Raw genomic sequence first — 54220 nt, 5'->3', positions numbered from 1 at the left:
CGCGAGCGTTCGAGCGGATCGCTCTCTTGGGTTTCCGCCTGGAGGCCGAGGTTGTCGTCGAGCTCGACCTGCGGGTGCAGCGCGGTGTGCCGGTGCCGGTTGCGGCTGAGATTGGTCATGATGGTGAAGGCCCAGGCACGCAGGTTGACTCCGCGCCACTGGGCGCGGCGCGCCAGAACCTTCTCGACACAATCCTGCAGCAGATCTTCACCATCAGGATCCGAGCGCACAAGGCTGCGCGAATAGCGCCGGAGCGCCGGCATCAGCGCCAGCACATCCTCCTCGAACCGGTCGGATGCGGGGCTTTTCGCCCCCGCATCCATATTCACGCCATCACGGCTTGACGACATCCCATTCGCCCTTCAAGCCATCCCCGGTAATGTCACCCATCTTCTTGTCCTTGATAAAGAAATACAGCGGCATACCGTCCTTGGCCCACTGCTTGGCTCCATCCTTGCGTTCGACGACCGTGTAGGCTCCTTCCGCCTTGGCATCGCCTTCGACCGTGAAGGGCGGCCAGTTCTTCGCGCAGGCGTCATAGCAACTGGAAACGCCGCCATGGTCGTCCTTGTAGGTGTAAAGCGTCATGCCGTTGGCGGCGGCGAGCACATTGCCCTTTGCCGTTTCGACCGTCTTGACCGGAGGTGCCGCAAAGGCGGCGCCGGCGACAAGGGAAATGGCAATAGCGAGCGGTAACGTTCTCATGGGAGCTTTCCTTCCTCAACTTGAATCTAGCGGAGTGCGCAGGCGCGCGGATCCTGACATGAGACACGAGGAGGGCGGGGATTATTCCCGGAATTGTTGCATCGTCGCACTTTTTTCAAGTGCCGGCGAGCCGCACCGCTTTCAGGCGCGGTTGGCGACGAAGCGGGCGAGCGCGGGGCCGATCATGGTGATGATCATGAGACGGGCGGACTGCAGCGCCATGACGAAGGAGAGGTCGACATTGCTCGAAGCGGCGATGACCGCGATCGAATCGAGCCCGCCCGGGCTGGTGGCGAGATAGGCCGTCAGCGGGTCGATGTCGGCGACCTTGATGAGCAGCAGGGCAAGCAGGCCGGAAAACGAGATCAAGACGACGATTGAGATCACCGTCGGCACCAGTGCGCGGCGCGCGTGGGCAAGGATCGAGCGGGTGAAGCCAAGGCCGATGTTCCAGCCGAGCAGGGCGTAACAGAGCGCCAGCAGCCATTGCGGCAGCTCGGTGGTCATGACGCCGCTGACATTGAGCACGGCGCCGACGAGGAACGGCAGCAGGAAGGCGCCGGCCGGCACGCGCAGCATCCGGCCGGCAAAGGCCGCGCCGAGCCCGACGGCAAGCGTTGCCAGGAACGGCAGGATCGAGACAGGCTCGAACCAGACGATTGCGGTTTCGGCCTCCGCGCCGGTCACCCAGAGATGGGCGACCATCGTCGCGGTGCTGGCGACGAAGATGACGCGCAGATACTGCATGAAGGCGACGAGGCGCGCATCGGCGCCATAGGCATCCGCCATCAAGAGCATGGTGGAGGCGGCACCCGCCGACGAGCCCCAGATCGCCGTCGTGCCCGGCAGGATGCGCATGCGGGTGATCACCCAGCCGCAGAGCGTGCTGACGGCGATGACGGAGAGAATGACGCCGAGGAACAGCGGCCAGTTGCCGGAAAAGGTGCCGAGCATGCCGGGCGTCATCGCGCCGGCGATCATCATTGCAAGAATGAATTGCACGCAGAAGTACACCTGCTTGGGCAGGCGGATGGTGCCGCCGTTCATGCCGAAGAGCACGGCCGCGAGCATCGGCCCCATCAACAGCCCGGCGGGAATGCCGACCAATTCGAGGACTGTCGCAAAGATCACGGAGACGAGCGTGAGAAGCAGCCATTGCAGCGTCGGCGCAAGGCGGCCGATGCCGACAGGGTCCGAAGACGAGGGCGTGGCGGGCTGGTCGGGCTTCAAGGGCATTCTCCGGCATTGCCTCAGGCGGTTGACGTGTTCGTGCCCGCCTGATCCGTTTGTCGGGGCTGGCCCATGCAGGGATCGGTTCGCCGCCGCGCAACCGCTCGTTAGCAGCATTGCGCGCAGGCATTCAAGCGGCAGGCTGGCCACAGGGCCAGAAGTGCCACAGCGGATAGGGCGGGCGGCCGAAACGACTGGATGGGGGTGCCGTCATGTGACACGCCTGCGCCATTGCGGCGCGGCGCTGGGCAGCCCGGCGCGCGGCAGATCGATGATAGCTCCTTGATCTGGTGCGGGATTTCGCGATGGAGGTCGTTGCAAACGCGGGTGCCGGGCGTCCGGCAGGATACGACGACCCGAAATCCGGGCTTGCTTGTGCACCCCGAATCCTGACACTTCGGATCATGCAATTTGCTCCGCAACAGGACGAGGCCCTCAAGGCCGTTTCACAATGGCTGAAAGAGGGCCGCTCGCAGCTCTTTCGGCTGTTCGGTTATGCCGGCACCGGCAAGACGACGCTTGCGCGCCATTTCGCCGAGCATGTGGATGGCGACGTGCTGTTTGCCGCCTTTACCGGCAAGGCCGCCCAGGTGCTGCGCTCCAAGGGTGCCAGCAACGCCAAGACCATTCACTCGTTGATCTACCGGCCGCGCGGCGAGGAGGAGGTTTCCGACGAGGAGACCGGCAAGACCTCGATCGCGCCGATGTTTTCCATCAACCGGCAAAGCCCGGTCGCAAAGGCGGCGCTGATCATCGTCGACGAATGTTCGATGGTCGACGAGGCGCTCGGCAAGGACCTGATGAGCTTCGGCACGCCGATCCTGGTTCTCGGCGACCCCGGCCAGTTGCCGCCGGTCACCGGCGGCGGCTATTTCACCAATCAGGATCCGGACTATCTGCTGACCGACATTCACCGCCAGGCCCGCGACAACCCGATCATCCGGCTGGCGATGCAGGTGCGCGAAGGCAACGAGATCATGCATGGCGACTACGGCACCACCCAGGTGATCGGCCGCGGGCAGGTCAACCAGGAGCTGGTGCTGGAGGCCGACCAGGTGCTGGTCGGCACCAACAAGACCCGGCGGCGCTACAACCAGCGGCTTCGCGAGCTCAAGGGCTTTACCAGCGAATATCCGCAATCCGGCGACAAGCTGGTCTGCCTGCGCAACGACCCGGCCAAGGGCCTGCTCAACGGCTCGCTCTGGCAGGTCATGAGCTCGTCGAAGGAAACGGTGAAGCCCGGCATCAACCTGATGATCCGCCCTGAGGACGACGACATGGATCGCGGTGCCGCCAAGATCAAGCTGCTGAAGGCAGCCTTCGAAGAGGTCGAGGGCGAAATTCCTTGGTCGACCCGCAAGCGCTACGACGAATTCGACTTCGGCTACGCGCTGACGGTGCACAAGGCGCAGGGCTCGCAGTGGAACAATGTCGTGCTGTTCGACGAGAGCTGGGCGTTTCGCGATACCCGCGAGCGCTGGCTTTATACCGCGATCACCCGTGCGGCCGAGCGCCTGACGATCGTTCGCTGAGGACGGGCAGGCCTAAGTCTTCGATCGAGGGAGATTTCAGTGCCGATCAACAGGATCATCATTTACGCCCAAGACGTCGAGGCGACCGTCCGCTTCTACGAGAAGCACTTCGGCTTTCAAGCATGCGACGAGGCGGGCGACCGGATCATCGAGCTGATCTGCGGGGAAGGCGGGGCCAACCTGATGATCCACCCGGCGGCCAAGGGACAGCGGCGCGGCCAGTCGCTGGTCAAGCTGGTATTCGACGTGAGAGACGTCGAAGCCTTCTGCGAGCGCTGCGCTGCCGAAGGGCTGGTGTTTGGGGCCATCCATCAGGCCGATGGCTATGTCTTCGCCAACGCGAAGGACCCGTGCGACGATCCGATCTCGGTCTCAAGCCGCGCTTTTCGCAACGGGTGACTGTCGAATAGCGCGGCGTTTTTCTTGGCTCCGTCGCGCCGCGGCCGGATCTGAAGCGCGCGCCGCTCTTTCTGCTCTTTGCTAGCGCTTGGTCGCCATCCACAGGACATGGCGGGCACCACCACGCTTGCCGTTGGCGCGCACATTCACCTCGTCGGTGGCAAAGCCGACTTCGCGCAAGCGGCGCGTAAAGGCGCTGTCCGGCGCCGATGACCAGACGGCAAGCACGCCGTTTGGGCGCAGGGCAGCCTTGGCCGCGCGAAGGCCGGTGTGGTTGTAGAGGCTGTCGTTGGAGGCGCGCGTCAAGCCATCCGGACCATTGTCGACATCGAGCAGGATGGCATCGTAAGCGGCGGTCTTCGATCGGATCAGCGCGCCGACATCGCCGACATGGATGTCGACGCGTGGATCGTCGAGCGTGCCTTGGTGGAGATCCGCCATCGGTCCGCGCGCCCACTCGACGACAGCTGGCACGAGCTCTGCGACCACCACCCTGGCATCATCAGGCAGCGCGCCCAATGCGGCCCGCAAGGTAAACCCCATGCCGAGGCCGCCGATCAGCATGCGGGCATTCTTCCGGCAGGCAATCCGCTCACAGCTCAGCGTCGCCAGCGCCTCTTCCGATCCGCTCAGCCGGCTGTTCATCAATTCCGTCGAGCCGAGCATGATGGAAAATTCGCTGCCGCGGCTCTTCAGGCGCAACTCGTCGCCATCACCGGGAATGGTTGCGCGGTCTAGCAGGATCCAGGGAAGCATCGGGGTCGTCTCTCATTGCATCGTTCAAGCGCCTCGTAACATGAGCGTGGCGCTGAAGACATCACATTGTCGATGATCCAGGGAGAATTGCCCCCTCACGATGCCCTTTTCGGCGACGGGAATTTCGACACCGCGATGCTTCATCCCCGTGACCAGCGCGGGATCTCGGCTAGATACGTCCGATAGCGCGAAGCGTCGCGCCTGGTTATTCCGCGGCGATCATGCCTGATAGCACCGCCTTGGCGATGGCCTGGAAGCGGTTGTGGGCGTTGAACTTGCGGATGATGCCGGCCTCGAGCGTCAGCGCTGCGGCCAGATCCATCTCCATCAGCCGGGCGATGCGTGCAGCCGGGTAACCTTCGGCCATGAATGTGAGGCATTCGCTCTCGATCGGCGAGAGATGCACGTTTTCGGCGTCATCGGACGAGGCCTCGCCCTGTTCAGCTTCGTTTTCCAGCAGTTCGGCGATGCGCTGCATCTGGCGCCGCAGGTTGGATTGTTGCGCCGCCAGTTCCCGGCGTCGTGACAACAGCGCTTCCTTGAACAGCCGGTCGGCCTCTGTCTGGTCGTCGGCGCCGGCAAGACCAGCGAGCAGTTCCTGGATGGCCGCGATCGGCATGTCGATTTCACGGCAGGCGTTGATGACGGCCATGCGGCGGATGTGGTCCGGTCCATAGACCCGCATCGGCCCCATGCGGGCGGCGGTCAGCAGGCCCTTCTCCTCATAGAAATGCAGGGTGCGGTGGGTGACGCCGAAGGCATCGGCCATATCGGCGATTGCAAGCGGGCTTGAGGGATCGTGATGGGGAAGCGGCAGTCTGGGCAGGTAGCCGGTGCGCTCCGGCGCCGCCAGCGCGCCCTCGTACTTCCAGTGGTCTCGCGGCATATCGATGATCCCCGTTTGACAGTGCCGCGCGCCTGTTCAAGGGGGCGAAGGCAGCCGTCACGCTTCGATTTGCTGCATAATTGATCCCGATATCGCTGCCGATTTACGGAATTATGCCGCAGGCATCAGGAACTCGTCGCGATCGCACGGTATGACCGGAGCGGAAGCGATCCGCGCTCCAATGCAACCGTCGATGGTCGACGATAGCGACTGCTGCTCGGCTGGGGCACACCGCGAAGGGCGCGGCTACTGCTGACAATTGTGCTTGCCTGACGAGCAACCAGGCACCAATTCCCAACGCATGGCCACACCGTATACGCGAATCACATATATGAATAGTCCTGAATATTGCAGGGGAAGTGCTGGTTTGGGCCATGCTGGCGGGCCGCTTAGGACGCAGGCAGCATGGTTTTCCGTCAGTGGCCGATGACCCGGAGTGGGCTGTTTGCGCTGAGGATGAACAGCGGCTCGTCGCCGCGCAGCGGTGCCAGTTTTTGCTGGCAGGACCAGGCGCTTTCGAAGCTGCCGCGGGTCAGCAGCTTGCGATACTGGGCGGTTGCCGTCATGCAATCCATCAGCGGGCTCTGGATCTGTTCTTCGCTCGCATGGGTGTAGATCTCGCCATCGAGGGAAAACAGTTCGGATGCCAGCGACATGCTTTCAAACAGCAGATCGGGCTCACTCTTCAATCGTTCGCTTGTGATGAAATCCTGCCGCAGCGGCACGCCTTCGCCATCATGCTTGAGCGTAACGCGCACACCGGCCGCAGGCGCGTCGTACCAGGTCAGCTCGAGCGAAAACGACAGCGCCGCATTGCGCGATACCGGCCGTCCGGCGTCGCCGTCGGTGGCGCGCGCCAGTGTCCGGTGGCGCTGAGCGGCGGCGCGAAGGGCGACGGCGAAGGCTTTGACGTCGGCGTTCTGGTCTCCCGATATGGCGACGTTGACGGAGGGCAGCACGCGCTCGATCGAATGGCGGCCGTTGAAGAGCTTCGCCTGCGCATCGATGTCCATCGTCATTTCCGGTGAAGGCAGCGGCGCAAACAACAAAAGCGGCAGCACCGACAGCACAGCCAGCGGCGAAGACAACGGTGCCGGCGGCCAGGCCGTCTTCTGGCCGGGGAGGCGCTTGCGCGTCAGCTTCGGCTGGCGCGTCTGTGGCTCGGCGGGGCAGGCCGCATCGATCTGCCGGCGGCTGTATTCCGGTACATAGGTGCCCTTGGGAATGACCAGATGCCATTCGTCCTCGGCGCCATCGGTCTCGTAATAGGCCTTGAGCAATTTGCGCAGCTTGCCGGCATGCACCCGCACCAGCGGATCGCTGTCGGCATTGAACGCCTGAGGGCGGTCGAAGACGTCGATGGCGATCGAATAGCCCTTCAATTGCGGGCCTTCGCCGATCATCTCCTTTTCGACCACATAGGCGAGAAAAGCGCGCAGGCGTTCGGAACGCGCGAAAGACTTGCTCTCGAGGATACGGCGAAGGTTTTGCCGTATCGTCTCGTCGCAGGGTCTTTCGACCGCCATCATCAATTGTTGCTCCAGGTTCATTCGTCGCGAAACTTTATGAAAGAGATCGAAGGGCAGATCTGCCGCAATTCGATATGATTCGGAAATTTAGGCTCAAAAAAAGCTGTTGTCAGGATGCTTGACCCCAAATTTGAGATTTATCTGAAATAAACTCAAAATTGCGACCGTCCCCTGTGGCAGAACGTAGCGGTGCGTCTTTTGCGACCTTGCATCGCCGACATCCGCATCGGTTTTTGCCTTGGTTGATGGGTCTTGCTGGACGCACTGCATGTTAGGCCCCACTAATGTCAAGGTTTCGTCAAGGCATGGCCGGCAAACAAGCGACGCCGGAGCCGACTTTCGCTGGCGAACGTACTCTTTGGAATTGCTGCATAATCTTGGTCCAAACTGTTTTCTGTTTTTACAATTATGCAGTAGAACATTGCATTGACATTGCCCGCCTCTGGAAAGTTCCGACATGCCCGCAAAACTGTCCGTGAATCTGAATGCCGTTGCCATGCTGCGCAACCGGCGCGATCTTCCCTGGCCGTCCGTCACTGCGCTCGGCCGCATTGCTCTTGAAGCCGGCGCAAGCGGGCTGACGGTGCATCCGCGCCCCGACCAGCGCCATGTGCGCTTCTCCGATCTGCAGCCGATCCGCGATCTCATCGACGACGAATTCTCAGCGACCGAGTTCAACATGGAAGGCTACCCGAACGAGGAGTTTCTACGCCTCGTCGAAACGCACGAGCCGGAACAGGTGACGCTGGTACCTGACGATCCGGCGCAGGCGACCTCAGACCATGGCTGGGACTTCCGCAAGAACCACAACCTGCTCGGCAGCGTCGTTGGTCGGCTGAAGAAAAAGGGCTTTCGCGTTTCGCTGTTTGCCGATGGCGACGAGGACACCGAGGCGCTACGCATTGCCAAGGAGACGGGTGCCGACCGCATCGAGCTTTATACCGGCCCCTATGGCGGTTGCTATGACGACCCCGAGAAGGCGGAAAAGATTGCCGCCGAACTCGGCCGCACGGCGGAAATCGCCGCCAGCCTCGGGCTCGAGGTCAATGCCGGGCACGACCTGACAGTCGCCAATCTGCCGCTGCTCGCCAGGCACATCCCCAACCTCGCCGAAGTGTCGATCGGCCATGGCCTGACGGCAGATGCGCTGGAGTATGGCATGGCCGAAACCGTGCGCCGCTTCCGCCGCGCCTGCGGCCAGACGGTTTGAAGCCACCATTTGCAGGCGACGCAGTCCCTGACGGGCGCGCCATTCAGAGCGGCAGGCGGGCGCGGAGCCCATGGGGACGTCGCGAGTTTCGCGACGTATTCCGCAAGCGCTGGCATGGCGGAATGTTCACTCTTGCAGCGCCGCGCGGCGCTGTAACATTTTAAAATTTCTGCATAATTTTCTCCGTCGATCGATTCCGATTTAAGGCGCGCCATGCAGTTGCTGTGTCGCGAAAACCGGACCGACGAGGCGAAATTCATGAGATTGCCGATATGAAAGACATTTTCGTCGTCACCCACACTCAATCCATCCACCACGAAGAGGACAAGGTGGGAGGCTGGTACGACACCGACCTGACAACTCGCGGCCACGAGGACGCGGCGGCAACTGCCGAGCAGCTGCTGGACCTCATCGGCGGGAACGAGGTGGAGATCCATAGCTCGGATCTTCGCCGCGCATCGCAGACGGCGGCTGCCATTGCAAAGCGCTTCCAGCGGCCGGTGACGGAGACCGCCGATCTCAGGGAAATCAGCTACGGTGTGGCGGGCGGCAAACCCCAGGCGTGGCTCGACGCACGGTATAGCCCGGCGCCGGACGACAACCGGCTCGATTACCATTGCGGCATCGATGGCGCGGAAACCCGGCGCGACGTGGCAGCCCGTGTCTACCCTTGCGTGAACGCGATCGTCGAGCGGCCTTGCGAGACACAGATCATCGTGACCCATGGCTTTACACTCACGCTGGTCCTTGCCGCGTGGATGAAGATACCGATCGATGCCTCGGGCTTCCTGAGTTTCCCGGCAAAATCCGGGAGCATCACGCATCTGCGCCAGGACGATTTCTTCCGAAATCGGGCAGTCATCAGCCTGGCGGATGCCTCCCACCTGAACTCCTGAGCGCCGTGAAACCGAGACGCTGAACTTTCAGGAGCAAAGTTTCTCGAACGAGTCTTGCGACTGGCGCGCGCAAACCTGCGGCTTGACTGCTATAGGTCGAGCCTATCTTTTCCTTTGTGTGCGGCTAATGACATCTCCCACCAGTTTCCGCGAGCGTATCGCTCTCTATGCCCTTCTGACCTCGCTAACCTCCATCAGCATCGATGCGCTGTTGCCGGGCTTGCGTCAGATCGGGGCCGATGTCGGCGTTGCGCCGCCGCTCTCTACCCAGCACATCATATCGCTTTTCATCCTCGGCATGGCGTTCGGAGAGTTGCTGCTGGGCCCGCTCTCCGACGCGATGGGACGAAAGAAAGCGCTTGTTCTGGGCCTTGGCGTCTATGCGCTCGGTACGGTCATCGCCATGGTGGCAGGCTCACTCGAAATGGTGATTCTCGGCCGATTTCTTCAGGGGGTCGGCGTCTCCGGACCGAAGATCGCCACGCGGGCGATGATCCGCGACCAGTTCGAGGGCGATGCCATGGCCCGCGTCATGTCATTCATGTTCACGCTCTTCATTCTCGTGCCGATGCTGGCTCCGACGTTGGCGCAGGGTATCATCGCGGTCGGCGACTGGCGCAGCGTCTTCGTGGTCTATCTCGCTGTGGCAGGCCTTCTCGGGTTGTGGCTGGTCATGCGGCAACCGGAAACATTGCCGGCCGGGAAACGCATTCCCTTTCGTCCGAGGCTTCTGCTGTCGAACGGGCGGCGTATCCTGTCAAATCGGCGCGTGACGCTGCTGATCGTGGCGACCGGGCTCGTCTTCGGTGCGCAGCTCCTTTACCTCAGCACGGCGGCCGATCTCTTCTTCGATGCCTATGGGATCGGACAAACCTTCCCATTGTATTTTGCGATGCTGGCCACAGGGATCGGGCTTGCTTCGTTCCTCAACGCAAAACTTGTGCAGCGCTTTGGGGCGGAGACAATGGCACGCTATGGTTTTGTCGGGCTGGCGACGGCGGGACTGATGATGCTGGCGGCATCCATTTTTTGGGGCGGACGGCCGCCACTGACCGTGCTGATGGTGCTCGGCTTTGCGGCGTTCTTTGCAGTCGGGGTGCTGTTCGGCAACCTGAACGCCATGGCTATGCGCTCGCTTGGCCAGGTTGCGGGCCTCGGCGCATCGTTGATCGCCTCCGGATCGAGCCTGATCGCGACCCTGTTTGCCATCGGTCTGGGCGCCTTTTACAACGGCACGACGCTGAACCTGTCGGCGGGTTTCTTCCTCGCGGGCATCAGCGCTCTCGTTCTGGCCGAGATCGCGGTGCGGGGAGATGTCGGGCCGGTGGAGGCCGTCCGATAACGATAGAGGGCTGCGAAGATTGGGCAGGCCGTGGGGAAAGCTTGGAAGCAATGGGGTGTTGGCGGACCGAAAGCCGGCATTTGCCGGCCCGGCTGATGACAAACGACCGAGATCCCCTGTTTGATGCGAGAGACATCCCGTCCTTCTCATCCTCGCCCTTGTGGCGGGGATCCAGTGACCCGACGTCTGTCGGGTCAAAAGACCTTTCAGCCCAAAGACTTGGGCTGGCTAGATTCCTGTGACAGGCACAGGAATGAGGGCGCTTACCATTCAGCCGGCAAGTCTTGCCCTGCTGGCTTCGAGGAAGGCGGTGAGCGGCAGGGGGGTGGCGCCGGTCAGGGTCGTCACGTCGCTCGTCACCATGTCGATATGGCCCTCGCGGGTGTTGGCGTCGAAGGAGACGACGATCGGGATGAGGAAGTCGGGCAGGCCCGCGCCCTTCAGCCCGCCGGCCAGCGCGTCGTCGGAAATGTGGACGACGTCGAGCGGCTTGCCGGCAGCCTTGGAGACGAGAGCGGCGATCTCGTCGGTCGAGCGCAGCTCCGGGCCGGTCAGCGTGAACGTGCGGCTTTCATCGCCGGCTGAAAGCAGGGCTGCTGCGGCGGCCTTTGCGGCATCGGCGCGGGCGAGGTGGGCGAGGCGGCCCTTGCCCGAGGACGAGTACCACTGTCCGGTTTCCAGCGCATGCGGCAGCGCCATGAACAGGTTTTCCATATACCAGCCGTTGCGCAGGATCGTGTAGGGGATGCCGGTTGCCTTGATGGCGTTTTCGGTGCCGAGATGATCGGGCGCAAACGGGATGACCGAGGTCTCCGGGTTCGGCATCGAGGTGTAGAGGATGTGCTTGGCGCCGGCCTTCTTCGCGGCCGCGACGGCTGCCAGATGCTGATGCAGGCGCTTGCCCGGCTGGTCGAGCGCATCGGTGGAGATGATCAGGATGCGGTCGGCGCCGGCAAAGGCCCGGTCGAGCGAGGCCGGATCGTCGAAGTCGGCGACACGTGCCTGCACGCCCTTGCCGACATAGTCGGAAAGCTTTGCCGTATCGCGGCTGGTGGCGATGATGTTGGCCGGCTGGACCTTGCCGGATGCAAGCAGCGCATCGAGCACGAGCTTGCCGAGCTGGCCGGTGGCGCCGGTCACGAGCAATGTATCGGACATGAACTTTTCCTTTTTCTCTGTGATGCCAGCCGACGCTTCGGGAGGGAAAGCACGTCTGCCGGTTGTTGGTCTCTTTTTGAGAGTTGCTCTAATCTAGTAATCTGGTAAGAGCTGTAAAGGAGGCAGTTTTTTCTGCCGTGGTTACAAAAAGGGTACCGGCCCATGAACAAGCTCAGTGGTGATGTGAAGGGCAAGCGCGTGGCGATGGTCTGCGGCGTGCCGATGGATGTCGAGAATTGCCCGGTGCGCGACGTCATGGACAACATCGGCGGCAAGTGGAACTCGCTGATGATCCTGTCGCTGGCCGACGGGGCGTTGCGCTTCTCGGAACTTCGGCGGCTGATCCCCGATATCTCCCAGCGCATGCTGACGCAGACGCTGCGCGACCTGCAGCGCGACGGCTATATCAGTCGCACGGTCTTTCCGACGCAGCCGCCGAGCGTGGAATATGCGCTGACCGATCTCGGGCGCTCGTTGCACGAATTGCTGAAGCATTTTGTCGATTGGTCGGCTGCCAACCATGTGGCAATCCGCGCCTCGCGCCAGGCCTATGACGGCGCGCCTTGAGCGGCTATTGCTGACTGCATGAAGAGACTCGATATCGGTATTGCCGGCGCCGGGCCGGCCGGGCTTGCCTCGGCGCTTTTGCTTGCGCGGCAGGGCCACCGCGTTGAAATCCTGGAACGTTTCGCGGACGTCGCGCCGGTCGGCTCCGGGCTGATGCTGCAGCCGACGGGGCTGACGGCGCTCGCCGCGCTCGGGTTGCTTCAGCCGATCATGGCGCTCGGCAGCCGCATCGACCGGCTGCACGGCGCCGATGCCAGGAGCGGCCGCACGGTGCTCGACGTGCGCTATGACGCGCTTGCGGGCGGTCGCTTCGGGCTGGCCGTTCAGCGCGCAGCGCTGTTCGGCGTGTTGCATGATGCAGTTACAGCGGCCGGCATTGCCATTCGCACCGGCATGACGCTGACCGCGGCCAAGACCTCGGGCGAAAAGGCGGTGCTGACGGATGCCGCCGGCCAGGAGGCGGGGCGCTATGATCTCGTCATCGACGCGACCGGTGCCCGCTCGACCATTGCGGCGGGTGCCGCGACGGCGCCCGGCGTGCGCGAGCTTGCCTATGGCGCCTTCTGGGCGACGCTCGACAGTGACGGCCTGACCCATGATCCAAACGCACTGACACAGCGCTACGACCGCGCCAAGGTGATGATCGGCATCCTGCCGGCGGGCCGGGCGCGACCGAAGGCGCGAGACCATGTTGCCTTCTTCTGGAGCGTCAAGGTCGGCGATGCCGACGCCGTGAAGGCGGCGGGTCTGGACAGATGGAAGGCGGCAATTCGCGACTACTGGCCGGATTGCGCGCCGCTGCTCGACCAGATCGACGATTGGGACCAACTGACGCTGGCGCGCTATGCCCACCGCACCTTGCGCCCGCCGACGTCGGGCCGCGTCGCTTTTGTCGGCGACAGCGCGCATTCGACCAGCCCGCAACTGGGGCAGGGCGCCAACATGGCGCTGATCGATGCGGCGACGCTTGCCCACACTTTGTCGCTTACCGACGATATCGACGCGGCGCTGGCCGCGTATGGCCGGGCGAGGCGCAACCATATGGCGCTGTTCCAGCTGCTGTCGCTGGCGTTCACGCCCTTCTACCAATCGGACTCCGCAGCGCTTGCCTGGCTGCGCGACCGGCTGGTGGCAACGATCGCGCGCATTCCGCCTTCGCCGGCGCTGCTCGCCTCGATAGTTTCGGGCACGCTGATCGACCCCTTTGCAGCCGCGGGCCTCAAGGAGTGCGACTGGCAGGCGATATGCGCGCAGCCGGTCGCCGAAAGCGCTGTCGCCGTGCCCGCCTGAGCGTACCGCGAGACCGCGCATCCGCGTGCAAACCCTGTATAAGGCCCGCTCAGCATAATTCCTCAAGTTGGATTCGATTTAAGGAATTATGCAGCAAATATAAGGTGTTACGGCGTCCTTTGCGCGTCATGGACGCGCGGCGCTGTAGAGGGACGGAAATGCCGACCCTCAAATGGTTCTTTGCGTTGGCGAGGTGTTGTGATGACAGAATTTGTGGCTGCGGTTCTGGTGCATGTCGCCGATGTGGATGCAGGGCTTTCCTGGTATCAGCGCGCCTTCCCAAGCGCAGAACGTCGCCGTCTGGACGCCTTCGATTTCGAGTATCTGAAGATCGGTTCGACCCATCTGGAAATCGTGCCGGCGGACGAGAAGGTGGCGAGCGGCGCGGCCGGTTCGGTCGTCTATTGGCAGGTCGAGGATTTCGACCGGGCGCTTGCCGATTTCAACGGTCTGGGCGCGCCGCTCTATCGCGGCCCGCTTGCGATCGAAGACGGGTTGTGGATGTGCCAGGTTCGCGACCCCTGGGGCAACTGCATCGGCCTTCGCGGGCCACGCAGCGGGCAGGAAACGGCTTGAACATCCGACGCACCTGAACGGCGGCAAACGTCAAGCACGCGGCGCGGCAATTGCGCCTACTGCATGTTTCCTTAAATCCTATTCGATTTAAGGATCAAAACATGCAGCCATTCAAAGTGCTACAGCGACCTTTGCGCGTCTAATAAGACGCGCGGCGCTGTAAGGGACCGAGCATGCCGCATGGATCAACGGAAAATGGCCCACAGCGCAGGCTGGAGGCCATTTTCGTTTGCGGTCGGTGCGGATCGGGGAACGCCCGATCCTGGCTTATGCGGCGCGGCGCAAATCCTCGACGCCGAGGGCGAATTCGACGGCGGCGTCGGCGTGGATCGCGGTGGAGTCGAAGCCCGGCAGCGGCAGGCTCTTCGGGTCGAGGATCAGGCAGATCTCGGTGCAGCCAAGGATGACGGCATCGGCCCCTTCGGCCTCCGCCGTGTCGATCAGGTCGATCAGCGCCTTGCGGGAAGGGCTCAGCACCTTGCCGGCGCAAAGCTCGTCGAAGATGATGTTGTGCGTCAGCGTGCGGCCAGCAGCGTCGGGCACCATCACTTCGATGCCGTGGCTCTTCATGCGCTCGGCGTAAAAGCCGTGCTCCATCGTGTAGCGGGTGGCAAGCAGCAGCGGCTTGCGAACGCCGGCGGCCTTGAGGCGGGCTCCGGTCTCGTCGATGATGTTGATCAGCGGAATGTCGACGGCCGCCTGCACGGCGTCGGCGATCAGGTGCATGGTGTTGGTGCAGATCAGCACGCAGTCGGCACCGGCCGTCTTCAGCCCATGGGCAACATCGGCAAGCCGCCTGGCGGCGTCGTCCCAGCGGCCGGCCTTCTGCAGGTCGACGATCGACTGGAAGTCGACGGAGTGCAGCAGCACCTCGGCCGAATGCAGCGCGCCCAGCCGCTCGCGAACGGCCTCGTTGACCATGCGGTAATAGACCACCGAGCTTTCGAAGCTCATGCCGCCGATAAGACCGATCTTGCGCATTTCCATCGTTTCTTTCCCTGATCCTGTCGCCATCCGCACCGAAGTGCGGCCAGCTGTTTTCGATGGGGAAACTATGCCGGACCTTCGTCCGCAATGGTTCGCTTTGATGGCGCGAGAATGGTCGTTTAGCGCGAATGAATTGCGCAATGACTGTTGATTGTGCAAATATGCAGCGTATCGTTTCGATGAAATGGGAGTGGTGAGCGTGCTGGACGAGAGAGACAGGAAGCTTTTGACGCTGTTGCAGCAGGATGGGAGCATGGCCGTCGGCGAACTTGCCGACCGGGTGAACCTTTCGCTGTCCGCCTGTTCGCGCCGCATCCAGCGGCTGGAAGAGGCAGGTTACATCGCCAAGCGTATCGTCGTTCTCAACCGCGAGCGCATGGGCGTGCCGACCACCGTGTTCGCGATGATCAAGACTGCGCATCACTCCGACGAGTGGATCGAGACATTTCGCCGGGCGATCAGCGACATCCCCGAGATCGTCGAGGCGCATCGCCTGACCGGCAACTACGACTATATCGTCAAGGTCGTGTTGCCGCGGGTCGAACACTACGACGTGGTCTACAAACAGATCGTGCGCAAGGTGGAGCTCTTCGACGTTTCCGCGTCTATCTCGATGGAGATCCTGAAGAGCGGCACCGCGGTGCCGGTCGATTATGCGGAGTGATTGAGACGATGAGCGAGAACGGCATCAAACTGGCCGAGGCGCTTGTGGTCGTCGACGTGCAGCGCGCCTTCATATCGGGTGCGGATGCGGTGCCGGATCTTCTGTCGCTGCAGCGGGCCGTCGGCCGGCTGCTTGAGCGCGCGCGCGAAAAGGCAGTCCCCATCATCTTCGTGCAGAACGACGGGGAAAAGGGTGCGCCGGACGAGCCGGGCACGGACGGCTGGCAGTTGTTCTTCGATGCGAGCCCCGGTGAAACGGTCGTGCGCAAGTCCGTCGACGATGGTTTTCACGACACCGATCTGGAGGCGCGGCTGAGGAGCCATCGGGTCGAAACCATCGCCATCTGCGGCATGCTGTCGGAAATGTGTTTGGCGGCAACGGCGCGCCGGGCGATGGACCTCGGCTTCCAGGTGATCCTCGCCCACGACGCGCACGCCACCTATGACGTGCCACCGGGGCCGGGCGGCTCGGAAAAGGTCCCGGCGCACATGGCGGCGCGGGCCGCCGAATGGTCGCTCGGCGACGAGATCGTGCTGGTCGGAACCATCGACGAAATCGGCTTCGAGCCGGCGATGGCGCAGGCGGGGTGATGCCACTCCGGGCTATCTCATGCCTTGTTGGCAAACCACACTGTCGGCGTGCCTTGCACACCGCCGTTGCGCATTGCCGTTTTCAATTCGTCCAGGTTGCCGAACGCCTGAGCCGCTTCAAGCGTGGCAAACTCATGGGTTACGGTAACATCGTTGGGATTGTCAGGGGCTTGATAAACCGCCTCCGCCAAAACGCCGTTTGCCTTCTGCACCGGCGAAAACGCATCGTATACCCTGCGCCAGGCCGCGTAGTCGAAGACTTCGTGTCTTACGAACAATGTCGTCATATCATCCTCCTGCGTCAGGTTGGGTTGGGACGAGTGTCCTGCCCGGAGGGGCCTTTGTGATGCCGAGACATCGGCGCAAGCGCCTTAAGACCGTCTTGGCATGATGTCGGATGCGGCACCCCGGTTACTGGGATTGGACGAGTAACACCAGAGTTTCGGGCAGCACGCCATCATGCGTCATCGCATCCGCTGCCGCTTTTGTCTGCATGAAGGCCTCCAATTTTGCCATGTCGGCAACATCCATGACCAAGCCGACGCGGTTGGATGCCTGAGGGTCTACAAATGTGCGGATGTTTGTGACGCCGATCGGTTCGAAGATCTGCTTGCGGAGCGGCGAGGCGAGCCAGTGTTTGGTGTCTTTGACATCGTGATAAGCCATAACGGTAGGCATGATGTCCTCCCTTGTGGGTCAAATATTCAACTACACTGCTGCGTTTGGTAACGTTCATTTCAATGATGCTACGAATGTGGCTGTTTTCGACCCGCCCATCCGAAAGATATCTCTGCAATCACTTTGGATTAATTCGGAAAAATCGCATTCATTGGGTCGTTCTGTCGCGGCTGAGCTTTCGGTTGTTTCACTTGGCGACCCTCGCGCTCTGGTGTCGAATGCTTCACGAGCGGTCGCGACAGAATGAAATGGTAAACCGGGGTGAGGGCTCGGCTGTGGGCGCCGGCATCCGGTAGCCCATCGCAAGCTTGATATGGAGGGCTTGGACGGCCCCGTCCGGGGCTTGCGATGTTTCTGTCAACTGCCTAGCGAATCTACTGGATGTCGGTTTGCTGGAGGTGGATATGAAAGTGGATGGCCTTTGCCGCCCGCCAATAATCACGCCGCAGCTTGTTTGGCAGGTGCCAGCATTTCCGCGGCCCTGGCATAGCCGCCGTCCATTCCGTCGAGAAAATGTAGGTGTGAATCAGGTCTGCCGGATGGGATCAGGCAGGTCATCAGCGCATGAGACTGGCGGTGTAGACCGAAACTGACTTCGCCGCGTTGTCTGGCGGCGACAAGGATGGCTTCGACCCGGTCGATCTGCTCATGCGTGCAATCGAGCGTCAGGCGCAAGCCGTCATCGCACTTGCGGAAATCCGAATTGGCCGCGACCGTCGACCAGCGCGCCGGGTCGACATCCATCCGCTCATCCTTTGGTACCGCGACCGCCTCCGGCACCGGATGAGCCTGGCGCTGCCCGGCCTCGAGAACGGCAAGGACGCTTCTCGCCAGGGCGGCAAAGTCCTGAGCGCCGGTCTGTTCGGTCGGCTCTACCAGCAAGGAGAGAATTTCACCGCGCTGGCTGGGAAACGGCTTCCATTCGCACCGGAGACCGGTCAGGTTCGGTTGCGTCGTATCCCTGTCCGGCCTTATCAGGTAGCGCCCGCGCTTGATCTGCTGTTCCGCCCATTTCAATCCGCCACCGGCAAACATGGTATAGGTGGCGTCTTGCGATGCCGCGTAGCGGGCGATCCTGACATCGCTTCCGTTGGCGCGGACTTCGCGCACGGACAACAACCCGGTTCGAAGCGTCAGGCCAAGGCTGTCGCTCGCAAAGGCCGCGACCTGACGCAAGGTCGATGCCGCGGTTGCGGCCGCCTCCGGCGGCAGGGCGAATGCCGCGCCGTCGCCACGAAACACGAAGGGAAAATCGAACGTCCCCCGGGCGTTGCCGAAGGCGACGATCGCGGAGGCGCCGGCAAAGTTGACGTCCTCATAGCGCCCGGACCTGATCGCCGAGGTCGAGTCGACGACATCGGTAATGGCGATGTGCCAATCGTCGGGCAATGGCTCATAGATGGCCGGGTCGACCACATCAGAGAACTCACTATAGGCTTGCGGCGGCTGGGTGTGGCTGTTGCTCATCCGTGTTCTCCAAGTGGGCATAAGGGGAGGTCAGGTCTGCCGGGTGAGCGGCCAGACCTGACCGGATGGCCTTCAGACCAGATTGGTCTCGACATCGATGTTGCCGCGTGTCGCCTTGGAATAGGGGCAGATCTCGTGGGCTGCATGGATCAGTTCATGGGCGACGTCGCGGTCGAGGCCCGGCAGGCTGACATTGAGACGTGCGCGCAGGAAGTAGGAGCCGTCATTAACGTTCAGATCGATCTCGGTGTTGACCTCGGGTCCGGCCGTAAGCTTGATCTTTCTCTGGGAGGCGGCGACCTCGATCGCACCGATGTAGCACGCGGACCAGGCAGCACCGAAGAGGTTTTCAGCGGCCGGATGCGGCTGCGCCAGCTTGAGGTCAAGCATGCCATCGTCGCTGCGCGTGCCGCCGTTGCGGCCGCCGGTGTTGTGGGTCTTGCCGGTGAAGAGGAGCTTCTCGGTCATGGTGAAATCCTTTCTGGTTAAGTTTTATCGCATCCACTATAATCGGATGCGATGTAAATATGCCAACCCAAACCGGATGTCAATACCATTGCGATTTAATCGGATGCGATTTATATAAGGGTCGACAACGAGGACAATGGAACAGGATATACCCATGCCCAAATCCCCAACAGCAAAAGGTGCCGACGTTTCCGCGTCGCAGGCCGAATACGGCGGCAGGAAGCTTTCGAATTTTCTGTGCTTTGCGATCTACTCGGCAAACCTCGCCTTCGGTCGCGCCTACAAGCCACTGCTGGACAAGCTCGGTCTGACCTATACTCAATACGTGACCATGGTGGCGCTTTCCGAGGAAGACGAACAGACCGTGGGCACGCTCGGCGAGAAGCTCTTCCTGGAGTCGAACACGCTGACGCCGATCCTCAAGAAGCTCGAGTCCGAGGGCTATCTGCAGCGCCGGCGCGATCCGGCCGATGAAAGGCAGGTCCGCGTGACGCTGACAGCGGCTGGACGCAAACTGGTCGAAATGGAGCCCGGCGCAGCATTGACGGATGTGATCGGTCTCGGAGACGATTTTCCGGTGGTGCAGCAAACCGTGGTGAAGTTGCGCGACAACCTGTTGCGTGCGACGCATCCTGAGAAAACATGACGTTCGGTAGCCAGGAGCCGGGCAGATTCGCCGCTTGTCGGCTTGCAGGAGATAGTCAGAGCGTTAGGCGGAATCACGGAAGCGCTCTATCTCTTTGTTTTTCCGCATTTCCTGACGAAAAACCGCTTCGCACGTTTGCTGGAAATGCTCTAGGACCTGTCAGAAGCTCCACGCGACGTGGAGCTTGCCCTCCCAGACATCGAGATCTTTCTGGCCGAAGCTCAAATAGCCGCCCGTCGCTTCGATCTGGAGGTTGTCGTTCACCAGCATTCGGAAGCCCGAGCGAAGCGAAAACGCCCAGGGCGAGGGCGTCACTTCCGACAGGTCGCCGGTCAGGATCTTGCCGTCGTTGGGCCGCTCGAATTGGTATTCGGCACCGAGTTCGGCGAAGGCGAGAAACGGCTGCCCGTCCGGCAGACGGAAATAACGGCTGATCTCGGTCGAGAGATCGAGGACGCCATAATTGAAGCTGTCGCCGGGAAGGGAAACGCTGACCGGTATGTTGAGGATGCTGCCCGAGAGGTCGTAGGCGCCGCTGTCGATATGGGACCAATTGACGGAGACCTTGGGGCGGATGAAATAGGCATCGACCTTATATTGGCCGTGGAGCGAGATTTCGCCGGCAAGACGCTCCGAATCCTGTCGGCCACTCAGCACGCTCAGGTCGATATCGTTGTTGTAGCGCCCGTATGTCAGCGATCCGTCGATCGCCCAGTGTTTCGACAGACGGTAGGCCGCATAGGGGCCGAAGCTGAAGCCGTCGGTGTCGATGCCCAATGTGCCGTCGAACGCATCGGTCGAACTGTTCTCAAGGGAAACGGTCATGCCGACGACGAGGTCGTTGGTGATGCGGCGATCGAGACCCATCGTCAACGAGCGGGCGAGCGTGTCGCTGTCGCGGTCATAACGTTCGTCGGATATGTCTGCGAACTGGATATCCGACCAGAAGTTCCAGAGCGAGGGCGCTGGCAGATCGCGGCCCGGCGTCAACGGCACCTGTGATCGGTCGGCGCTTTGGGCGGCGGCTTCTTCGGCAGCGAGGTCCCGGCAGATCGGCAGGTCGCGCTGTTGCTTGTTGGAATTTATCGACCGCGGGTCGATACAGGTGTCCGGCGTGGGGGCTGCGACCACGCGGCCGCCTCTGATGGCGGTCGGGGTGCGCGGCGTGAACCCCGGAAACACCGGCTGCGGGCCGACGTCCGGGCGGCCATCGGGCAAGTTGAAACCCGGGAACACCGGCTGGGGGCCGACATCCGGGCGGCCGTCGGGCAAGTGGAAACCCGGAAACACCGGCTGTGGGCCGACGTCCGGTCGGCCATCGGGCAAGTTGAAACCCGGAAACACCGGCTGTGGGCCGACGTCCGGTCGGCCATCGGGCAAGTTGAAACCCGGAAACACCGGCTGCGGGCCGACGTCCGGTCGGCCATCGGGCAAGTTGAAACCCGGAAACACCGGCTGTGGGCCAACATCCGGGCGGCCGTCGGGCCAGTCGATGTTCGGAAAGATGATATTACGCACCTGGTTCTGGGTGTCGAGCAGGCACGGTTTTCCGCTCGATGTGTCATAGAGCTTGTGCGTGCCACCGTTGCCGTTTGAAACGACCGGCGAAAGCGAGAGATGGAGGCCGCGCTTGCTCTTGCTCCAGGTGTCGACTGTCTGATTGCCCTGAGCCGCCTCGAGGCCGAAAGACCCGGCGCTGGTTCCGGAAAGCCAGACAGAGCGGGTGGCCCCTTTCGTGTTGCCGAGATAGGCCAGGCCGCCGCGGGAACTGCAGTTCGCGGCTAATGCGTCGCCGGCTGCCCCAAAACTGCAGAGGCCGGCAATCAGCGCCGCACCCAGATATGCCATCGACGCCGCTTGTCGGACATGGAAATCAGCTCTGCGCATGCTTCCCCCAAACGCTCTGCGACATTCCTGCCGCAGCGAAGTATCGTCAATCGCTCCAAGCCGCTTCCTGGCGCTATTCCCCTTGCCCCCGAGGCGGCAGGCGACTGCCCCGCCGCACCGACTCCATTTGTATATTTCCTCAAAGCTTGCCGCACTCCCACCGTGCAATTCTAGTGGTTCGATGGCGGTTTTTCCCGCATGCCTGGCAATCGGGCCGAACTCGACAAAGCCGTTGCCGATGCTCGACCAACGTCGTCGGGGACAATGCGGAGCCGCCCGTGCGGGCGGTTCAAAGGTGAAAGAGACACGGTTGCACCCGTCGTTGCGCGAGGGCGCCCGCCACGGGCCAAGGCCGTCATGCCGTCTTCTCGGCCGTGCCGACGTCGGCATCGGATTAACTGTTACGTACTTCCCACGCGAGCGGCATTGGCTAGCCTGAGCCGATCTGTTCAGCGTCCTTGCCGGCAGCGCGGGTCGGCTCGCTCATGCCAGAGGCCACGGCCATGCCTGGCTCAATAGTGTTTACGCCTCAACGAAGGGATTTGGCCATGAGCCTTATCGACCTATTTGCGTGGATCGTGCTTGTCGTCCTGGTCTTAAGCACCGTCGCGGTGATCGTCTTCCTGGCCATGCTGCCCGGGATGATCGCCAAAAAGCGGAACCATCCGTGGGCCGAAGCGGTGACGGTGGGCGGTTGGGTGACGCTGCTGTTGGGTTTCGCCCTTTGGCCGATCGTCCTGATCTGGGCCTATGTTGACGTTCCCCGTGTCTCCAAGGTGGAGCTTGGACAATGATCGTTGTTCTTCTCAACGTCTATCTGGTCATCCTGTTCTGCCTGGTGAAGTTTCGGATTGTCCCGTTCAATCTGTTCTGGAAGGTCTCACCGATACTGGTCCTGCTCATCCTGCTGGTCGGCCTGTTCATCCCGATGAACTGGGGCGCACCGCAAGGACCCGCACTCGTCGTGCGCAATTCCGTCGCCATAGTGCCCAGCGTCGCGGGCGAAGTGGTCGAGGTGCCGGTCAAGGCGAATTCGCCGCTAAGGGTTGGTGACGTGCTGTTCCGTATCGATCCCGCTCCCTATCAGTCGCAGGTCAATGCTCTGCAGGCCCAGCTCAAGTTGAGCCAGTTGCGGCTGGCGGAGAAAACGAGATTGCAGACGACTCCCGCCGGACGCGCGTTCGATGTCGAACAATATCAGGCCGAGGTCGATCAATTGGAGGCGCAGTTGGTGGGAGCCAACTGGAACCTCGAAAAAACCATCGTCCGTGCTCCTGCCGATGGCTACGTGACGAACCTAGCGCTGCGCACGGGCGCGCGTGTCGCCAATCTGCCGCTATCACCGGTCATGGCCTTCATCGATACCTCGGAGACGATCATCGGCGTCGAGGTGCCGCAGATCGATGCGCGCTATGTCGAGCCCGGTCAGCCTGTTGAGGTGACGTTCAAGTACGAGCCCGGAAAAGTCTACGGCGGCAAGGTTGAGAGCATTCTCCAGGCGGTGGCGACCGGACAGACGCAGACGTCGGGCACTGCCGTTTCATCGAAGACCATCGAGACGCTGCCGTTCGTTGTCAGGGTAAAACTTGATGACGCCGAGTTTGCCAATCGTCTGCCCGCAGGAAGCACGGGGGATGCGGCGATCTTTACCGAACATGTCAGCGCGGCCCATGTGATCCGGAAAGTCCTGCTTCGGCAGATCGCGATCACGAACTACATCAACCCCTTCTGACTGAGGGCTAGATCGGGGCGAAACGATCAGTGCTTGTGTAAACGGCTGCGGGCGTAGGGCGGCCAGCTGCAAGCAATCATGTCCCATGCCCGGAGTCCATTTTCGGAAATCGCGTGCTGAACCCATGCTTGGCCGACGTTGCCCAATAGGTGAGGCTGCCACTGCTCTCGAATGCGTTCTGCAAATGACCAGCAGCAGCTGAAGGGCGGCATTGCGCCAGCCACACGGCGCCGAAGGCCGCCTCGCAGGGAGAGGGGGAAACGATCCTGCCAGCACCGACTTCCGGCACCCGTCTACGGTAGCCCAACACATTATTGCAACGCCGGTGCCAGCGCCATGACCGATTTTGCAAGGGTGGCATACGAAGCCGGCGGTTGTGTTGGCGCGGCGCCGCTCCACATTTGAGAAAAGTCAAATCGGGATCATGGCCATGCAGGACAGGCATCATGTCGTCGTCGTCGGTGGAGGGTTTGGCGGGCTGCAGCTCGTCAACGGGCTTGCCGGCGCGCCGGTGCGTATCACGCTGATCGACCGGCGAAACCACCATCTATTCCAGCCGCTGCTCTACCAGGTCGCGACCACGCTGATCGCTACGTCGGAGATCGCCTGGCCGATCCGCAATCTCTATCGCGACCGGCCGGAGGTAACGACGCTTCTGGGCGAGGTTACCGGCGTCGATGCTGCCGCCAAGACGGTGACGCTCAAGGGCGGGCAGGCGATCGGCTACGACACGCTGGCGATCGCCACCGGCGCGACGCATGCCTATTTCGGCCATGACGAATGGGAGCCGGTGGCGCCGGGTCTGAAGACGCTGGAGGACGCGACCACCATCCGTCGCCGCGTGCTCATCGCTTTCGAAAAGGCGGAACTCGAGGAAGACCCGGCCGTGCGCGAGGCGCTGTTGACCTTCACCGTGATCGGCGCCGGGCCGACGGGCGTCGAGCTTGCCGGCATCATCGCCGAAATGGCCCACCGCACGCTGCCGAGCGAGTTTCGCCGCATCGATACCCGAAAGGCCCGGGTGATCCTGGTGGAGGCGGGGCCGCGCATTCTGGCTGCCTTCAGCGAGGACCTGTCCGATTATGCCCGGCGTGAACTGGAAAGGTTGGGCGTGGAGGTCCGGACCGGAACGCCGGTGACGGACTGCACCGCCGAAGGGGTGACGATCGGCGAGACTTTCGTTGCCAGCCGGACGCTCGTCTGGGCCGCCGGCGTCCAGGCGTCGCCCGCCGCCCGTTGGCTCGGCATTGCCGAGGATCGGGCCGGCCGCGCGATCGTCGGCGCCGATCTTGAGGCGCCAGGTCATGACGATATCTTCGTCATCGGCGATACGGCCTCCGTCACCTATGACGGAGGCAAGCCGGTGCCGGGGATCGCGCCGGCCGCAAAGCAGCAGGGTGCCTATGTCGCGAAGGTCATCCGCGCACGCCTTGGTGGCGGCAAGCCGCCCGGCGATTTTCGCTACCGCCATCAGGGCAGCCTGGCGACGATCGGTCGGCGGGCGGCGATCATCGATTTCGGCCGCTTCAAGCTCAAGGGTGCGCTTGCCTGGTGGATCTGGGGCATCGCCCATATCTATTTCCTGATCGGCACGCGCAGCCGCTTCGCCGTCGCCTGGAGCTGGTTCTGGACCTATTTGAGTGGCCAGCACAGCGCCCGGTTGATTACCCAGAAAGAGACTTTGCGCGACGGGCAATAGCGGTGCGGCATGACAGCCGGCGGGCCTGAGCATCGCGGGTGGTGAGTGTGCCTCTACAGGTGAGTGTGCCTCTACAAGGGCTCGCTGGCTCCTGACGCAATGATGGAGGGGCGGTGGCCGGCAAGGCCCGCCGGACGCGACCGGCTGATATCAACCGTGATCGGGGATACGGTAAAAAAGACTTTGCTTACAAGCGCAAATTGTGTGCTAACTCTCTGAAATCGAGACTATAACCTGACATGCGTTGGGGGAGACGGAGATGGCAGACTTGATACATCCAAAAGCGATCGAACATCTGCCGATGTTCGTCACGCCGCCCGGGCAGTCTGACCTTCTGTTCAATTTCGTCGTGGTGTTCCTGCTGCTCGCAATCTTCGGGATCGGCACGCTCTACCTGCGCCTGCATGCCCTGCCCGAGCAGATGGCCCACGGGGGGAGCAAGGCGAAGTTCGAGGTCGTGGCAGTGCTGGCGCTGATCGCGCTGTTTACGCACAATCATCTCTTCTGGATCGCGGGGTTGATCTTGGCTCTGGTGGATCTGCCCGACATCTGGTCGCCGCTCAGATCGATCGCGCGTTCGCTGGAGAAAATGTCGGGCCGCGAACCGGAGCCGGAGCTGGACGCCCATGGGCACGTCCGTGTCGATCACCCTGTTGTTCCCGAGCCGGCGGCGTCGGCTGTCGAAACCAGGGTCGAGCCGACCTCGAATGATGGGAGGGCATGAGCCATGTTCGAGTTCCTGCTTTGCTCGATGCTGACCATCCTTCCCGACTATCTCTTTCGCCGGTATGTCCAGGGCAAGAGGTTCGGCCACGAAATCACGCTCTATTCCGTCTGGTTCGAACTTCGGTACGGCATCACCGCCTGTCTGATGCTGACGCTGACATTGATCACCCTGGTGTTCTATTTCCATCCGTCGACCAAGAACGTCACCTCGGTGTTCCGCACCGTTACCATTCTGCCGGAGACGGGCGGGCGTGTGGCCGAGGTCTATGTCCAGCGCCATCAAATGGTGGAGGCTGGTGCGCCGCTGTTCAAGCTCGACAGTACCGAACAGGAAGCGGCGATCGAGCTTGCACGTCGGCAGATTGCCGAGGTCGAGGCCGAAACCACGGTGGCGCAGACTGAGCTTGCCGCCGCCGACGGGCTGATCCAGCAGGCGCAAGGCGCCTTTCTTCAGGCACAGGACCAGCTCGAGACCCAGACGGAGCTGATGCGCCGCAACCCCAATGTCGTGGCTCCGCGTGAGATCGAGCGGCTGCAGGTGGCGGCTGACGGCCGCAGGGGAGCGGTCGACGCGGCCACTGCCAACAAGCGCACGCTGGAAACGAAGATCGCGTCGCTGCTGCCATCGCAGAAGGCAAGCGCCGAGGCAGCCCTCAAACAGGCTCAGGTGGAGCTCGACAAGACCACCGTGCGCGCCGGCTTTTCCGGCACGCTGCAGCAATTCACGCTCAGGGTCGGCGAAGTCGTCAACCCGATGCTGCGCCCGGCGGGCATTATGGTACCGTCTGAGGCCGGTCGCGTGGCGCTGATCGCCGGGTTCGGCCAGATCGAGGCGCAGGTGTTGAAAGTCGGCATGATTGCCGAGGCCACCTGCGTCGGCAAACCCTTCACCATCATCCCGATGGTGGTGACGGAGGTGCAGGCCGTGATCGCCGGCGGACAGCTGAGGGCGAGCGATCAACTGATCGACCTCTCGCAACTGGCGGCGCCCGGCACGATCACCGTTTACCTTGAGCCGCTCTATCCCGGCGGCCTCGAAGGGCTTCCACCGGGCAGCAGTTGCATCGCCAACGCTTACACCAACAGCCATGACGAGTTGGAAGCACCCGGCACCAGCACGCTGCGCGGGATCTATCTGCACGTTGTCGACACGGTCGGCCTGGTGCATGCGATGATCCTGCGTATGCAGGCGCTGATGCTGCCGGTGCAGACACTGGTGCTCGGCGGGCACTGACGGTCCGCCGCATCTGTTGACGGCAAAACGGCGCGGCGCGTGTTCGCGCCACCTTTTCCGTCGGTCGGCACGCGGGAGGGGCTAGAGCGTTTCCGGTTTAAACGGAGTCACGGACACGCTCTATCTCTTTGTTTTTGCGCATTCCCTGACGGAAAACCGCTTCGCACTTTTCCTGGAAATGCTCTAGGTGGATATGCGGCGCGCCCTGGCAACGATCCGGCGGGCATGACCAAACGCACCGGAGCGCAATTCTTGTGCCGCTTCGCAACGCCATTTCCATTCTTGCAAAATAGCGAACAGTCGGTTTGTCGCCAGTCCTGTGTCGGCGCCGGCAGGGACAAGCGGCCGCATCATGCGTCCGTGTTTTTGGCCGCCTTTGCCCGGCTGCCCGAAGACGCCTTCTTCTTCGCCTTGGCCTGGTTGTAGTCGATGGCGGCGCGGACGAGGTTCTGCAGCGCGCGCTCGTCGATCTCGTCACCTTCAAAGACGTCGATCGCGCGCCAGACCTTGCCGCCAAAGCCGTTGTTGAACAGATTTTCAGGGTCCGGCAGGCTCGCGCCGTGAGAGAAGGTAAGCTTCACCTTATCCTTGTGGGCGTTGCCGACCGCGATGATGCCATCGCGAGACCACACCGGGCTTCCCATCCACTTCCATTCCTCTGCTATCTCCTTGTCTGCTCCAAGGATGCTTTTGCGCAGGCTGGCGAGTGTCTTGCCGCGCCAGTCGCTAATCCCGGCAATCAACTGGTCGATGTGTTCCGATGCATTCATTGGGCCTCTATCCTCCGACTTCCGGCTCCGTTTCTTCCGCCGGCAAAAACTGCGCTTACTTTGCTCGTGCCAGAAACGCCGTCCTGGCTCCTCGACTGCTTGGGCGGCGCAATTGCCACCGCACAATGCCTCAAATCGGAATCGATTCAAGGTATTATGCAGCGGGATTAATGTGTTGCGGCGTGAAGCGCAGCGCCGTCGTTTCCGCAACGGGAGGACACCGCGTGACGCCATTTTCCGGCTTGCGCGGCAATATGGTGCGGGCGGGCGCTAGGTCGAGGGGGCAGCATGAATTGCAACGATAGACCATCCCATACAACGAGCGGCCGTTGCGCCGCACAGGTGCTGTCACCCGCGTCTGCGTGCGCTTGCGAACGCGCTCACTGCCGCGATGTCGGTTAGTTGCCTGACGGCACCGGCATCGTCCACGGTTCCCAGACTTCGTCGGGCCCGCCGCCGTGACGCCGGTAGAAGCGTTTGGCCGGGGCGTTGCCGGCAAGCACGGTCCAGTTGATGCGCGGCGCGCCGATTTCGGCGGCGTAGCGCTTCAGCGCTTCGATGAGGGCAGCGCCCGCGCCTGAAGAGCGCGCGGTTTCCTCGACGAACAGTTCCTTCAAAACCACCGTTGGCTTCAGGTCATAGGTCCAGGGAATGACATACTGGACGGCGATGCCGACGACGCGACCGTCGAGCTCCGCCACGAAGACCCCGAAGCGCGGGCTGTCGCAAAGGCCGTGGTCGATCAGGTCCCGCTCAGTGACGGCAAACTTGTCGATATAGCCTTCGAAGACGGCAAGACCGCGCATCAGCGCCAGCACCGTGGCGACATCGCGATGCTCGAATGGGCGCGTGGAAATGGCAATCGTCATAGGGCTCCTCAAGGGGGCTGGCAGGGGTGATCCTGCCGGCTACCTTGGCGTGTTTGCGCCGATCCGCCAAGGTGGCCGTTTGGTGGAGTGCATGGATACGCGCACAATCGAATCCGGCCCGGGGAGCCAGCGATGGCCCGCCTGATCCGCGGGCCATCTGCATCGCAGGAGTAGCGCTCAGGCGGCAAGCAGCAGCCGGGGTTCGCCGGGGGCGGCGCCTGAAGCGAAGGCCAGGCCTTCGTCTTCCCAGCCGGTAATGCCGCCGATCATGATCTTCACCGGTCGTCCGAGCCGGGCGATCTTCAGCGCCGCCTGGTCGGCGCCGTTGCAATGCGGCCCAGCGCAATAGGGGACGAACAGGGTGTCGGCCGGCCATTCGGCCAAACGCTCTGCGCTGATCTCGCGGTGGGGCAGGTGGATCGCGCCCGGCACATGGCGGCGGGCATAGGCGGCCTCGGTTCCGACCACGTGCAGCAGCACGAAATCCTGTTCGCCCTTCTTCAGCGCGGCGGCAACGTCGGAGCAATCGGTCTCGACGCTCAGGCGGCGGGCGAAATGGGCAATGGCGATCTCGGGTGCTGCGGCCTGGGTTTCGGTGACGTAGCTCATCTTTCTCTCCTGTGGCTCTGGCCTTGGGCGGTTGACGAGGAGGGTTGTAGCAATGTCGGAAAGGGGCTGGCAGATGGCAGGTTTGCCATATATGCTCAAGATCATGCCAAAACCGTCTGTCACATCGCCATCACCAGCCAATCCACTCGTCGTCGCTCTCGCCTATGATGGTCTCTGCACCTTCGAGTTCGGCGTGGCGGTGGAGATGTTCGGCCTGCCCAGGCCTGAGATGGGCGAGGGGTGGTATTGCTTCGCCGTTGCGGCGATCGAACCGGGGGAACTGAGGGCCACCGGCGGCATCAGGCTGACGGCCGATGGCGGGCTCGATCTCCTGGCTGAGGCCGGAACCATCATCGTGCCCGGCTGGCGCGGTGCCGATACCCCGGTGCCTGAAGCCCTGTGCCAGGCCCTGCGGGCGGCACATGCGCGCGGCGCGCGGGTTCTCTCCATCTGCTCCGGCGTCTTCGTGCTGGCGGCGGCCGGTCTGCTCTCTGGCCTCAGGGCAACGACCCATTGGCGCTACACCGACAAGCTCAGGGCGCTCTACCCTGATGTCGAGGTGGTGCCCGACGTGCTCTATGTCGATAGCGGCGCGGTGCTGACGTCTGCCGGCAGTGCCGCCGGCATCGATCTCTGCCTGCATCTCATTCGCCGCGATTTCGGCAGCGAGGCGGCAAACAGGGTGGCGCGGCGCCTCGTCGTGCCGCCACACCGCGATGGCGGGCAGGCGCAATTTATCGAAAGGGCGGTGCCGGAAGTGCACGAGAGCGCGCGCCTCGGGCCCTTGATCGACCGGATGCGCGCGCGGCTCGGTGAGGATTTCTCGATCGCGGCGCTGGCGAAAGCAGCGGGCATGAGCGAACGCACCTTCCTGCGCCGCTTCGAGGCGGCCACCGGCACAACGCCGGCGCGCTGGCTGCTTGGCGAGCGGCTGGCGCGGGCCCGGCAGTTGCTGGAGGAAAGCACTGTTGGCATGGAACAGGTGGCCGAAGGCTCGGGCTTCGGCTCGACCCAGACGCTGCGGCATCACTTTCGCCAGCAGCTTTCGACGACGCCCGCCGCCTATCGCGCCATGTTCGGGCGGGTGGCAGCGCAAGCGGGTGCGCCGGCCGAGGTCGCGGCCGAGTAGCCGGACCGCGCCCTGCTGCCACTACGCCTCCGACGGGGCAAGTTCGCTGCCGTTCCTGCGGAAGTACGACTTGAAGAACACGGCGTCCGGCGCCGAGACGATGACCCGGGCGACGATCGCCGTTGCCGCTATGGCAAAGACTAGGCGACCGAAGAACACGCTGGTGAAATCGGCGCCGAGGGCAACCACGACCAGCGTATCCTCCACCAGGCTGTGGCCAAAGCCCATGAAGACGCACGCGAGGAAGACCTGGCGCGGCTCGACATTCGCCTCGCGTGCCTCACGGATCAGCAGCGCGCCGCCATATGAGATCCCCAAGAGTACGCCGACGGCGGCAAACGGCACCGTCTGCGGCTTTATGCCCGCAAGGCGGAAGAGCGGCGCCATGCCCCGGTTCAGCCAGCCGAGGAGGCCCACCAGCTTGAGGATCTCGATCGTCCAGCTCAAGGCCAAGAGCACGACGAGCATGGTGGCGAGCGTCTTCAGCGTGCTGAGCGCGAAAGCGATCCAGCCGGAGCCTTCGTTGACCGGTATCCATGTGGGGTTGAGCGGCGTGGCGAGCCAGCCGGTTGCCGCGAAGACCTGGTGTAGCAGTGCCGCGAAGATGAGGCCGCCGCCGATCCTGAGCGCCCCTGTGACCAGGAAGCCAGGGCCTGCTTTTTGGATGATGCGCTGTTCGATCGGGATGGCGTGGGCCACCAGCATCAGCGCCGAAAAGATGGTCATGTCGGCGGTCGTCAGTTCCGAAACCGGCACCAGCGCAAAGACGACCACGACCGCGCCCCAGATGCCGACCAAGAGGCCGGTGAGCCAGGCGAAGGCGAGCTCGGGCGGCAGCCCGACGAGCGTCATCAGCGGTTCGAAGGCCGGTGCGACCGCCCGGATCACGCCGAGTTCCTGCAGGACATGGGTGACGATCGTGACGGGAACGATGATGCGCACCAGGTCCCAGTAGATTTCGAGAGTGGCGAGCGTCTTGCGGTAGAGGATGATGTGAACGGTCATGGCGATGCCTCCTTGAATGGGTTGTCCAAGGACTAGCGCGGGGCCATTCGCAGTTGTGGTCAAAATATGCGAATATGTGCAATAAAATTGCACGCGCATAAATTGGGGGATGGAATGGATCGGATCGACAGAAAGCTGCTCAAGCTGATGCAGGAGGATGCGTCGCGAACCAACGCTGATCTTGCCACCGAGGTCGGGCTGTCGCCGTCGAGCTGCCTGCGGCGCATCAGGCGCTTAAGATCCGCTGGTATCATCGACCGCGTCGTTGCCGTTCTCAATCCCGCAAAAGCGGGCCGAGGGGTGAAGGCGATCATCACCGTCGAGCTGGAGCGCCACGGCGAACAATATGTGCGCCGTTTTCTCGATATGGTCGCCGCCGAGGCGGCGGTGACCCAGGCCTATAGCGTCAGCGGCGCGACCGATGCGCTTCTGATGCTGCGCCTGAAGGACATGGACGAACTCGACGCGCTCACCGAGCGACTGTTCGGGGAAGGGAGCAATGTCGCGCGATACTACACCAGCTTCGTGATCCGCACCGGCAAGGAGACGACGGCAATCCCGCTTTGAAGCTTCGATGTAACTGGACGAGCTTCGCAGGCACTGCACCCCGATCTGCGGCATCAAACGAAGGCGCCGGGGCGATCTACTCCGGCGCGCAACAACGGCGTTGCCGCTATGGTCATTTGACCGCGGCGTTGCCGCCATCGGCGTAGAGCGCGGTGCCGGCAACGAAGCTTGCCATCGGGCTTGCCAGGAATAGCGCCGCCCGGGCGATTTCCTCCGGTTGGGCGATCCGCTTCATCGCATGCAGGCCTGCGGCCCATTCCTTCTGCTCCTGGCTGCCGGCAGCCGGCGTGTCGACGCCGCCCGGGAGCAGGGCATTGGCGCGGATGCCGCTCGCGCCATAGTCGGCGGTGATGCCCTTGACCAGCCCCATCAACCCCGCCTTGGAGGCGCCATAGGCGCCCATGCCGGGGATGCCGACGCTGGTGCCGACGAAGGTCGAGGTGAAGACCAGCGATCCGCCGCCGCGCTTGAGCATTGCCGGGATCTGGTGGCGGGCGCCGAGGAAGGCGGAGGTGAAGTTGGCGGCCAGCACCTCCTGCCATTCTGCGGCCGTGATCTCGGCAAGCGGCCTGACCGCGCCGACGGCGCCGGCATTGTTGACGGCAATGTCGAGGCCGCCGAACCGGCTGATGGCGGCCTCAATCAGCCGGGCATGGGTATCTTCGTCAGCGACATCGCCGCTGACGGCGATCGCTTCGCCGCCCTCGGCACGGATAGCCTCCACCACGGCATTGAGTGGTGCTTGGGTGCGGGCGTTCAAAACCACCTTCGCGCCTTCGGTGGCGAAGAGTTCTGCGACCGCGCGGCCGATACCCGACGACGCGCCGGTGACGATTGCGATCTTATCTTGCAGCATGGACATGGACTTGCTCCTCTTGGTTGAGGCGCACTGAGTATCGCCGACAAGAAGCAGCGCCCACCCGATTTGCGATGGGGACAACTGAATGATGGTGGTCATCGAAAATTTGAAGGGTCGGTCCGGATGTCAGGGTTGAGCGGATCGAAGCGTAGCATCTGCCACGATCTCGTGTTTGCCCTGCACCCTGGAAAGTTCGCCGCGGCAAAGATGACTGCTCAAGCACCTGCATGTTTCCTTTACTCCTATCCGATCAAAGGGCAAAAACATGCAGTCAATCAAAGTGCTACAGCGACCTTGGCGCATCCTAAAAGACGCGCGGCGCTGTAGGGCCGACTATCCTTCACATTCATCGGAAGAAGAAAAACCAGACGGCAAAAGCCAGCATCCAAACCAGGACATAGTAGAAAGCTTGACCCTCGATCATGGCGGCGATCCCCATTCACCGATCGAGGGCATATTAGCATTGATGCAACCGAAGGGTAAGCGGGTGCGCGCTTCAGTGCCCGCCTAGAGCATCCTGCTTTCAAGTGGAATCGCTGAAAGCGGATAAGATGCTCTAGGATCAAAGTGCTAGAGCGTCCTTTGTGCGTTCATCTGAACGCACGGCGCTCTAGAAGTGCGCTGAAGGTTTTCAGATCGATGTTGCCGCCGCTCAACAGAATACCCACCCGCTTTCCGCCACAGGCGATTGCCCCCTGCAAAACGCCCGCCGCGGCCAGGCAGCCGGTCGGTTCCACGACGATCTTCATGCGCTCGGCAAAGAACCGCATCGTCTCGACCAGTTGCCCATCAGTAACCGTGACGATGTCATCGACTGTGTCTTTCAGGATGGCGAAGTTGTGGTTGCCGACATGGGTGACAAGCGCGCCATCAGCGATCGACTTCGGCACCGGGATCTGAACCACTTCGCCCTTGCGCAATGATTGCTGGCCGTCGTTTCCCGCCTCGGGCTCGACGCCAACAATGGAGCAGGCGGGCAAAAGCGCCCTGGCGCTGAGCGCGCTGCCGGGAAGCAAACCGCCGCCGCCCAGCGGAACGACGAGCAAATCGATCTCCCCGACATCCTCGATCAGTTCCAGTGCTGCGGTACCCTGTCCGGCGATGACATCCGGGTGGTCATAGGGAGGGATCAGCGCTGCGCCCCGGTCGGCGGCAAGGCGCAGGCTTATCTCCGCACGATCTTCCGTATATCGATCGTAAAAGACGATCTCGGCTCCATAGCCCCTGGTCGCCGCCACCTTTATCTCCGGAGCGTCGCGCGGCATGACCACTGTCGCCGAAACACCCTGGAGTCTCGCGGCATAGGCGAGTGCCTGGGCGTGATTGCCTGAGGAAAAGGCGACGACACCATTCTGCCGGGAGCGTGCGTCCAGCGCAGCGATGGCGTTGTACGCGCCACGGAATTTGAAAGCGCCCGCACGCTGCAGGTTCTCCGCCTTGAAAAATACGGTCGCTCCGGCTTGGGCGTCGGCAGTTCGCGATGTCAACACAGGCGTGCGGTGCGCCGCGCCGGCGATGCGTGCTCGGGCGGTCTGGACATCGTCGAAGGTCGGGATGCGCAGCGAAGCGGGTGCCGGTGCAGGATTGACCACGAGAAACCTCCATTGCGCACGCGGTGGCCCTGGGCCGAGAGGGAATTTTCCAAGGCACGGCAATGTAGCATCGCGCCGGCGTTTGCACGAGCCAGGTTGAAGAACCATTGGCGCCATCTGCCTTATGACACCGCTGACACGGGCCAGGCCGCATTGTACCGGCTTTAAGGCATCTGCTGCACAGTTCCGCGATTTTCAACAACGGCGGCCGGTGGCATAGTTTGCGCGGCTTGGCAGCGTCGCGTCAGATGGGACGCACACACGCCGCAGGACCTTGGATTTGGGATTTTCAGGCAAGGCGGGAGGGGCGGAATGCTGAAGACCTACACTGGCAGCTGCCATTGCGGCGCAGTTTACATCGAGGCAGATGTCGATCTCAGCGCCGGGACCGGCAAGTGCAACTGCACGCTCTGTACCAAGATGCGGCTGTGGTCGGTGGAGGTGGCGCCGTCGGCTTTCCGTCTGATCGCCGGCGAAGAGGCGCTAGCGGATTATCGCGGTCGCAACCCGGTCGCCCATCATTTCTTCTGCAGCCATTGCGGCGTGCGCCCGTTCGAGCGGATCGACGCACCGAACATGACGGGACACACCTATTACAACATCAACGTCGCCTGCCTCGACGGCGTCGATATCGACGAACTGATGGCCGCACCCGTCACCTACTTCGACGGACTGCACGATGACTGGGGCTCGACACCATCAGAGGTGCGGCATCTGTAGGGCTCGTTTCTGAAAATCCTGACCCCTTGTGTTACGCAGTTCTTGATGCAGCCGTCAGCTTTTGCGGGGATATTGCCTCGCGGATAATGTTGCGGCCACATGTCCCTGGTGGGGCTGCATTTCTGGAGTTGATTGATGGTGGAAAAGACGTTTCCAGAAGCCTTCCCGAGTGCACTCCGCTCCCAGTCCGCGATTGCTGTTTCAGCACTCAAACTGAATTCCGACTACGTTTCCGAACCGTTTTCGGTCAACGTTCTCGGCGAGATCCTGCACATACCTGGTCGGGTTCTTCCCTCGACAAAGCCGGAGTTTGTAGGGCTGAACCTGCAACGGCGCCAAATTGCACTGTGCATGCTGACGCGCAGTTCCGATGGCTTCGGACGTCAGGCCGCTCTGCAAGAAATCCTTCACATCAATAAGCCCTGGTCCATTCCTTTCGTCATCGCGTTGATCGGCGAATACGTCGTCGAGATCATCCATGACATCTACGCGGCTCTGCCCGACTTGGAGCGGGACGTTGTCTCAACATTTATCAAGGCAAATCCGGCGTTTTATAAGCTCACCTGTGACCGGGTGATGAGCTATTGGGACTGCTACTACCGTCGGCAGTTCCGGTGCAGCGACTACGTAGGCTTCAAGCTCTTGCGGCAACTGGACGCGCTTGCATGATTTGAAAGGCTGGAACAATGCGCCGGTCTCGTGGCCGCAACCTTGCAGCCTATATCAGGGGCTCCGGCTCCAGCGCCGCCAGCGTCTTCAAGGCAGCCAGCGTTTCGCGCAGGGCTCGATCAAGCCGTTTGTCGCGGCGCAGCACGAGGGCGAAGCGGCGCGAGAGTGGCGGCGACAGCGGTCGCACGACCAGCCGTTCGCGATCATGCGCGCGCAAGGCGATCTCCGGAACGAGCGCCGCGCCGAGGCCGACGGCGACCATCTCCTTGATCGCGGCGACGCTGCCAAGCGCCATCACCGGTTTGACGGCGGTGCCGCCGTCTGCCGCCAGCCATTCATCGGTGAGCCGGCGGGTGTTGGCGCCCGGCTCGTAAAGGATCAACGGTCGTTGCGCCAATGTCTCCGCCGTCACGGTGTCGGGGAGCGAGGTCTCCGCCGGAGCGATGGCGACGAAGCGCTCGTCGAAAAGCGGGGTGACTTCGAACATGCGGCCGGAGACGGGGAGGCTGACCAGCCCGATGTCGAGCAGATTGTCGTCGACAGCCCTGACAATGTCGGCGCTGTTGCCCGTCGCCACGGTGATGTCGAGATCGGGAAAGCGGCAATTGAGATCGGCGAGAAGCGGCGGCAGCATGAAGGCGCAAGGGGTGGCGCCGGTGCCGAGCCGCACGCGGCCGAGAACGCCCTTGGAGTGGCGTGCCACCGCGTCGACAGCCTCGTTTGTCGCGGCCTCGATGCGGCCAACATGCGCAAGCAGTTCGGCGCCGGCGGCACTTGGCCTTGCAGTGCGGCCGACGCGCTCGACGAGGCGCACGCCGAGCTGCTTTTCCAGCGCGCGCACCTGCAGGCTGATGGCCGGCTGCGTCAGCCCCAGGCGCTCCGCGGCGGCGGAGAAGCTGCCGAGTTCGGCGACCAGCGCGAAGGTTTTGAGGTAGTCCAGGTTGAGGGTTGCCATACCAAAGAAATCCTTATGCATTGCATAGAACATCCAAGCTTCATTTATAGATCGATGCCTTGCACAATGCGAGCATGATCAGCAGCAAAACATGGGTGTTCGACATGCTCAGGGAACTTGGCCTCTTTCTCGCCGCTTCGCCGCGCTCGCGGCTCTGGCAGTTGCAAAATCTGCGCGAACTGGACGCGGAGCGTCTGGACGACATCGGCGTCACACCTGCCGAAGCGTGGCAGGGAAGGCGCACCGAAAGCGCGCCGGCGTCGTCGCGAGGAACCGCAGCGACTGCGCGATATTCCGAAGCCGCGCGTGCGGGGGCGATGTAGACGACGAAAGGCATCTGCGACGGCCTCGTCGGCGCGAAAACGCGCCGCGATCTCAGGATCTTCTTGCCGCGCTCGCGGCTCTTGTTTTTTCGCTGTTCAGTTTTGCGCGGCATGCCGTAGCGCCAGCGCGAGTGCCGCGAACTGAGGGCTACGCTATCGAAAAGCCGCCAAGCTCGATTTCGCCTGGCGCGCGTACGGCGCCACCGGAGATCCACAGCGGATTTCCCACGCACTCAATCTTTCCACCCGCAACAACGACACCGTCGCCATCGTTGCATGCTACGATCGGCCTCGCCGTGCCGGTGCTGTAACGCAGCAGGTCGGGCAGGTAGGTGTCCTCGTCACTAAGATGCGGGAAGAACTCGAATGGCATGAGGTCGAGGGCATTGCCGTCCGTTATCTCCTCCGGTCTGCGGCCGATGAAGAGCGCGTCGGTGGCGATCGTCGGGCCCATGAGAATGGCGCCGGCGCTGACGCCGATGAGGATGCCGCCGGAGGGCGCCCAATTGCGGAGCGGCCCGAGCATCCCGCTTCGTTTCAGCCGTTGCAGAAATTCACCGGTGTGGCCGCCCGCGAGGTGAATGGCGTCTGAGGCGAAGAGCCCGGCGATATCTTCGGCGGGATGCGGCTCGTCGAGATCGTAGAACAGCGCGAGATCGAGATCGTGTCTGCCATAATAGGATTGGCCGGCCAGAAAGAAGCTGCGGTCCGGTTCCGGGCCGGAGGCGACATAGGCGATGCGGTTTCCGCCGCCGCGGGCCTTCAGCAAGTCCACGAGCCGGAGGTCGATTGCCGAACATTCGGGGAAAAGCTGGTCGCTGTAGAATATGAGGTTGAGCAAGTAATCCTCTTGGTTTGTCAAGCGATCCGGTCAGAATGCAAAGATTGGCAAAGTCTCGGTGGCTACATGATGCCGCTTCAACTCTCGTCATACGGCTGTGTGAAGCGTTCCCCGTTGAAAGTGTGTGTACAGCATCTGCAAGTGGGCTTCATATTGTCGACGGTGAGCGTCGGGTCCACCAATGCCAGGTGCTTGTTCTCATCAACATATAGGCCGCTGTAGTATGAGCTCTCGCCGAGGCGCACATACGGCTGTCGTTCATCTTCGCTTCGGGCGACCAGCCAAAAGATGGGATCAGAGCGATCAATCCGAGCGACGGCTTCGCTGTAGGTTTCGTTCCAATCGTTGCCAACGCGTGAAAGGAGAAACCGGAACAGCGGTGTGTAGTCCAATCCATGCCGGTGGTGAGAGTGCATCGAGCCGTTATGAGACAGATCCAGTTTGACGGCCTTTGTGCCTCGTGACTCTCGCCACTCGCCGCCGTCACCGTGCCGCACACCGTGCGTTCGGGTGTTCACCTTGCGATAAAGCGGTTTCTTGCGTTGCATGCCGAGTGCTAAATGCGCCTGATAAGGGATTTCGCGTTGTTGTTGCATGACACAAGAGTGTCGGCAATGGGCGGATTTCGTTGAAAAATCTCCGCTTGCCTCAATCGGCACTGAGTGCCACCGCCGGCTGCAGGCGGGAAGCATTGCGGGCGGGGAGGAAGCCGAAGACGAGGCCAGTCAAAAAGGCGCAGGCGAAGGCGAGTGCGACGGGGCCGAGCGTGAACGAAACGGGCATGCCGAACTGGCCGGCGAGCGCTCCGGTGCCGAGACCGAGGACGACGCCGAGCGTGCCGCCGATCGCCGAGACGACCAGCGCCTCGATGATGAACTGCAGGAGGATGTCACGCTGGCGCGCGCCGGTTGCCATGCGCACGCCGATTTCGCGGGTGCGCTCGCTGACCGAGACCAGCATGATATTCATCACGCCGATGCCGCCGACGAGCAGCGAGATGGCGGCGACCGAGCCGAGAAACAGCTTCATCGTATTGGAGGTTTCGGTGAAGGCTTCGCGCACCGACGACATGTTGGTGATCTGGGTGTCCTCGCGCTTGTGCCGCTGGTTGAGAAGCGCCTGGATGGTCTGCTGCGTGATGTCGATGGCGGCCGCGTCCTTCACCTGCACGGTGATGGTGCGCACGTTGCGCTGGCCGAAGAGGCGCATGCTGCCCGTCGTCAGCGGCACGAGCACGACGTCGTCCTGGTCGTTGCCGAAGGAGGTGGCGCCCATTTCCGCCATCACGCCGATGACCTGGAAGGGGATCTTGTTGACGAGCACATACTGCCCGAGCGGATTGTCTCCTTCAGGAAACAGCGTCTTGACCACGGTCTGACCGAGGACCGCCACCGGCGCATAGGTGTCCATGTCGTCCTGGGTGAGGAATTCGCCCTGCTGTATCTTCCAGGATTTGGCGGTGGTGAACTGCGGCACCGTGCCGTTGGCACTGGTCTGGTAGTCGACATTGCCGCGCCGGACCGTGACGGTGCTGGTCAACTCGGGCACGGCGAAGGCGACATTCGGTACCTCGAGGATGGCGTCGGCATCGGCAGGAACAAGGGTGACATTGCTGCCGCCGGCGCTGCCGCGGAAATTGGCCATGCTCGGCCTGACCACCAGGAGGTCGGAGCCCATGGAGGAAATGCGGCTGAGCACGGAATCCTGCGCGCCGGTGCCGATCGCCAGCATGGCGACGACCGAGCCGACGCCGATGACGATGCCGAGCAAAGTGAGGATGGTGCGGAAGAGATTGGCGCGCAACGCCCGGAACGCCATCTTCACCGCTTCGGTGACGTCGGCGATCGCAGCCGAGCCCTCGCTCACCGTCCGGCTGAGCGCATGGGCTGCGTCCGGATTGCTGCGGCTCTTCTTGGTGCGGTCGGCGACGATGCGGCCGTCATGGATCTCGATCAGCCGGTCGGCCTGTTCGGCGACCTCGCGTGAGTGGGTGATGACGATGACCGTATGGCCATTGTCGTTCATGTCGCGCAAGAGCGCCATGACGTCGGAGCCGCTCTGGCTGTCGAGCGCGCCGGTCGGTTCGTCCGCCAGCACCACGCGGCCGCCGTTCATCAGCGCGCGGGCGATCGATACCCGCTGCTGCTGGCCGCCGGAAAGCTGGTTTGGGCGGTGGTCGAGCCGCTCGCCGAGCTTCAGCTGATGCAGCAGGGCGCCTGCGCGATCGTGACGGTCTCGTGCCGACATGCCGGCATAGACGGCCGGCACCTCGACGTTTTCCTGTGCGCTTGCGGTGGGGATGAGATTGTAGCTCTGGAAGACGAAGCCGAAGGTGCGCCGCCTGAGCGCCGCCAGTTCGTCGGTGTCGAAGCCCGACACCCGCTCGCCGTCGATGAGATAGTCGCCCTCGGTCGGCTGGTCGAGGCAGCCGAGAATGTTCATCAGCGTCGACTTGCCCGAGCCGGACTGGCCGATGATCGCGACGAACTCGCCGGCCTCGATGTCGAGCGAGACGCCATGCAGCACCTCGACGGCGAGATCGCCGTTGAAATAGGTCTTGCTGACGTGCCGGAGCGAGAGGAGCGGGGTCATGGCCGGTCTCAGAACATCGGCGGCATGCGCATGCCGCGCTGGCTGCCACGGGTGCTCGCCGCCGGGGTATCGGTGCCGGTGGCGACGACGACGGTGTCGCCTTCATTGAGGCCGCTCGTGATCTCGGCGTTGACGCGGTTGCGGATGCCGACGTCGACGGCGCGGGTTTCGGGCGCGCCCGAGGGTGTGACCACGGTGAGCTCGGCGCTGCCGCCGGCAGCGCCTGCCTTGCCACCGGCGGCGTTCGCATTGCCGCCACGCTTGCCGGCCGCTTGGCCGCCATCCTTCTCGCCGGTCATGCGCAGCGCAGCACTCGGCACGATCAGCACGTCCTTGGCTGATGACTGAACGAAGAACACCTGGGCGCTCATCGACATCATCAACTCGCCATCAGGATTGGGAACGTCGAACAGGGCGTAATAAAGCACGACGTTGTTTGCCGTGTCCGGCATCGGCTGGATCTGGCGCAGCTTGCCTTCGAAGCGTTTTCCCGGCTGGCCGAGCAGGGTGAAATAGGCGTCCATGCCGACCTTGAGCTTGCCGACATCGGCCTCAGACACCTGCGCCTTGACGGTCATGGTCGAGAGATCGGCAATGGTGACGATGGTCGGCGTCGTCTGGTTGGCGTTCAGCGTCTGGCCTTCCTTGGCCGGGTTGGCGACGATGGTGCCGCCCATCGGCGCGAAGATCTTGGTGTAGCCGAGATCGACCTTGTCGCCGGCAAGGGTCGCCTGCTGCTTGCGGATCTGCGCTTCGATGGCGTTGACGTCGGCCTCGGCGGCGGCAAGATCGGCGATTGCCTGGTCGAGCGTCGACTGGGCGATGCTGTTGGCGGCGACCAGATTGCGCTGGCGATCGATATTGGCCTGTTTCAACACGAGCTGGGCCTTCTTCGACACGAGCTGCGCCTGGAGATTGGCAAGCTCGGCCTGGTCGATCTCGATCCGGTTTTCGATGGTGGCGGGGTCGATTTCGGCAACGAGCTGGTTCTGCTCGACCTTGTCGCCGATATCGAAATGCAGGGCCTTCAACTGGCCGGAGACCTGGGCGCCGGCATCGACCGATTTGACCGCATCAAGTGTGCCGACGGCGGTGACGCTGTTTTCGATGTCGCCGCGCATAACGGCCTGGGTGACCATGGCAGCCCCGGTCGGATTGGTCGCATAGCGCGTCCAGCCATAATAGCCGGCGCCGAGGACGGCGAGGACGACGGGGATCCACAGCCAGGTGCGCGTGCGTCGCTTGCGCCGGATGGGGGTGGCACCGGGAATGAAGGTGACGTTGGGCGTCGCTTCCTCGCGTGCGGTGGTCTCGGTGCGTGCCGTCTTGCCTGTCTTGTTCATGCCCATACCCGGCCCCATACCTGGCCTTGCCAGCGCCATCGTTCCAGGCGCGATTCATCCTAGCAGCAAATAGGCACAAACGGCCGGAGCGGGAAGCATTGAGATCATTATATTATTGTAATGTTTTGGCTGCGGGGAGGCGGAGTGCTCCCCGCAACCAGGATGCCCCTGGTGTTACCCCTTCAGCCCCGAGACCGTCAGATGCGGGATTGGAACGCCGGCGAGGCGGCGGCCTGGCTCGAGATCGTCGGCGCCAGCCACCGCAGCGAGCGGATTGCAGCGATCTTCTCCGCCCGGCTGGCGCGGGGGACCGAGGCGCTCGCGGCAGTTTTGCAGCGGTTGGGTGGCGATGGCGTGAGCGAGGGCGGGGCGCGCGTCCACGCGCAAGCCTTGCTCGCCGGTTTGGAGGGGCTATCGCTGGTTCAGCTTCTGGAGCGTTCAGCGGATGATGCTGGCCGGGCGCAGGCGGTACGCATTCTGGTGCGCGGCATCCTTGGCGGCGTCATTCCAGCCCACCGGCGCACCGGCGCCTGAGGCGCGGACGCGCTTCAAAAGCCTTGCGAGATTTGCGCTGGCCTCAGGCGGGAAGAGGGGACGCGGCTGTCCTCTGCGCTCAGGTTGCGAGGATCTGGCGACAAGCTCGCCACACTCGTTGTAGAAGATGCCGGCAGGCGGATCAGGGGTACAAACGCCGAGCCCCAGGCGCATGAATGCGGTCCTGCCTGGCAAATGCCTCCAATGACCGTTGACGGCCTGAAGGAGACTTCTTTCGTTGTTCCCGACCAATGAATATGGTTGCCTCATAGCCGAGGATATCGACCGTCATGAAACTTGCCCACATCAACTTGGTAGCCCGAAATGCGGAAGCGCTCGCAGCGTTCTACATGAATGTCATGAAATGCGAATCCCTTCGTGAACCCAAGATGGTGTCCGGGGAAAAAGTGTCGCGCGGCAATGGTATTTCGAACTCTGAGATATATACGATCTGGCTGACATTCCCCGAACTCGAACGCCCATTCTTGGAGATACATGAGCACAAGGTCACTCATGATCGAGACCAGCCAAGGGTGAATGAGCCCGGTTTCGGGCACCTGTCATTCCAGATGGAAGATATCAGCGTGGTGCTCGCGGAAATCATCCAAGCCGGCGGGGCGCAGATCGGCGAAATCACGGACTTTGGGACGCCGGATAAGCCATTTCTTATTGCTTATGCGCGCGATCCGGAGGGAAACGTCCTTGAGCTTGAGCAGATAGGTAATCGACCGAGATGCTGACGACCGCTTGTGGAGCCCAAACCGGTCATTGGGCTGCCGCAAAAATCAGTCTCGAAGCACAGGCCTCTGCGGCAGATAAATCTTGATTTCTCCCGACGTTTTCGCCCTATTGCGCAAGCAATGCGAGGTGCCGTGTTGCGAGTCTGGGGGAAGGCTCTGAAGGTGCCCCGCGAAACTGGAAGGTCTTTTCCTCTCGAAGGCCCCTTGAAACAGGATCGCGCTGATGAAGCTGGTGACCGGTAACTCGAACCGCGCCCTGGCCCAGGCTATTGCCAGCCACCTGGAACTTCCCCTCATAGACTGTACGGTCAAGCGTTTCGCCGACCAGGAAATCTACGTTCAAATCCATGAGAATGTGCGCGGCGAGGACGTGTACATTCTCCAGTCAACGAGCGCCCCCGCCGACGGCAATCTGATGGAGTTGCTGATCCTGACCGATGCACTGCGCCGCTCGTCTGCCCGCCGGATCACGGCCGTGATCCCGTATTTCGGCTATGCTCGCCAGGATCGCCGCGCCACCGGCCGCACTCCGATCTCGGCCAAGCTGGTCGCCAATATGATTGCCGGTGCAGGTGTTAACCGCGTCATCACCGTCGATCTCCATACCGACCAGATTCAGGGCTTTTTCGATATACCGACCGATAATCTTTATTCAGCGCCGGTGATGACCCGCGATATTGAAAAGCACTACGACACCAAGAACTTGACGATCGTTTCGCCCGACGTGGGCGGCGTGGCGCGGGCTCGCGCCATCGCCAAGCGCATTGGTGCCGATCTTGCCATTGTCGATAAACGGCGACCCCGCGCCGGTGTCTCGGAAGTGATGGGCATCATTGGCGATGTGTCCGGGCAAAGTTGTCTTCTGATCGACGACATCGCAGATAGCGGCGGCACGCTGATCAATGCGGCGGAAGCCCTGCTGGAGGCTGGTGCCAAGGAGGTTTCTGCCTACATCACCCATGGTGTGCTTTCCGAAGGCGCCTGTGAACGCATTGGCGCCAGCAACCTCAAGGAATTGGTCGTGACCGATTCCATTCAGGAAACCGAAGCTCACCGCCAGACCGCCAATATCCGACGCGTCACAATTGCGCCGCTGATCGGCGAAGCCCTCGCTCGCACCGCCAGGGAGCAAAGCGTTTCAACCCTTTTCAACTGATCCGGCTCATGGCGCGATTGCAACCGTCAGCCAAGATCACGCTCGTTTTCCGGGCATGCAGTGCGCAGCGTTCCCACGCGGCCCGGCTTGGCCCGTCCGTTGCAATTGGCGCTCACGCGACTATTTTCGTATGCTTCGCCACCCTCCTGTCAGTGACACGCCCGGGAGCAAGTCATGTGCCGGAATATCAAACCCTTGTTCAATTTTGATCCGCCTGCGACGAACGAGGAGATTCGTGACGCCGCGCTACAGTTCGTGCGCAAGGTGAGCGGCACGAACAAACCATCGAAACGCAATGAGGCTGCGTTCGAGCGCGCGGTCAATTCAGTCGCGGCATGCGCCCGCGAGCTGCTGGATTCGCTGGAGACTTCTCAACCCCCTCGCGATCGCGAGGAAGTCGCGGCAAGGGCGCGCGCGAGAACAGCGGCCCGGTTCGCGTAAGGGGAGTCCTGTCACGCACCGGAGATCGACGGGAGCTCTTTCACAGTCACCGCACCAGCGACGAAGCGATCTGCTTCGCATCAGGCGGGATCGCCTTGCGGTCTGGCGAGAGGGCCGCGAACCGGAATGCGAACGGCCAGCCGCGCGGAAATCGGCGGTGCTGGACTCGTTGCCGTCGACAGGGCTTAATGCTGCGCGGGGATGGCGGGATTGCCGGGGGCGATTATGGGATCACCGCAGCAGATGACTGATGACGGCGATGTTCTCGATGCTGTCGTCATCGGGGCCGGCTGGGCCGGCCTGGGTGTCAGCTATTGGCTGGCACGACGGGGCCTGCGCCACAGTGTCTTGGAGCGGGGCCGCATCGGAGAGACCTGGCGCACACAGCGATGGGACTGCTTTCGGATGAATACTCCCAATGTGCAGACCGTCATGCCGGGCGACTGCTATGACGGTCCGGATCCGGATGGTGCCATGACGGGCGAGCAGTTCGTCGCTCTGCTTGAGGATTTCGCCCGGCGCAACACGCTGCCGATCGAACCGGATACCGCGGTAAGCGAACTCGCGCACGAGAATGGCGCCTATCGGCTCACCACTTCACACGGCACGCTTTGGGCGCACAACGTTATCGTCGCAAGCGGCTGCTTGAATTGCCCGGTGCGCCCGGTCTGGGCGCCCGCGTTGTCGCCGGCTCTCCATCAGATCGACGCTTCCGGCTACCGCAGCACTGCTGATTTGCCAGATGGATCGGTACTGGTGGTCGGAAGCGGCCAATCGGGTGCTCAGATCGCCGAGGAATTGGCGGAAGCGGGCCGAAAGGTCTTCCTTGCGACCAGTCGTGTCGGGCGGCTCCCGCGGCGCTACCGGGGTCGCGACATCATGGTCTGGCTGCTCGAAAGCGGGTTTCTCGACGTGCGGCGAGAGGAGGTCATTCGACTTGCGGGACGCATCCCGCCGCGCGGTGTGCTCGGCTCGGTGCATACGATAAGCCTTCAGGCGCTGAGCGCCCAAGGTGTCGCGCTTCTTGGGCGTCTCACCGGCATCGAGGATGGCGGCAACCTCTCGTTTGCCGACGATCTCGAAGCGAATGTCCGCTTTGCGGATGAAGCCTCCGACACTGTCAAACGCCATGTCGACGACTATATCAGCCGCGCCGGGATCGATGCGCCCCCTGCCGAGCCCGACCCGGCGGAGACGGTCGCGCTGCGTCGACAGAACCCGCCGATCGGTTCGCTCGATCTCTCCCGCTCCGGCATAGCGAGCGTGGTGTGGTGCACCGGGTTCAAGGGCGATTTCAGCTGGATGAGGCTTCCCGGTGTGCTCGACAGCGCGGGACAGCCTGTTCATGAGGATGGCGTGGCCGCCCTGCCGGGCCTCTATTTCGCAGGGCTGGACTTCGCCTCCACACGCAAGTCAGGCATCATCCTGGCGATCGCCGAGGAAGCGCCTCGCCTTGTCGACCATATCGCGGGGCATTCGTGACCGCCTTCGGCATGGTCAAGAAGTTCCTGACGGTCAGGGCCGGGATCAGAGGCCGACAGATTGTCAGCCGCTGTTTTGCGCCGCCACCACCAGTGTCACGTCTCGCCCCTTGGCGACGTTCCGACTGGGCGAAGGCAATGGTCTCCAGGGATCAGCCAAGGACTTCGCTTCTGCGCGGGAATGTCTGCCATCGATTACCGCTGGAAGCAGTGCGTCCACTTCCGTGAAGAGTTTCGGGCGCCGCGAGGCGTACGAAAGTCCCCGAGGAAGGAACCCGCGGACCCCAGTCGAAGGCTATGGAGATTTCAGTCTGCGGCTCATGTGCGCGGTACCAGGATCGCAGTCAGGGAGTGGGATGATAGATGGCGGGCAGGTCGCTTCTTTGCGCGCCCGCGTTGCTTTCCGGGCCTGGCCGAGGCTCGCCGCGACCCTGTCGGCGGCGATGATCACCAAGGACGCGTGCGGGTCGGTTGCCGGAGGCGGGGCGCCTGCGACTGAAGTCTTGACCATGCCATGCCGGGTCATGAAGCTGTCTCCCGGTTCGTCGCCGGCGCATCCGGCGGCCCGCGCGGCTGCCTCCAGCGTTCAAACACCTCGATGACGATCATTCGTCCGCCGCAGCAGGGGCATGGCGGGCGGAAGTCATCCGGTTCGCCTGGTGTGCCGTTGTCGGCTGGTGCGGCGACGTGCAGGAGTTCGCGTGCGAGCGCGAGGCTGGTCTTGCGGGCTGAGCCGGCGAGCAGGCCGTAGTGCCGGATACGATGGAAGCCACGCGGCAAGACATGGAGCAGGAAGCGGCGGATGAACTCATCGACCGCGAGCGTCATGATCTGCTGCCGGTCCGCGCAGCCGCGGCGGTAGTCCTTGTAGCGGAAGGTGACGCCAGTTTCGTCGAAGGTGATCAGGCGGCGGTTCGAGATTGCCACCCGGTGGGTATAGCGCGACAGATAGGCAAGGACGGCCTCAGGACCCGCGAACGGCGCCTTCGCATAGACCACCCAGCGTTTCTTTTGCCGCAAGAATGCCTGCCGCTCGGCGAGATGAGCAAGTGCGCCAAAAAATCTGAGCCGCCCGGCGTCGTGCAGAGCGACCAGCCGGGGAGGAACAGTCGTCGAAACAGTTTGCTGAGTACGCGTACCGGAAGCAGGAAGGCCGGGCGCGATAATATCCATCGGCTTCCGTCTGGCGTGATGCCGCCGCCCGGAACGATCATGTGCACATGCGGATGGTGCGTCATCGCCGATCCCCAGGTGTGGAGCACGGCGGTGATGCCGATGCGCGCGCCGAGGTGCTTGCGATCGGCCGCGATGGTCAGCATCGCCTCCGACGCCGCCTTGAACAGCAGGTCATAGACAAGCGCCTTGTTCTGGAACGCTATGTCGGCGACCTCGGCCGGCAGGGTGAACACGACGTGGAAGTAGCCGACTGGAAGCAGATCAGCCTCGCGTTCGGCAAGCCATGTCCGTGCCGCTGCGCCCTGGCACTTTGGGCAATGCCGATTGCGGCAGGAGTTGTAGGCGATCCGCCACTGGCCGCAGTCCTCGCAGGCCTCGACGTGACCGCCGAGGGCCGCAGTGCGGCAGTTCTCGATCGCCGACATCACCTTCAGTTGCGGCAGGCTCAGATGTCCTGCATGCGCGCGCCGGTACGCTGCCCCGGCAACACGGAAGATGTCGGCGACCTCGATCGAGGCACGCAAGGCTCAACCGTCGGGGAAGGCTTCTTCCGGCTTGAACAGGCCGAGTTTGTCGAGCGGACTCGTAACTGTGCGGACCGTCCTGGTCGCCACCTTGGCGTAGAGGGCGGTGTTGTTGAGTTTTGCGTGCCCGAGCAGGACCTGGATGATCCGAATGTCCGTGCCGTCCTCCAGCAGGTGGGTGGCGAAGCTGTGGCGCAGCGTATGCGGCCCGACCCGCTTGGCGATGTCGGCGGCCTGGGCCGCCTCAACGACGATGCGATAGAGCTGCCGCGTGCTGATCGGCTTCATTGCGTGTTGGCCAGGGAATAACCAGCCGTCGCGATGCATCACACCCTGCTGCCGCCCCACCTTCCACCACTGGCGCAGCAGGGTGAGCAGGCCCTCCGAAAGCATGGCATTGCGATAGCGCCCGCCTTTGCCACGTTCGACGCGCAGCAGCATCCGCTCGCTGTCGACGTCGGCGACCTTCAGCATGGAGACCTCCGCAACACGTAGGCCGGCGCCATAGGCGACCGACAATGCTGCCTGGTGCTTGAGGCAGGTGGTGGCATTGAGTAACCGGGCAACCTCGTCGCGGCTCAGCACCACAGGCAGGTTCCGAGGATGCGCCAGCCGGACGAGCCTGCGCGCCAGGTCCGGGCGGTCGAGGGTCTGGGTGAAGAAGAACCGTAGCGCCGACACGATGCTGTTCATCGTCGGAACGGGAACGCCATCCTCCTGCTGCTCGATTTGGAACCGGCGCAGGTCGTCGGCGGTCGCCGTGTCTGGTGAACGCCCGAGGAAGGTTGCCAGGCGACCGATGTCGCGGAGATAGTTGCGCTGCGTTTCGCGTGAGAAACGTCGCATGTTCATGTCGTCGATCAACCGCTGGCGCAGCGGGCTGACGGGCGTGTCGAGATGGGGGTACTGCATGGTCAGGCTCCCTTGTTGAAGAAGCTCGTCATGCTCCGCCCTTGCCGGACGACGTTCAATCCAGGCGCAACCTTCAGCCTGTGCCCTCTACCTCAACCGCAGACGCCCTCCCGCGCAGCGGGTTCGTTCAACGGCCCGAGCCAGTCGAAGATAAGCGAGGACCTGAATGTCTGCTGGTGGCGCATGGTTGCCATCGCACCAACGCCGGCAAGCGCGCAGCGGCATGCAGAGATTGCGTCGCTGTCGTGCCGGAAATAGCGGGTGTCCCTGAAACTCGGAGCGTTGGTTAAGCACAAGATCACGACGACATCCTTCTATCCCGCGGGGCGTCGAGCTCTTCCAGTTTTGCATCCTCAGCCCATGAGGATCCACATCCGCTGCCGCTGTCGAAATTTCGCCCACTCGACAAAATCGCCTTGACGCTTCCGTCGCGCTTGATTAGAACACTGCGAACCGTACCGTACGGTACTCAAATGGGTGGAGCCAGGTGCAAAGCGTTGCTGCGACAAAAGAGGCGAATGCCGGGAGCGGCCTGACCGAGCGTCAGGGTGTCGTCCTCGAAGAGGCGTTGCGTCTGCTTGTTGACGGCGGCGAGAAGGCGCTGACGACCGCCGGTGTCGCGCGGGCTGCCAACTGTTCGAAGGAAAGCCTCTACAAGTGGTTCGGCGATCGCGACGGGCTGTTATCGGCGATGATCGGTTTCCAGGCGAGCAAGGTGCGCACGCTGGATGTCGCCGCGAGCGCGCTCGACGCCGAAAGCCTGAGCCGGCATCTGGTTGTCTTCGCCAAGGATCTGCTCGAGGTTCTTGCCGGCGACGTGTCGCTGGCGCTGAACCGGCTGGCGATCGGCCAGGCGAGCCGCGAAGGCTCCAAGCTCGGCCACATGCTGCAGGAGCGCGGACGCCGGCAGATCGGGCGGCGTGCTGCCGCTCTGCTGGAGGCCGGCCGCAAGGCGGGGCTGCTCGCGTTTGACGATGCCGACGAAGCCTATGGCGCGCTTTACGGGCTGGTCGTTTCCGACTGGCACCTGAAGATGCTGCTCGGCGAAGAGGCCGGCGAGATGAAAAAGAGTTTCGGCCGCAAGGCGGAGCAGGCGGTCAGCGCCTTTCTCACGCTCTACGGCCGGAAGGTTTAACGGCGGGGGAGATCTCCGCCTGCAGCGGCGCGTGTCGAAGACACGCAAAGGCCGCTGCAGAACTGAATTGCAGCGCCGCGTGTTGAAGACGCGCAAAGGCCGCTGCAGAAACGGAATTGCTGCATGGCGCCTGGATCGATCCCGGTTCAGGCATCGTGCAGCGGAAATACAACTGATAGCAACGGGAAGGACCATTCAAATGCGCGTCTATTACGATCGTGATGCCGACATCAACCTCATCAAGTCCAAGAAGGTCGCCATCGTCGGCTACGGCAGCCAGGGCCGCGCCCACGCGCTGAACCTGAAGGATTCCGGCGCCAAGGAAATCCGCGTCGCGCTGAAGCCGGGTTCGCCAACGGCTGCCAAGGTCGAGGCCGATGGCCTCCAGGTTCTTTCGGTCGCCGAAGCTGCCAAGTGGGCCGACCTGATCATGATGGCAACGCCGGACGAACTGCAGGCCGAAATCTACACGGCTGACATCGCCGGCAACATCCGTGACGGTGCTGCCATCGCATTCGCACACGGCCTCAACGTTCACTTCGGCCTGATCGAGCCGAAGGCGACGCTCGACGTCGTCATGATCGCACCGAAGGGCCCGGGCCACACGGTTCGCGGCGAATACCAGAAGGGCGGCGGCGTTCCCTGCCTCGTTGCCGTTCACCAGGACGCTTCGGGCAACGCCCTTGACCTCGCGCTCTCCTACGCCTGCGGCGTCGGCGGCGGCCGTTCGGGCATCATCGAAACCAACTTCAAGGAAGAGTGCGAAACCGACCTCTTCGGCGAACAGGCAGTTCTGTGCGGCGGTCTCGTCGAGCTCATCCGCGCCGGCTTCGAAACGCTGGTCGAAGGCGGCTACGCGCCGGAAATGGCCTATTTCGAGTGCCTGCACGAAGTCAAGCTGATCGTCGACCTGATCTATGAAGGCGGCATCGCCAACATGAACTACTCGATCTCGAACACGGCAGAGTGGGGCGAATACGTCACCGGCCCGCGGATCATCACGGCAGAAACCAAGGCCGAGATGAAGCGCGTTCTCACCGACATCCAGACCGGCAAGTTCACCTCGGAATGGATGCAGGAATACAAGTCGGGTGCGGCCCGCTTCAAGGGCATCCGCCGGGTCAACGACAACCACCAGATCGAAGAAGTCGGCGCCAAGCTGCGCGGCATGATGCCGTGGATCGGCAAGAACAAGCTGGTCGACAAGGCGAAGAACTAAGTTTTAGCGATCAAATGCATAGGAAAGGCCGGGGCGCATGCTCCGGCTTTTTTCGTTGCTGCAGCAAGCGATCGTCGCCGCGCCGCCGCAGGCGGGCTCGACCATTGCGCGGCGTGCTGTCGAGGAAACGGATGCCAGGATCGACGTCGGGCGCGACCACGCCTCATGGAGGCACTTGCCTAATTCGTCCCGGTGTTCGACATTGGCCCGCTACCTCATGGAAAGCGCCCCGATGAGCCCGATGAGATCGTATCTGGCGGAACTGCGCGGTTTGATCGGAAACCGCTTGCTCCTGCTTCCCTCCGTCGCCGCCGTCATCCATGACCACGCGGGCAATCTGCTGCTGCAGGAGAAATCTTCGGGCGAGGGGTGGAGCCTGCCTGCCGGCGCTATCGAGCCCGGCGAAACGCCGCAGGAGGCCGTCATTCGCGAGGTGGTGGAGGAGACCGGCCTTACGGTTGTGCCTGCAACCATTCTCGGCGTCTTCGGTGGGCGGGAATTTCGCTACACCTATCCGAATGGCGATCACGTCGAATACATCGTCACACTGTTCGGGTGCCGGATCGTTGACGACTGCGGGGAGTGGACAGACAGCGAGACAAGATCGCTTCGATATTTCGGGCCGGACGAGATGCCGCCACTCGCATTGCCTTATCCGGTTTCCACGTTTTTCTCCCAGGGATCCAATCGCCTTGTCCGTTCACCGGGACGGTGAGGAGAGCACTGATCGACGTCACGGGAGGCAAAACATTGCGGTGAGCATGACGGTGGGTCCGTTGCGGCAATGAACGTCTTTGCGGAAGAGCTTTCCAAAAACGAAGGAAGCCGGGGCGAAAACCCCGGCTTTCCCTTTTTGAGCCAATGGCCGCTGGGCCAGATTTCAGTCCAGACTCTCGGCTTGAAGCAGCGGCGGTTGAGCCTTGCTGCAAGAGAATGGTCTATCGTAGGTCGCATTTCGGGGTGGGCATGTGCCCGGCCCGGACACTATGTGCCCGGCACCGCCGTTAGTGTGTGGCGGTGAAGGTGGTAGGCGAGACTTGCAGGGCGGCAGCGATGCGCTGCAGCTTGACGGGATCGGTATCGGCACCAAGTTCGACCTTGGAGATTTCCGTTTCCGTCAGGCCTGTGGTTACCGACATATCATCGACGGTGTAGCCGTGGGATTCACGCGAACGCTTTACAGCGGCTCCGATGCTGACACGCGAAACAGTGGCGTCGGAAGCCTTATTCAGATTTTTCTTAAAGGACATGAAGTGTCTCCTTCGTTCGTCCACCGACAAGGAGTTTCGTCGGGTGAAGGGGGCCCGAAAATATCGTGCGACTCGAATAATGAGAGGCGTTCAGGCCTCGCTAATATAGTCAGGGCGATCGCCAAGGCAAGCTGGTCCCGGCATTTTTGAGTGGACAGAGCCGCTGGGCCCGTTGGCAGGCAAGCGTCTGCCGCAATGAAAAATCGTTTGGAAACCTTATGATATAGTGCCTGAGGCGACGGGTGTGCCCGCTCAAAAAAACTGGTGCGGGCATGACTTTTGCGGTGAAAGGAACATCGCCGGTGGCTGGCTTTGCGTCGTCACTGTCTGCGGAGGGTACTGCCGGGCAATCCTGCAGCAGACCCGCGCCCAGAGCAGGGAGCAGGCCTGCCCCGTGTCGGTCAGCGAAGGGGCGTGCAGCCCTTGACGTGAGGCGCCTTGACGCGGCCGGCCTGAAGGTCGCTCCAGAGGGGCAGGGACGGATCAGGCCCACCCAATGTCGCTTCGAAGGTGGCGCGGTTCAGCTTGACCAGGTTACCGGCCGAGGTGATGCTGACCAGCTCTTTCTTGCTGACAACGGCTATGCTGACATTCATGCGGCAGAAGAAGCGCTTGTCGCCGTTCGATGCGACCCAGCCATGCAGGCCGGCCTTGTTCTTGGTGAGTTTGCTGACCTTATAGCCCTGCTTTTCGAGCTGGGCCAAGGATTCCGCGTGGGCCAGACCCGGCATGAGGGTAAAGCCGATCAGCGTGGCTGCGAGCAATCGCTTGAATGAAATGGTCATTAAGTTTCAACCCCTGATTACAATATGACAACGTCTCCTACGGTCAAATCATGTCGAATACAACTTGGATCTGTCTTGTTGTCGAATGCCGAAATCCGCATTGGTTCTTCGCGCGGCAAGCAAGCGTCCAAGTGATGGGCGAACGGCGATCATCAGCCTTGCGCCCGATATTCCACAATGCTGGCACTTGAGCTCGCAACCGCATGATGCACCCGCTTTTGCCGACCCCGCATCCCCACAGGCCGTAAGGCGGCTTTCACGCCGGCCTTGCCATTCCCACGAATCCGGCTAAACCGAAATTCCGGCCACCTCAAAGGAAGATGTCATGCCGGATTTTTCCACACTTGCACTTTTTGCCGCCGCGTCGCTGGTGCTAACCGCCACGCCCGGTCCCGATATGCTGCTGATCGCTTCACGCAGCGTCAGCCAGGGGCAGGGGGCGGGGTTCCTCACCTATGCCGGAATCGCGCTCGGCACCTATTGCCATGCGCTTGCCGCCGCCCTCGGACTGTCGCAGCTGATCGCCACCGTGCCGATCGCCTATGAGATCGTGCGCTGGGTCGGCTGCGCCTATCTGCTCTATCTCGCCTTCAAGACCCTGCGCTCGCAGGCGATCGACTTTTCGCCGTCCGCGTCGCTGAAGCGGCTGTCACTCCGGCGGATTTTTGGCGAGGGGTTGCTCACCAACCTGCTCAACCCGAAGATGGCGCTGTTCGTGCTGGCGCTGTTTCCGCAGTTCATTCGGCCCGAAAACGGCGCGATGATCGTGCAGACGCTGGTGCTGGCGACGGTGCTGAACGGCATCGGCTTTCTCGTCAATGGCGCGGTGATCCTGCTTGGCGGCCGGATCCGCAGCCGGTTCACGTCGCCCACCCGCTTCAAGAAGCTGCCGCAATATCTGCTCGCCACCGTCTTTGCTGGCCTTGCCTGCCGGCTGGCGCTCGGGGCCAGGAACTAATACGCCTCGACCGATTGCCATTTTATGTTGACTCAATCAACAAACCGTTGTTGATTGAGTCAACTCATGCTGGATCATTTCCCATGGCACTCACCAACGATCACCCTGATGTGGCGGCGCTGCGCGCCTTCAACCGTCTCTACACCAACCGTCTGGGCCTGTTGAACGCCCATCTCGACCAGAGCCCGTTCACGCTCACCGAAGCGCGTATC

The 54220-nt window shown here is 62.5% G+C and carries 58 protein-coding genes and 1 pseudogene (2 of these 59 only partly in view); 31 read left to right on the top strand and 28 right to left on the bottom strand.

Annotated features, from left to right (window positions below):
• From J3R84_RS10230 to J3R84_RS10220, 3 genes are all read right to left on the bottom strand, one after another.
• Nucleotides 1-350, bottom strand: the 5' portion of a protein-coding gene (locus J3R84_RS10230; RefSeq protein WP_025427642.1) for an RNA polymerase sigma factor. 205 nt of this gene lie to the left of the window's left edge; the window shows 350 of its 555 coding nt (coding positions 1-350); it begins with the start codon at nucleotides 348-350; the stop codon falls past the left edge of the window.
• Nucleotides 334-705: a COG4315 family predicted lipoprotein gene (locus tag J3R84_RS10225; protein WP_025427641.1), complete on the bottom strand. Its 372-nt coding sequence runs from the start codon at nucleotides 703-705 to the stop codon at nucleotides 334-336. Before J3R84_RS10225 ends, J3R84_RS10230 begins: the two co-directional genes overlap by 17 nt.
• 141 nt (nucleotides 706-846) lie before the next feature.
• Nucleotides 847-1935 carry an AbrB family transcriptional regulator gene (locus tag J3R84_RS10220; RefSeq protein WP_057211151.1) on the bottom strand — a complete coding sequence of 363 codons (1089 nt, stop codon included), beginning with the start codon at nucleotides 1933-1935 and terminating at the stop codon, nucleotides 847-849.
• A gap of 404 nt (nucleotides 1936-2339) precedes the next feature.
• Between J3R84_RS10220 and J3R84_RS10215 the strand changes: the two genes are divergently transcribed.
• Together J3R84_RS10215 and J3R84_RS10210 are read left to right on the top strand one after the other, a co-directional pair.
• Entirely contained in the window at nucleotides 2340-3467 is a 1128-nt protein-coding gene (locus tag J3R84_RS10215) for an ATP-dependent DNA helicase (protein ID WP_025427639.1), read from the top strand.
• 39 nt (nucleotides 3468-3506) lie between these two features.
• Nucleotides 3507-3866, top strand: coding sequence for a VOC family protein (locus J3R84_RS10210; protein ID WP_025427638.1), 360 nt, complete (start codon nucleotides 3507-3509; stop codon nucleotides 3864-3866).
• A gap of 81 nt (nucleotides 3867-3947) precedes the next feature.
• Here the strand turns inward: J3R84_RS10210 and J3R84_RS10205 are convergent, their stop codons facing one another.
• From J3R84_RS10205 to J3R84_RS10195, 3 genes are all read right to left on the bottom strand, one after another.
• Entirely contained in the window at nucleotides 3948-4622 is a 675-nt protein-coding gene (locus tag J3R84_RS10205; protein ID WP_025427637.1) for a spermidine synthase, read from the bottom strand.
• 205 nt (nucleotides 4623-4827) lie between these two features.
• The gene (locus J3R84_RS10200) at nucleotides 4828-5508 is read right to left on the bottom strand and encodes a MerR family transcriptional regulator (RefSeq protein WP_025427636.1); all 681 of its coding nucleotides are present in this window, start codon (nucleotides 5506-5508) and stop codon (nucleotides 4828-4830) included.
• A 416-nt stretch (nucleotides 5509-5924) separates the two neighbouring features.
• Nucleotides 5925-7037 carry a hypothetical protein gene (locus tag J3R84_RS10195; RefSeq protein ID WP_025427635.1) on the bottom strand — a complete coding sequence of 371 codons (1113 nt, stop codon included), beginning with the start codon at nucleotides 7035-7037 and terminating at the stop codon, nucleotides 5925-5927.
• A gap of 457 nt (nucleotides 7038-7494) precedes the next feature.
• Here J3R84_RS10195 and J3R84_RS10190 point away from each other — a divergent pair, with 457 nt between their 5' ends.
• The 3 genes from J3R84_RS10190 (at nucleotide 7495) to J3R84_RS10180 (ending at nucleotide 10485) form a co-directional block, all read left to right on the top strand.
• Nucleotides 7495-8247: a pyridoxine 5'-phosphate synthase gene (locus J3R84_RS10190; protein WP_025427634.1), complete on the top strand. Its 753-nt coding sequence runs from the start codon at nucleotides 7495-7497 to the stop codon at nucleotides 8245-8247.
• A 272-nt stretch (nucleotides 8248-8519) separates the two neighbouring features.
• Nucleotides 8520-9143 (top strand): histidine phosphatase family protein, encoded by a 624-nt coding sequence (locus J3R84_RS10185; RefSeq protein ID WP_025427633.1) that lies wholly within the window; start codon nucleotides 8520-8522, stop codon nucleotides 9141-9143.
• A 127-nt stretch (nucleotides 9144-9270) separates the two neighbouring features.
• Nucleotides 9271-10485, top strand: coding sequence for a multidrug effflux MFS transporter (locus J3R84_RS10180; RefSeq protein WP_203528167.1), 1215 nt, complete (start codon nucleotides 9271-9273; stop codon nucleotides 10483-10485).
• 270 nt (nucleotides 10486-10755) lie between these two features.
• Here the strand turns inward: J3R84_RS10180 and J3R84_RS10175 are convergent, their stop codons facing one another.
• A complete protein-coding gene (locus J3R84_RS10175) occupies nucleotides 10756-11643 on the bottom strand; it encodes an NmrA family NAD(P)-binding protein (protein WP_025427631.1) in 888 nt (295 codons plus the stop codon).
• 162 nt (nucleotides 11644-11805) lie between these two features.
• Between J3R84_RS10175 and J3R84_RS10170 the strand changes: the two genes are divergently transcribed.
• The 3 genes from J3R84_RS10170 (at nucleotide 11806) to J3R84_RS10160 (ending at nucleotide 14076) form a co-directional block, all read left to right on the top strand.
• Nucleotides 11806-12210, top strand: a complete 405-nt coding sequence (locus J3R84_RS10170; RefSeq protein WP_025427630.1) for a winged helix-turn-helix transcriptional regulator — start codon at nucleotides 11806-11808, stop codon at nucleotides 12208-12210.
• 18 nt (nucleotides 12211-12228) lie between these two features.
• Nucleotides 12229-13500, top strand: coding sequence for an FAD-dependent oxidoreductase (locus J3R84_RS10165; protein ID WP_025427629.1), 1272 nt, complete (start codon nucleotides 12229-12231; stop codon nucleotides 13498-13500).
• A gap of 201 nt (nucleotides 13501-13701) precedes the next feature.
• Nucleotides 13702-14076 (top strand): VOC family protein, encoded by a 375-nt coding sequence (locus J3R84_RS10160; protein ID WP_025427628.1) that lies wholly within the window; start codon nucleotides 13702-13704, stop codon nucleotides 14074-14076.
• A 267-nt stretch (nucleotides 14077-14343) separates the two neighbouring features.
• Here J3R84_RS10160 and J3R84_RS10155 read toward each other — a convergent pair whose 3' ends face one another.
• Nucleotides 14344-15063, bottom strand: a complete 720-nt coding sequence (locus tag J3R84_RS10155) for an aspartate/glutamate racemase family protein (RefSeq protein WP_025427627.1) — start codon at nucleotides 15061-15063, stop codon at nucleotides 14344-14346.
• 199 nt (nucleotides 15064-15262) lie between these two features.
• Here J3R84_RS10155 and J3R84_RS10150 point away from each other — a divergent pair, with 199 nt between their 5' ends.
• On the top strand, nucleotides 15263-15727 hold the full coding sequence (locus J3R84_RS10150) for an Lrp/AsnC family transcriptional regulator (RefSeq protein WP_025427626.1): 465 nt from the start codon (nucleotides 15263-15265) through the stop codon (nucleotides 15725-15727).
• Nucleotides 15728-15735: 8 nt separating this feature from the next.
• A complete protein-coding gene (locus J3R84_RS10145; protein ID WP_038577231.1) occupies nucleotides 15736-16317 on the top strand; it encodes an isochorismatase family protein in 582 nt (193 codons plus the stop codon).
• 17 nt (nucleotides 16318-16334) lie between these two features.
• Here J3R84_RS10145 and J3R84_RS10140 read toward each other — a convergent pair whose 3' ends face one another.
• The 4 genes from J3R84_RS10140 to J3R84_RS10125 all read right to left on the bottom strand — a co-directional run bounded on the left by J3R84_RS10140 (nucleotide 16335) and on the right by J3R84_RS10125 (nucleotide 18930).
• On the bottom strand, nucleotides 16335-16604 hold the full coding sequence (locus tag J3R84_RS10140; protein ID WP_025427624.1) for an antibiotic biosynthesis monooxygenase: 270 nt from the start codon (nucleotides 16602-16604) through the stop codon (nucleotides 16335-16337).
• A gap of 124 nt (nucleotides 16605-16728) precedes the next feature.
• Nucleotides 16729-16995, bottom strand: coding sequence for a hypothetical protein (locus J3R84_RS10135; protein ID WP_025427623.1), 267 nt, complete (start codon nucleotides 16993-16995; stop codon nucleotides 16729-16731).
• A 438-nt stretch (nucleotides 16996-17433) separates the two neighbouring features.
• Entirely contained in the window at nucleotides 17434-18462 is a 1029-nt protein-coding gene (locus J3R84_RS10130) for a DUF3095 family protein (protein WP_025427622.1), read from the bottom strand.
• 72 nt (nucleotides 18463-18534) lie between these two features.
• Nucleotides 18535-18930 carry an Ohr family peroxiredoxin gene (locus J3R84_RS10125; protein WP_025427621.1) on the bottom strand — a complete coding sequence of 132 codons (396 nt, stop codon included), beginning with the start codon at nucleotides 18928-18930 and terminating at the stop codon, nucleotides 18535-18537.
• A 154-nt stretch (nucleotides 18931-19084) separates the two neighbouring features.
• Between J3R84_RS10125 and J3R84_RS10120 the strand changes: the two genes are divergently transcribed.
• Nucleotides 19085-19576, top strand: coding sequence for a MarR family winged helix-turn-helix transcriptional regulator (locus J3R84_RS10120; protein ID WP_025427620.1), 492 nt, complete (start codon nucleotides 19085-19087; stop codon nucleotides 19574-19576).
• Between the two features lie 159 nt (nucleotides 19577-19735).
• On the opposite strand, the gene J3R84_RS10115 is transcribed toward J3R84_RS10120, so the two are convergent.
• Nucleotides 19736-21424: an autotransporter outer membrane beta-barrel domain-containing protein gene (locus J3R84_RS10115; RefSeq protein ID WP_156408091.1), complete on the bottom strand. Its 1689-nt coding sequence runs from the start codon at nucleotides 21422-21424 to the stop codon at nucleotides 19736-19738.
• Between the two features lie 587 nt (nucleotides 21425-22011).
• Here J3R84_RS10115 and J3R84_RS10110 point away from each other — a divergent pair.
• From J3R84_RS10110 to J3R84_RS10090, 5 genes are all read left to right on the top strand, one after another.
• Complete coding sequence (locus tag J3R84_RS10110) at nucleotides 22012-22257, top strand: DUF3302 domain-containing protein (protein WP_025427618.1); 246 nt, start codon at nucleotides 22012-22014, stop codon at nucleotides 22255-22257.
• Nucleotides 22254-23195 (top strand): HlyD family secretion protein, encoded by a 942-nt coding sequence (locus J3R84_RS10105; RefSeq protein WP_025427617.1) that lies wholly within the window; start codon nucleotides 22254-22256, stop codon nucleotides 23193-23195. Before J3R84_RS10110 ends, J3R84_RS10105 begins: the two co-directional genes overlap by 4 nt.
• A gap of 430 nt (nucleotides 23196-23625) precedes the next feature.
• Complete coding sequence (locus tag J3R84_RS10100; protein WP_025427616.1) at nucleotides 23626-24894, top strand: NAD(P)/FAD-dependent oxidoreductase; 1269 nt, start codon at nucleotides 23626-23628, stop codon at nucleotides 24892-24894.
• A 259-nt stretch (nucleotides 24895-25153) separates the two neighbouring features.
• A complete protein-coding gene (locus J3R84_RS10095; protein WP_025427615.1) occupies nucleotides 25154-25618 on the top strand; it encodes a hypothetical protein in 465 nt (154 codons plus the stop codon).
• Between the two features lie 3 nt (nucleotides 25619-25621).
• Nucleotides 25622-26854, top strand: a complete 1233-nt coding sequence (locus J3R84_RS10090; protein WP_025427614.1) for an HlyD family secretion protein — start codon at nucleotides 25622-25624, stop codon at nucleotides 26852-26854.
• Nucleotides 26855-27204: 350 nt separating this feature from the next.
• Here the strand turns inward: J3R84_RS10090 and J3R84_RS10085 are convergent, their stop codons facing one another.
• The 3 genes from J3R84_RS10085 to J3R84_RS10075 form a co-directional block, all read right to left on the bottom strand.
• Nucleotides 27205-27624 (bottom strand): DUF1801 domain-containing protein, encoded by a 420-nt coding sequence (locus J3R84_RS10085; RefSeq protein WP_025427613.1) that lies wholly within the window; start codon nucleotides 27622-27624, stop codon nucleotides 27205-27207.
• Between the two features lie 398 nt (nucleotides 27625-28022).
• The gene (locus tag J3R84_RS10080; RefSeq protein WP_025427612.1) at nucleotides 28023-28493 is read right to left on the bottom strand and encodes a GNAT family N-acetyltransferase; all 471 of its coding nucleotides are present in this window, start codon (nucleotides 28491-28493) and stop codon (nucleotides 28023-28025) included.
• 177 nt (nucleotides 28494-28670) lie between these two features.
• Complete coding sequence (locus J3R84_RS10075) at nucleotides 28671-29102, bottom strand: rhodanese-like domain-containing protein (protein WP_025427611.1); 432 nt, start codon at nucleotides 29100-29102, stop codon at nucleotides 28671-28673.
• A 73-nt stretch (nucleotides 29103-29175) separates the two neighbouring features.
• Between J3R84_RS10075 and ftrA the strand changes: the two genes are divergently transcribed.
• Complete coding sequence (gene ftrA, locus J3R84_RS10070; RefSeq protein ID WP_051509172.1) at nucleotides 29176-30231, top strand: transcriptional regulator FtrA; 1056 nt, start codon at nucleotides 29176-29178, stop codon at nucleotides 30229-30231.
• A gap of 21 nt (nucleotides 30232-30252) precedes the next feature.
• Here the strand turns inward: ftrA and J3R84_RS10065 are convergent, their stop codons facing one another.
• Nucleotides 30253-31236, bottom strand: coding sequence for a nucleoside recognition domain-containing protein (locus J3R84_RS10065; protein WP_025427609.1), 984 nt, complete (start codon nucleotides 31234-31236; stop codon nucleotides 30253-30255).
• A 114-nt stretch (nucleotides 31237-31350) separates the two neighbouring features.
• Here J3R84_RS10065 and J3R84_RS10060 point away from each other — a divergent pair, with 114 nt between their 5' ends.
• Complete coding sequence (locus tag J3R84_RS10060; RefSeq protein WP_025427608.1) at nucleotides 31351-31803, top strand: Lrp/AsnC family transcriptional regulator; 453 nt, start codon at nucleotides 31351-31353, stop codon at nucleotides 31801-31803.
• Between the two features lie 112 nt (nucleotides 31804-31915).
• On the opposite strand, the gene J3R84_RS10055 is transcribed toward J3R84_RS10060, so the two are convergent.
• Complete coding sequence (locus J3R84_RS10055; protein WP_025427607.1) at nucleotides 31916-32665, bottom strand: SDR family oxidoreductase; 750 nt, start codon at nucleotides 32663-32665, stop codon at nucleotides 31916-31918.
• A gap of 587 nt (nucleotides 32666-33252) precedes the next feature.
• Nucleotides 33253-34254 carry a threo-3-hydroxy-L-aspartate ammonia-lyase gene (locus J3R84_RS10050; protein ID WP_239637554.1) on the bottom strand — a complete coding sequence of 334 codons (1002 nt, stop codon included), beginning with the start codon at nucleotides 34252-34254 and terminating at the stop codon, nucleotides 33253-33255.
• Nucleotides 34255-34566: 312 nt separating this feature from the next.
• On the opposite strand from J3R84_RS10050, the gene J3R84_RS10045 reads away from it, so the two are divergent.
• On the top strand, nucleotides 34567-34974 hold the full coding sequence (locus J3R84_RS10045) for a GFA family protein (RefSeq protein ID WP_025427605.1): 408 nt from the start codon (nucleotides 34567-34569) through the stop codon (nucleotides 34972-34974).
• Nucleotides 34975-35109: 135 nt separating this feature from the next.
• Nucleotides 35110-35643: a hypothetical protein gene (locus J3R84_RS10040; protein ID WP_025427604.1), complete on the top strand. Its 534-nt coding sequence runs from the start codon at nucleotides 35110-35112 to the stop codon at nucleotides 35641-35643.
• Nucleotides 35644-35692: 49 nt separating this feature from the next.
• On the opposite strand, the gene J3R84_RS10035 is transcribed toward J3R84_RS10040, so the two are convergent.
• Nucleotides 35693-36598, bottom strand: a complete 906-nt coding sequence (locus J3R84_RS10035; protein ID WP_025427603.1) for a LysR family transcriptional regulator — start codon at nucleotides 36596-36598, stop codon at nucleotides 35693-35695.
• 74 nt (nucleotides 36599-36672) lie between these two features.
• On the opposite strand from J3R84_RS10035, the gene J3R84_RS10030 reads away from it, so the two are divergent.
• Nucleotides 36673-36921, top strand: a complete 249-nt coding sequence (locus J3R84_RS10030; protein WP_128090489.1) for a DUF1127 domain-containing protein — start codon at nucleotides 36673-36675, stop codon at nucleotides 36919-36921.
• A 148-nt stretch (nucleotides 36922-37069) separates the two neighbouring features.
• Here J3R84_RS10030 and J3R84_RS10025 read toward each other — a convergent pair whose 3' ends face one another.
• The 4 genes from J3R84_RS10025 to J3R84_RS10010 form a co-directional block, all read right to left on the bottom strand.
• Nucleotides 37070-37762 (bottom strand): Type 1 glutamine amidotransferase-like domain-containing protein, encoded by a 693-nt coding sequence (locus J3R84_RS10025; protein ID WP_207207599.1) that lies wholly within the window; start codon nucleotides 37760-37762, stop codon nucleotides 37070-37072.
• A gap of 77 nt (nucleotides 37763-37839) precedes the next feature.
• Nucleotides 37840-38358: a hypothetical protein gene (locus J3R84_RS10020; protein WP_225906317.1), complete on the bottom strand. Its 519-nt coding sequence runs from the start codon at nucleotides 38356-38358 to the stop codon at nucleotides 37840-37842.
• A 52-nt stretch (nucleotides 38359-38410) separates the two neighbouring features.
• Entirely contained in the window at nucleotides 38411-40354 is a 1944-nt protein-coding gene (locus J3R84_RS10015) for a MacB family efflux pump subunit (RefSeq protein WP_025427599.1), read from the bottom strand.
• 8 nt (nucleotides 40355-40362) lie between these two features.
• The gene (locus J3R84_RS10010; protein WP_025427598.1) at nucleotides 40363-41697 is read right to left on the bottom strand and encodes an efflux RND transporter periplasmic adaptor subunit; all 1335 of its coding nucleotides are present in this window, start codon (nucleotides 41695-41697) and stop codon (nucleotides 40363-40365) included.
• Nucleotides 41698-41898: 201 nt separating this feature from the next.
• Here J3R84_RS10010 and J3R84_RS10005 point away from each other — a divergent pair, with 201 nt between their 5' ends.
• The 5 genes from J3R84_RS10005 (at nucleotide 41899) to J3R84_RS09985 (ending at nucleotide 46050) form a co-directional block, all read left to right on the top strand.
• Nucleotides 41899-42231 carry a TetR family transcriptional regulator C-terminal domain-containing protein gene (locus J3R84_RS10005; RefSeq protein WP_025427597.1) on the top strand — a complete coding sequence of 111 codons (333 nt, stop codon included), beginning with the start codon at nucleotides 41899-41901 and terminating at the stop codon, nucleotides 42229-42231.
• Between the two features lie 290 nt (nucleotides 42232-42521).
• Nucleotides 42522-42971, top strand: coding sequence for a VOC family protein (locus tag J3R84_RS10000; protein WP_025427596.1), 450 nt, complete (start codon nucleotides 42522-42524; stop codon nucleotides 42969-42971).
• 223 nt (nucleotides 42972-43194) lie between these two features.
• Nucleotides 43195-44127, top strand: coding sequence for a ribose-phosphate pyrophosphokinase (locus tag J3R84_RS09995; protein ID WP_025427595.1), 933 nt, complete (start codon nucleotides 43195-43197; stop codon nucleotides 44125-44127).
• 174 nt (nucleotides 44128-44301) lie between these two features.
• Nucleotides 44302-44568 (top strand): DUF2277 domain-containing protein, encoded by a 267-nt coding sequence (locus J3R84_RS09990; RefSeq protein ID WP_025427594.1) that lies wholly within the window; start codon nucleotides 44302-44304, stop codon nucleotides 44566-44568.
• Nucleotides 44569-44793: 225 nt separating this feature from the next.
• Complete coding sequence (locus tag J3R84_RS09985) at nucleotides 44794-46050, top strand: flavin-containing monooxygenase (protein ID WP_234907746.1); 1257 nt, start codon at nucleotides 44794-44796, stop codon at nucleotides 46048-46050.
• 521 nt (nucleotides 46051-46571) lie between these two features.
• Here J3R84_RS09985 and J3R84_RS09980 read toward each other — a convergent pair.
• Together J3R84_RS09980 and J3R84_RS09975 are read right to left on the bottom strand one after the other, a co-directional pair.
• Nucleotides 46572-47749: pseudogene (locus J3R84_RS09980) on the bottom strand (IS91 family transposase).
• A gap of 3 nt (nucleotides 47750-47752) precedes the next feature.
• Nucleotides 47753-48661 carry a tyrosine-type recombinase/integrase gene (locus tag J3R84_RS09975; RefSeq protein WP_025427591.1) on the bottom strand — a complete coding sequence of 303 codons (909 nt, stop codon included), beginning with the start codon at nucleotides 48659-48661 and terminating at the stop codon, nucleotides 47753-47755.
• A gap of 487 nt (nucleotides 48662-49148) precedes the next feature.
• Between J3R84_RS09975 and J3R84_RS09970 the strand changes: the two genes are divergently transcribed.
• The 3 genes from J3R84_RS09970 (at nucleotide 49149) to J3R84_RS09960 (ending at nucleotide 51730) form a co-directional block, all read left to right on the top strand.
• The gene (locus J3R84_RS09970; protein WP_025427589.1) at nucleotides 49149-49796 is read left to right on the top strand and encodes a TetR/AcrR family transcriptional regulator C-terminal domain-containing protein; all 648 of its coding nucleotides are present in this window, start codon (nucleotides 49149-49151) and stop codon (nucleotides 49794-49796) included.
• Nucleotides 49797-49995: 199 nt separating this feature from the next.
• The gene (gene ilvC / locus J3R84_RS09965; RefSeq protein ID WP_025427588.1) at nucleotides 49996-51015 is read left to right on the top strand and encodes a ketol-acid reductoisomerase; all 1020 of its coding nucleotides are present in this window, start codon (nucleotides 49996-49998) and stop codon (nucleotides 51013-51015) included.
• Between the two features lie 37 nt (nucleotides 51016-51052).
• On the top strand, nucleotides 51053-51730 hold the full coding sequence (locus J3R84_RS09960) for an NUDIX domain-containing protein (RefSeq protein ID WP_225906316.1): 678 nt from the start codon (nucleotides 51053-51055) through the stop codon (nucleotides 51728-51730).
• Nucleotides 51731-52019: 289 nt separating this feature from the next.
• Here the strand turns inward: J3R84_RS09960 and J3R84_RS09955 are convergent, their stop codons facing one another.
• Nucleotides 52020-52265, bottom strand: a complete 246-nt coding sequence (locus J3R84_RS09955) for a helix-turn-helix domain-containing protein (RefSeq protein ID WP_025427586.1) — start codon at nucleotides 52263-52265, stop codon at nucleotides 52020-52022.
• 401 nt (nucleotides 52266-52666) lie between these two features.
• Complete coding sequence (locus J3R84_RS09950; RefSeq protein ID WP_025427585.1) at nucleotides 52667-53050, bottom strand: hypothetical protein; 384 nt, start codon at nucleotides 53048-53050, stop codon at nucleotides 52667-52669.
• Nucleotides 53051-53375: 325 nt separating this feature from the next.
• Here J3R84_RS09950 and J3R84_RS09945 point away from each other — a divergent pair, with 325 nt between their 5' ends.
• Complete coding sequence (locus J3R84_RS09945) at nucleotides 53376-54008, top strand: LysE family translocator (protein ID WP_025427584.1); 633 nt, start codon at nucleotides 53376-53378, stop codon at nucleotides 54006-54008.
• Between the two features lie 83 nt (nucleotides 54009-54091).
• Nucleotides 54092-54220, top strand: the beginning of a protein-coding gene (locus J3R84_RS09940; RefSeq protein ID WP_025427583.1) for a bifunctional helix-turn-helix transcriptional regulator/GNAT family N-acetyltransferase. It continues 834 nt past the right edge of the window; the window shows 129 of its 963 coding nt (coding positions 1-129); the start codon lies at nucleotides 54092-54094; the stop codon falls past the right edge of the window.

The sequence above is a fragment of the Ensifer canadensis genome (genome assembly GCF_017488845.2).
GTDB lineage: Bacteria > Pseudomonadota > Alphaproteobacteria > Rhizobiales > Rhizobiaceae > Ensifer > Ensifer canadensis.
This window is presented reverse-complemented; position numbering and strand designations above follow the sequence as displayed.

Bases quoted from the DNA above. Each gene is read 5' to 3' on its own strand.
- J3R84_RS10040 (WP_025427604.1), top strand. From the start codon at position 35,110: ATGGTGGAAAAGACGTTTCCAGAAGCCTTCCCGAGTGCACTCCGCTCC.
- J3R84_RS10010 (WP_025427598.1), bottom strand. From the start codon at position 41,697: ATGAACAAGACAGGCAAGACGGCACGCACCGAGACCACCGCACGCGAG.
- J3R84_RS10180 (WP_203528167.1), top strand. From the start codon at position 9,271: ATGACATCTCCCACCAGTTTCCGCGAGCGTATCGCTCTCTATGCCCTT.
- J3R84_RS10225 (WP_025427641.1), bottom strand. From the start codon at position 705: ATGAGAACGTTACCGCTCGCTATTGCCATTTCCCTTGTCGCCGGCGCC.
- J3R84_RS10115 (WP_156408091.1), bottom strand. From the start codon at position 21,424: ATGGCATATCTGGGTGCGGCGCTGATTGCCGGCCTCTGCAGTTTTGGG.
- J3R84_RS09975 (WP_025427591.1), bottom strand. From the start codon at position 48,661: ATGCAGTACCCCCATCTCGACACGCCCGTCAGCCCGCTGCGCCAGCGG.
- J3R84_RS10110 (WP_025427618.1), top strand. From the start codon at position 22,012: ATGAGCCTTATCGACCTATTTGCGTGGATCGTGCTTGTCGTCCTGGTC.
- J3R84_RS10165 (WP_025427629.1), top strand. From the start codon at position 12,229: ATGAAGAGACTCGATATCGGTATTGCCGGCGCCGGGCCGGCCGGGCTT.
- J3R84_RS10100 (WP_025427616.1), top strand. From the start codon at position 23,626: ATGCAGGACAGGCATCATGTCGTCGTCGTCGGTGGAGGGTTTGGCGGG.
- J3R84_RS09955 (WP_025427586.1), bottom strand. From the start codon at position 52,265: ATGTCCTTTAAGAAAAATCTGAATAAGGCTTCCGACGCCACTGTTTCG.
- J3R84_RS10140 (WP_025427624.1), bottom strand. From the start codon at position 16,604: ATGACGACATTGTTCGTAAGACACGAAGTCTTCGACTACGCGGCCTGG.
- J3R84_RS10080 (WP_025427612.1), bottom strand. From the start codon at position 28,493: ATGACGATTGCCATTTCCACGCGCCCATTCGAGCATCGCGATGTCGCC.
- J3R84_RS09960 (WP_225906316.1), top strand. From the start codon at position 51,053: ATGCTCCGGCTTTTTTCGTTGCTGCAGCAAGCGATCGTCGCCGCGCCG.
- J3R84_RS10175 (WP_025427631.1), bottom strand. From the start codon at position 11,643: ATGTCCGATACATTGCTCGTGACCGGCGCCACCGGCCAGCTCGGCAAG.
- ftrA (WP_051509172.1), top strand. From the start codon at position 29,176: ATGGCAGGTTTGCCATATATGCTCAAGATCATGCCAAAACCGTCTGTC.
- J3R84_RS10125 (WP_025427621.1), bottom strand. From the start codon at position 18,930: ATGACCGAGAAGCTCCTCTTCACCGGCAAGACCCACAACACCGGCGGC.
- J3R84_RS09990 (WP_025427594.1), top strand. From the start codon at position 44,302: ATGTGCCGGAATATCAAACCCTTGTTCAATTTTGATCCGCCTGCGACG.
- J3R84_RS10095 (WP_025427615.1), top strand. From the start codon at position 25,154: ATGGCAGACTTGATACATCCAAAAGCGATCGAACATCTGCCGATGTTC.
- J3R84_RS09945 (WP_025427584.1), top strand. From the start codon at position 53,376: ATGCCGGATTTTTCCACACTTGCACTTTTTGCCGCCGCGTCGCTGGTG.
- J3R84_RS10045 (WP_025427605.1), top strand. From the start codon at position 34,567: ATGCTGAAGACCTACACTGGCAGCTGCCATTGCGGCGCAGTTTACATC.
- J3R84_RS10030 (WP_128090489.1), top strand. From the start codon at position 36,673: ATGATCAGCAGCAAAACATGGGTGTTCGACATGCTCAGGGAACTTGGC.
- J3R84_RS10185 (WP_025427633.1), top strand. From the start codon at position 8,520: ATGAAAGACATTTTCGTCGTCACCCACACTCAATCCATCCACCACGAA.
- J3R84_RS10195 (WP_025427635.1), bottom strand. From the start codon at position 7,037: ATGATGGCGGTCGAAAGACCCTGCGACGAGACGATACGGCAAAACCTT.
- J3R84_RS10005 (WP_025427597.1), top strand. From the start codon at position 41,899: ATGCGGGATTGGAACGCCGGCGAGGCGGCGGCCTGGCTCGAGATCGTC.
- J3R84_RS10035 (WP_025427603.1), bottom strand. From the start codon at position 36,598: ATGGCAACCCTCAACCTGGACTACCTCAAAACCTTCGCGCTGGTCGCC.
- J3R84_RS10020 (WP_225906317.1), bottom strand. From the start codon at position 38,358: ATGCAACAACAACGCGAAATCCCTTATCAGGCGCATTTAGCACTCGGC.
- J3R84_RS10085 (WP_025427613.1), bottom strand. From the start codon at position 27,624: ATGAATGCATCGGAACACATCGACCAGTTGATTGCCGGGATTAGCGAC.
- J3R84_RS10170 (WP_025427630.1), top strand. From the start codon at position 11,806: ATGAACAAGCTCAGTGGTGATGTGAAGGGCAAGCGCGTGGCGATGGTC.
- ilvC (WP_025427588.1), top strand. From the start codon at position 49,996: ATGCGCGTCTATTACGATCGTGATGCCGACATCAACCTCATCAAGTCC.
- J3R84_RS10160 (WP_025427628.1), top strand. From the start codon at position 13,702: ATGACAGAATTTGTGGCTGCGGTTCTGGTGCATGTCGCCGATGTGGAT.
- J3R84_RS10215 (WP_025427639.1), top strand. From the start codon at position 2,340: ATGCAATTTGCTCCGCAACAGGACGAGGCCCTCAAGGCCGTTTCACAA.
- J3R84_RS09995 (WP_025427595.1), top strand. From the start codon at position 43,195: ATGAAGCTGGTGACCGGTAACTCGAACCGCGCCCTGGCCCAGGCTATT.
- J3R84_RS10120 (WP_025427620.1), top strand. From the start codon at position 19,085: ATGCCCAAATCCCCAACAGCAAAAGGTGCCGACGTTTCCGCGTCGCAG.
- J3R84_RS10200 (WP_025427636.1), bottom strand. From the start codon at position 5,508: ATGCCGCGAGACCACTGGAAGTACGAGGGCGCGCTGGCGGCGCCGGAG.
- J3R84_RS10105 (WP_025427617.1), top strand. From the start codon at position 22,254: ATGATCGTTGTTCTTCTCAACGTCTATCTGGTCATCCTGTTCTGCCTG.
- J3R84_RS10065 (WP_025427609.1), bottom strand. From the start codon at position 31,236: ATGACCGTTCACATCATCCTCTACCGCAAGACGCTCGCCACTCTCGAA.
- J3R84_RS09985 (WP_234907746.1), top strand. From the start codon at position 44,794: ATGGGATCACCGCAGCAGATGACTGATGACGGCGATGTTCTCGATGCT.
- J3R84_RS10075 (WP_025427611.1), bottom strand. From the start codon at position 29,102: ATGAGCTACGTCACCGAAACCCAGGCCGCAGCACCCGAGATCGCCATT.
- J3R84_RS10000 (WP_025427596.1), top strand. From the start codon at position 42,522: ATGAAACTTGCCCACATCAACTTGGTAGCCCGAAATGCGGAAGCGCTC.
- J3R84_RS10055 (WP_025427607.1), bottom strand. From the start codon at position 32,665: ATGTCCATGCTGCAAGATAAGATCGCAATCGTCACCGGCGCGTCGTCG.
- J3R84_RS09950 (WP_025427585.1), bottom strand. From the start codon at position 53,050: ATGACCATTTCATTCAAGCGATTGCTCGCAGCCACGCTGATCGGCTTT.
- J3R84_RS10130 (WP_025427622.1), bottom strand. From the start codon at position 18,462: ATGAGCAACAGCCACACCCAGCCGCCGCAAGCCTATAGTGAGTTCTCT.
- J3R84_RS10205 (WP_025427637.1), bottom strand. From the start codon at position 4,622: ATGCTTCCCTGGATCCTGCTAGACCGCGCAACCATTCCCGGTGATGGC.
- J3R84_RS10135 (WP_025427623.1), bottom strand. From the start codon at position 16,995: ATGCCTACCGTTATGGCTTATCACGATGTCAAAGACACCAAACACTGG.
- J3R84_RS10090 (WP_025427614.1), top strand. From the start codon at position 25,622: ATGTTCGAGTTCCTGCTTTGCTCGATGCTGACCATCCTTCCCGACTAT.
- J3R84_RS10155 (WP_025427627.1), bottom strand. From the start codon at position 15,063: ATGGAAATGCGCAAGATCGGTCTTATCGGCGGCATGAGCTTCGAAAGC.
- J3R84_RS10060 (WP_025427608.1), top strand. From the start codon at position 31,351: ATGGATCGGATCGACAGAAAGCTGCTCAAGCTGATGCAGGAGGATGCG.
- J3R84_RS10015 (WP_025427599.1), bottom strand. From the start codon at position 40,354: ATGACCCCGCTCCTCTCGCTCCGGCACGTCAGCAAGACCTATTTCAAC.
- J3R84_RS10190 (WP_025427634.1), top strand. From the start codon at position 7,495: ATGCCCGCAAAACTGTCCGTGAATCTGAATGCCGTTGCCATGCTGCGC.
- J3R84_RS10145 (WP_038577231.1), top strand. From the start codon at position 15,736: ATGAGCGAGAACGGCATCAAACTGGCCGAGGCGCTTGTGGTCGTCGAC.